The organism is Gordonia aquimaris, assembly GCF_026262595.1.
GTDB classification, from domain to species: domain Bacteria; phylum Actinomycetota; class Actinomycetes; order Mycobacteriales; family Mycobacteriaceae; genus Gordonia; species Gordonia tangerina.
Genome location: NZ_JAPKFM010000023.1, coordinates 1 through 57,671, shown reverse-complemented (window position 1 = coordinate 57,671; position 57,671 = coordinate 1). Strand labels below are relative to the sequence as shown.

Here is a 57,671-nt window from a genome sequence, read left to right as displayed (position 1 = left end):
GGATCGTCGGGCTGATCTTCTCGGCCTCGGGTCCGGTGGCGGTGATCCTCGCGGCCGGATCAGCAGGTCAGCTGTCTGCGGCCCAGTTGTCGTCGTGGATCTTCGGCGTATTCGTGCTCAACGGCATCCTGACGGTCGCCGCGAGCTGGATTTATCGCATGCCGTTGGCCTTCGCATGGACGATCCCCGGCACCGTGCTCGTCGGATCGGCGTTGGGTCACCTGTCCTGGGCGGAGGTGCTGGGCGCCTTCCTGGTCACCGGTGCGCTGATCCTCGCGGTCGGGATGACCGGGCGGGTGCGTCGGCTCATGTCGGCGTTGCCCGAACCGATCGTGATGGCGATGGTCGCAGGAGTGTTCCTGCAGTTCGGGGTCGGTGTGGTCACGTCGATCGGTGCCGATCCGGTGGTGGCGGTGCCGATCGTCCTGGTGTTCTTCGCATTGCAGTGTCACGGCAGCCTGACGCGATGGATGCCACCCATTATCGGGGCCTGCCTGGCCGGAGTGGTTGCAGTCGCGGTCAGCGGGCGTTTCGACTTCACCGAACGCCCGACCTCGTGGATCGCCACCCCGGTGCTGCAGACTCCCGAGTTCAGTCTTCGCGCGCTGCTCGAGCTGGTTGTTCCCTTGGCGATCACGGTGATCGTGGTGCAGAACAGCCAGGGCACCGCGGTGCTCAATGCCGCCGGGCATCGCACCCCGGTCAATGTGGTGACGATGCTGTGCGGCGCGTGGTCGATGCTCGCGGCCGCCGTCGGGTCGATCTCGACCTGCCTCGCCGGGCCGACCAACGCGCTGTTGGTTGCCGGTGGCGAACGGCGGCGTCAATACACCGCGGCGCTCACCTTCGGCGTCCTCGCCGTGGCTGTCGGTCTGGCGGCCCCGGTCTTCGTGGCACTGATGCTGGCGATGCCGTCGGCCTTCATCGCCACTGTCGGCGGGCTTGCGCTGTTGGGTGCGCTGCTGGGCGCCTTCCGCTCGGCGTTCGGCTCGCGGTTCAGCATGGGCGCGCTGGTCACCTTTCTGGTGTCGATCTCGGACCTGACCGTGCTGAACATCGGTTCGGCATTCTGGGGTCTGCTCGCGGGCCTCGCGGTGGCGTGGCTGTTGGAGCGGGAGGACTTTCGGACAGAAAAGGCGCGGGACCCTAAGCCCTGAGGCCACGCTGAACGGACTCCAGTACCACCTCGACGGCGCGCGCGGCGCTTTGGCAGGCACCTTCCATGGTGGTGGTCCAGTCGGTGCGGGTCCAGTCACCGGCCAGCGCCAGGCCGGTGACCGCGGTGCGCTGATCGGGGCGGATGCCGGCGGTGCCGGGCCGTTGCGCGAAGGTCGATTTCGGCATCCGCACCACGTGACTATGGATCACCTCGGCATCGGCCGCGTCCGGGAAGTACTTGCGCAACATGGCCATCTGGATGTCGGTGATCTCGGCGTTGGATTTCGACGTCAGGTCGTAGGCGGCCGACACCGTGGTCGAGTAGAGGTGATGGCGCTCCGCCGAACGCCCGTGCATACGCTGGCGGTCCCAGACCTGTTCCAGCACACCCTCACCGCCGTAGAGGATCTCGCCCCAATCACTCATCCCGATCGAGCGATCCAGGTAGAGGTTCACACTGACGATCGGCACCGGGGACAGCGCGTCGACCGCCGCGTAGATCTCCTCGTGGCCGGGCACCTGATCGAGCAGGCCTTTCACACCCCACACCGGCACCGCACAGATCACCGCGTCGGCGGCGACCTTCTGTCCGTCGGTCAGGGTGACGCCGCTGACGGCCCCGTCGGACACGTCGATCGACGCCACCACGGCGCGGTGCCGCACGTCGACCCCGTTGTCGGCGAACACTTTCTGCGCCCCGTCGATGAACAGGGTGTCCAGGTCGACGGTGGGATAGCCGATCGAGATGGGGGTCCGTGTCGCGCGTGCCCGCCGGATGCCGGTCACCAGCAGATCCGCGGGCACCTTGGCCGAGGAGATGGTGGGTTTGTCACCGGTCAGGCCGATCACGATGCCGTCCCACAACGCGTCACGTGCCGACTGCGGCATACCGATGCGTCGGAACCACTCGTCGGCGGTGATGTCGTCGAGCCAGTCCGGTTGCCGCAGTGCCTGCCGGATCAGTGTCGCCTGGGCGCGCGCGGTGCGCAGCCGATCGAGGCCGGTAACGCCGGGCAGGTCCCCCACCGCGGTTCGGAGTCCGTCGAGCCCGCCGAACGCCGAGCGTCGAGTGGCGCCGCCGGGCATGCGGACGGTCATGTGTCCAGGGAAGGCGACGTGCTCGCGGGTACCGACGCTGTCGAGATAGCGCATCAGGTGTTCGTAGCCGCTGGCGAACACGTGCTGTCCGTTGTCGGGGACGTCGTCGACGGTCGCCACGGGCATCGCGATCGTGCGCCCACCGAGCGAGCCGCGTCGTTCCAGCAGTGTCACCTGCTGTCCCGCCTCGGCCAGCCACACCGCCGAGGCGAGCCCGGCCAGTCCCCCACCCACGACCACGCAGTGTCTGCGACGGTTCTCCGACATGGGACGACAATAGCGGTCAGGGCTGACCGGTGAGGACTGACCGGTGACGCCGACGCGGGTCAGCTGCGGGTCCGGCTGCGTTGCGCCGCGAGTCGGACCGGCGCGTTGTCCACCCCGTACCCGTCGTAGTGGTCGAACCGCTGCACGAATTCGAAGAAGACCGAACCCACCGTGCGGGTGTAGAAGTGGATGAAGTGCCCCTGCGAGCCGGGACTGCGGTCGTAGAGCAGGTCGAGTTCCCGTAGCGCGGCGACGGTGTCGTCGTCGACCCCGAAGCGTCCGGCGACGTAGTCGTAGTAGTTGTCGGGCACGCTCAGGAATTCCAGTCCGGCATCGCGTGCGGTGCGCGCCAGCGCGACGATGTCGTCGCAGGCGAATGCGATGTGTTGGGCCAACGACCCGTCTGCGACCGCGAGCGGTGCGACGTTGAGCGGGATACGTACCGCTCCGTCGGCGGTGCGCAAGACCTGGCTGCGGACCAACCCGGTGGGGCCGGGCACCTCGGTCGGGTCGTCGGCGCTCAGCCCGAACACGCTGGTGAAGAACAGCACCGCGTCCTCAGTGGTCTGCCACGGTTGCGTCAGGTTCACATGGTCGACGGCGTGGACCGGGCCGCCGGCGGCGGGTACTCCGTCGCGGAACTCGCTCACCCAGTCGGCTGTCCCGGTGGGCGGCTGGGTAACCCAGAAGAGTTCGGTGCCGTCGGGCGCGACGGCCGAGCCGAACGGCTGCTCGGAGGCATAGGTGCGGCGGTATGCGGCCGGCGCCATCAGGTCGGCCGCCCGGCGCGACGTCGCGTCGGCGTCGGGGACCTGCAGGCCGATGGCGGCAACGTGTGGCACCTCGTCGCGAGCCTGCTGCTCGTTGAGCACCACTCGCGCCGAGCCGGCCTGCCACAGCGTCACGGGCTTGCTGCGATGCCGGCCACCGGGGATGAATCCGAGCTGCCCCAGCAACACCTCCACCTCACTGGTGTCTTCGGCTTTGATCTCCACGAAATCGAACCCGTTGGGCGGTTTGGCATCCGCAACCGGCGCGAGGTGCAGCGCGTCCTGCAGCCACAGCAGCGATCGCAGCGCGTGCACGGCGGTGCGGCCCGGGTCGGTCTGCCGAAAGGTGTCGTTGAACACCTCCAGCGACAGCGGGCCCACGTAGCCGGCCGCGAGGACATGGCGCACGAAACCGGCCAGGTCGAATGCCCCCTCACCCGGGAACAGCCGGTGATGACGACTCCACGACAAGACATCCATCTGAAGGGCGGGGGCATCGGCGAGTTGCAGGTAGAAGATCTTGGCGCCGGGAATCTGCTCGATGTCCGCCGGATCGTGCCCACGCGAGAGCACGTGGAAGCTGTCCAGGCACACCCCCACTGCAGGGTGGTCGGCGAGTTCGACGATGCGCCAGGCGCGACGGTAGTCGTCGACGAAACGACCCCACGCGAGCGCCTCGAAGGCGATCCGGACGCCGTGATCGGCGGCCACGTCACCGATCTGCCGCAGTTGCGCGGCGCTGACCGCGTCGTCATCGATTGTCGCGGTGGCGACGTTGCTGCACACCAGGACGGTGTCGATGCCGAGCCGACCTGCGGTGGCGAAGGTGGCGGCCGCGCGGCGCAGATTATCGGCGAACACATCGTCGGCGACGCCCTCCAAGTCGCGTAGCGGTTGGTAGAGATCCAGGGTGAGACCGAGGCGGGCGGCGAGCGCGCGGATCTCCTCCGGAGAGTGTTCGCAGGCGATCAGATCGGGTTCGAAGACCTCCACTCCGTCGAATCCGGCAGCCGCGCAGGCGTGCAGTTTCTCCACGAGTGAGCCCGACAACGAGACGGTGGCGATGGAGGTCTTCATCACTGCAATGTACCAATCGGTTAATTAACGCCGCAAGGGTTGCCGCGCCCCGGAGGCTCACCCAGTAGAGTCGGCCGACGTGGCCGCCAAGCCAAAAGCCGAACTGCAGCGCGATGCCGAACGCACCCGCGCGGAACTGTTGACGGTGGCCACCGAGGTGTTCGCCGAGTCCGGCTACTCCGGCGCCCGCGTCGACGAGATCGCCGAACGCACCCGCACCACCAAGCGGATGATCTATTACTACTTCGGCGGCAAGGAGCAGCTCTACCTCGCCGTCCTCGAGCGGGCATACCGCGGCATCCGCGAGGCCGAGCAGAAACTGCAGGTCAACCACCGCAATCCAGTCGAGGCCATCCGCCGGCTGGCCGAGGTCACCTTCGACCATCACATCGCCAACGACGATTTCATCCGCCTCGTGTCGATCGAGAACATTCATCGCGGCGAGTTCATCCGGCAGCTCGCCGATCTACCCCAGCTCTCCGCACCGGCCACGTCGCTGCTCGACGAGATCCTGCACGACGGACGCGCGAGCGGCGTCTTCCGCGACGACGCCAGCGCCCTGGACGTCCACCTGGTGATCAGTTCGTACTGCGTGTTCCAGGTAGCCAATCAGTACACCTTCGGCTTCCTGTTCGACGTCGACCTCACGGAGACCTCTCAACGCGCCCATCTGCGCCGGATGATCGGTGACGTGGTGGTGGGCTGGCTGACCAGCCAGCCGTAACCCCAGATCACCGGGCTTCACGGCCCACCGCCCCGATATCACCGGGCGCCCTGTGGAGAGCGCGATCACACCTTCACCCTTGACGCGACCCGGAACACAATGCTCTACTTTGCGAACGTACTAGTTCGTACATTACGGAGAGCCCGCATGAGCAACCCCACGTCCAGCCACCTCGTCGGCCTGATCGGCACCGGCGTCGGACCATCGCTGACCCCCGCCATGCACATGGCCGAGGGTCGCGCCCACGGCCTCGACTACGTGTACCGACCGATCGACCTAACCAGCCTGTCGCTGGCCCCGGAGCGGGTGGGCGAGGTACTCACGTGGGCGCGGATGCTGGGCTTCGACGCGGTCAATGTCACCCACCCCTGCAAGCAACTCGTCATCGAGCACCTCGATGCGATCGATCCCGTCGCGGCCGACCTCGGCGCGGTCAACACCGTGCTGTTCACCGAGGCGGGCGCCGTCGGCCACAACACCGACACCACCGGCTTCGCCCACGGTTTCACCGAGGGCCTCCCCGACGCGCGTCTCGACCATGTCGTGCTGGTGGGCGCGGGCGGCGCCGGAACCGCCGTCGCCGACGCCCTGCTCCGGCTGGGGTGCACTCACCTCACCGTGGTGGATCTCGACGTGGACCGCGCCTCGACGGTGGCGCGTGAACTCGTCGGCCGTCACCCGTTGGCGCAGGTCGACGCGTCGTCGTTCGACAAACTCTCGATCCTGCTGCCGCACAGCGACGGGGTGGTGCACGCGACCCCGACCGGGATGGCCGCACATCCGGGCGTTGCCTTCGACCCGGCGCTGCTGCATCCCGACCTGTGGGTGGCCGACATCGTCTACCGCCCACTCGACACCGCGCTGCTGGCGGCGGCCCGCGCAGCCGGATGCCGCACCCTCGACGGCGGTCACATGGCCGTGCACCAGGCCGTCGACGCCTTCGCGCTGATCACCGGACTCACCCCCGACGCCGATCGCATGTCCCAACATTTCCGCCGGCTGGCCACGAACCAGCCCCGATGACCCTCCGCGCCGAGCAGAATCAGATCAAGGAGTCCCGATGACCGCAACGTCTCAACCGCAGGCCGCGCCGCAGCGAACACCGAAACGTGCCGCGCTGGCCAGCTTCATGGGCAGCGCCGTGGAGTACTACGACTTCTTCCTTTTCGGGACGGCCGCGGCGCTGATCTTCCCGCACGTGTTCTTCCCGTCGGACAGCCAGGCGTCGTTGGTGATGTCGTTCGCGACATTCGGCTTCGCCTACATCGCGCGACCGGTCGGTGCGGTGATCCTCGGGCATTTCGGCGACCGTATCGGCCGACAACGTGTCCTGATGTTCACGTTGGTGATGATGGGCGTGTCGACCTTCATCATCGGCTGCTTGCCGACCTTCGACACCATCGGTTGGCTCGCCCCCGGCCTGCTGGTGATCTGCCGTCTGATGCAAGGCCTTTCGGCTGCCGGAGAGCAGGCCGGGGCCAGCTCGTTGACCTTGGAGCACTCCCCCGACAACCAGCGGGCGTTCTTCACCTCGTGGACCCTCACCGGCACCCAGGGCGGCCTGATCCTCGCCTCGCTGATCATGATCCCGTTCATGGCCCTACCCGACGACGCCAAATACAGCTGGGGCTGGCGGGTACCGTTCTGGCTGTCGGCAGTCGTGGTGGTGGTCGCCTACTTCATCCGCCGTCAGCTGCATGAGACGCCGCAGTTCACCGAGGCCAAGGAAGCGGGCACCATCGCCAAGATGCCGCTGATCCCGCTGATGCGTTACGAGTGGCGCGCCGTGGTTCGGGTCATCCTGTGCGCGTTCATCGCGGCCGTGTCGACGGTGTTCGCGAACCTGGCTTTGGCCTACGGCGACGAGGTGGGCCTCGACTCCGACATCACCCTGTGGCTTGTCGTGGTGGCCAACGTCGTCGCCCTGCTCACCCAGCCGGTGTTCGGCAAACTCGCTGACCACATCGGTCGCAAGCCGGTGTTCATCTACGGTGCGGCGTCGTCGGCGGTCCTGATGCCCTTCTACATGTTGTCGATGAGCCAGGACTATCACCTGATCACCTTCGCACTCGCGGTGGCCACCTTCTCCTTCGGATACGCGGCCGCCAACGCGGTGTGGCCGTCGTTCTACGGCGAGATGTTCTCAACCCCGGTTCGGTTCTCCGGCATGGCGATCGGCACCCAGCTCGGCTTCCTGATGGCCGGTTTCGCGCCGTCGATCGTGACCGCGCTCGGCGGTGTCCGGGAAGGCGGCTGGGTGGTCATCAGCATCTTCACCGCGGTGGTGTGCCTGATCGCGGCCGGTGCCGCCCTCACCGCTCGCGAGACCAAGGATGTGCCGACCGCTGCGCTTGGCCGGACCACTCCGGAGGAGCTCAAGGAACTCGTGATGCACTGATCGGGCACCCTGGCGGAATAGATTCCGACGAACCGCCGTTGATGACTGCGACGGCCCCGGAATCTCTGCCCCCGGGCCCCACCCCTTTTCGCCGCTGCGAGCGGCCACGTGCCGAGAGGCGCACTGTCCGGGGCCGTCCACCACTCGAGAGCCGCCATCTGATCGGATGGCGGCTCTCGCTGTCGGCGGCTCGGGTGTCGGCGACCGATGTGACATAGGTAATCCCACGGCCGGTTCCGCAGGTCGGCCGCGGTTCGGACGCCAGGATCGGCCCGCATTTTGCCCACTGAAGGTTTCGGAACACCGCGGCCTGGCCACGCTGGAGATGTACGCACCCAACACATGACGAAGGGAGCGATTCCACATCATGGTTTCCACGCAGACCCGACCGACCAGCGCCGCGATTGCGCAGCAGTTGCGGACGATTCTGACGCTGACCAACGCCGAGATCCAGATCGCCGAGATACGCCAGGCGCAGGCACGAACCGACGCCGTCCGCGACGAACTCGCAGGAAACGCCCGTAAGGGTCGTTCCCGCGCGCACGGAATCGAGACCGCTCTTCGTGAGCGTGGCGGCTTCGCCGACATGATTCGCCCTGCGATCGGTCGGGCCAACGCGCTGGTGAAGAGTGTCGTTGATCAAGCGCAGCCCCTCGACGAGGCGCTGCTGAGTGACCTGGCCCTGGAACAGCAGCTGGTGGGTCGCGCCAAGTATCTCAAGGCGCTGGCCACCGGGAACCAGGACTCCGAGCTCGCCACCATGGCCGATCGATTGGTCCAGGCACACACCGAGACAGTTGAGTGGATCACCACGGTCCTCGCGGAAGAAGCGCTCGGTGGCCCGGCGGCGCTGCGTCGTACGCCTACCCAGTGGGCAAGCGGCCTGGCCACCCGCGCCATCACACTGCCGGCCTCGCTGACCGCGCACGGTATCGATCGAGTAGCCGCTGCGCTTCGCAAATCCCCATCTGTTGCCGCTGAAGTACGCGACCGGTTGGGGCAGCGCGTCAGCGCAGTCGCCGACACCGCCGACCACGCCGGTCACACCTTGATGAACATCGGTGAGGCGACCGCTCGTAGTGTGGCCGCCGGTCGCGATGCAGCGCTCGAAGCCGTCGAGGGCAGCGCACGCGCCAACGGTGCGTCCGACGTCGCCGACGGTATCCACCAGGTACGGGAGGCCACCGGCATCGTCGAATCAACCGAGCTGCCCATCAATGACTATTCCGACCTCAATGTCGGCCAAGCGGTCTCGGCGGTCAAGGAATTGACCGAGCCGTCTGATATCCGAGTCGTCCTCGCCTACGAGGAGGCACACAAGCAACGACAGCGCGTCGTGTCGGCCGCAGAAGACCGGCTCGCCGACATCGCCAAGGATGTGGTGGGCGTGTCCTGATCGACACTGTCCACCAACTCCTGGCCCACCAAGGGCCGCAGTGCCGCCACCGGCTCAGCGTCGGTGGCGGCACTGTCGTCGACACCCCGACGGCCACCGAAACCTCGCCGTCGGCCGATGAGGCGAGCAGGGTCAAGCACAGACCGTCAGATCTGGTGACGCTGAATTTCCTCCACGACCCGCAGCGTCGCCCGCGTGCGCCGCTGATCGCTCGCCGGATCGGCATCGCCGCCCACCAGGTCGGCGAAGCGACGGATCTCGTGGACCATGTTGTTCGACGGCCCGCCGAAGGTGTGGTCGGTGACGGTGCCGTCGTGCATCCGGATCTGCGCGACGGTCGGTTGGGCCACGTGATCGAAGGTCAGTGTGCCGTGCTCGCCCTGAATCTCGTCGGGCCGATCCGACGCGGTGATCTTCGAATACGACAGGTCGACGACGAAGTCGTCGTAGGCGGCCAGCACGGCGCCCGCACCGTCGACGCCACTGGCGATCGGCACCGATGACCCCGTCACCCGATTCGGTTCGCCGAAGAACTCGACCATGGCGGCGATCGTGTACACGCCCAAGTCCAGCAATGCCCCGCCCGCGAGCGCCGGGTCGAAGATGTTGACGTGTTCACCGGCGAGCACCTTGTCGTAGCGGGCCGAGCGCTGACAGTACGACAACGACGCCCGCCGCACGGGACCCACCGTTGCGATCAGAGCGGCGACGTGGCGAAGCGCGGGGTCGTGTACGTTGCGCATCGCCTCCAGCACCACCACCTTTCGGGCTGCGGCCACCTCCAGCAGCGTGTCGAATTCCGCCACCGTGGGCACGGCCGGCTTTTCCACCAGCACGTGCTTACCGGCGTCGACGACCCGTCTCGCCTGCTCGGCGTGCGCACCGTTCGGCGAGGCGAGATAAACCGCGTCGATCTCCGCGTCGGCGAGTAGACCGTCGAGGTCGTCGGTCGAATGGGTCACCCCGGTGTCGGCGGCGAACTCGGCGGCACGTCGCGGGTCGCGGGAGTAGACCGTGGTGACCGCCACCTCGTCGACCGATGCGGCCGCGTCCAGGAAGTTCCGGGTGATGGTGCTGGTACCGACGGTGGCGATCCGGATCATGTGCCCATTCTCGCAGCGTGGATCATCGGCTCACCGCAAATCGAGTACGCCCACCGCGGGCTCAGCGGTGGGCGCCGTGTCGCTGGTGTTGCTGAAACTAGGTGGTGCCGGCGTCCGCACGCTTGGGCAACACCCACCCGGCGCGCGGGAAGTGGCAGGTGTAGCCGTTCGGATAGCGCAGGAGGTAGTCCTGATGCTCCGGCTCGGCCTCCCAGAACGGACCGGCGGGCTCGATGGTGGTGACCGCCGCGCCCGGCCACAGCCCCGATGCGTCGACGTCGGCGATCGTGTCGCGCGCGACCGTCTCCTGCTCCGCGGTCAGTGGGAAGATCGCCGACCGGTAGCTCGAACCCACGTCGTTGCCTTGCCGATCCTTGGTGCTCGGGTCATGGATCTGGAAGAAGAACGCCAAGATGTCGCGGAACGACGTCTGCGTCGGATCGAAGACGATCTCGACCGCCTCCGCGTGACCAGGATGATTGCGGTAGGTGGCGTGATCATTGGACCCGCCCGTGTACCCGACCCGGGTGTCGAGCACGCCGGGCTGTCGGCGGATGAGGTCCTCCATCCCCCAAAAGCATCCGCCGGCAAGCACGGCGGTCTCGGTGCCGGGGCGGCGGGTGATCTGGCCGGTGTCGGTGGTCATGAGGCGTCCCTTTCCGTGGTGGTGGTGTCGGTCTGATCGTCGGTGCTGTCGAACAGCTTCCGGTAGTCGCCGTAACCTTCGGCTTCCAGGTCGGCGACCGCAACGAAGCGCAGCGCCGCCGAGTTCATGCAGTAACGTTGCCCGCCGGCCTCGCGTGGGCCATCGCCGAAGACGTGCCCGAGGTGGCTGTCGGCGCCCGCGGAACGAACCTCGGTGCGTCGCATCCACAACGTGCGATCCGACTTCGTGGTCACCGCGTCCTCGTCGATCGGCTTGGTGAAACTGGGCCATCCCGTACCCGAGTCGTACTTGTCGGTCGACGAGAACAGCGGCTGCCCCGACACGACGTCGACGTAGATGCCGGGCTCGTGGTTGTCCCAGTACTCGTTGTGGAAGGCCGGCTCGGTGCCGTCGCGCTGGGTGACGCGGTATTGCGCGTCGGTGAGACCGCGAACGGCCTCGTCGGTCTTGCGGTACTCGTTGCTCACGTTTCCTCCTTCGCGCCGCTGGCTGCGGCGTCACCCTGCACAACAAACCTCACCCCCGATTTGGTCCCGGCTGCCACAACGAGTTGCGCGGGCCGTCTGGGACGGCGCGGTTCCGGCGGGACGCCGCGGGTTGTCGACGACCCGCGCGATCCGAGGCGACCTGCGTGGTCGGAGACGACCCGCGTCGGCCCGGCATCATCGGCCGGCGAACGGTGATAGGCAGTCGAGGTCTCGTCATCCACTGGAACGACTCGCAATCTGCAGTTCACAAAGGTGCGCCACCATGGTGGCATGAACGATGCGACAGAACTGGTCGCCTACGCCGAGAGCTGGTACCGCTACGGTGGCGGCGACCCCGACGACATTTTGGTGCGATTCGGGCTCACCGAGGTCGCCTATTTCACGCGGTTGCGCGAAGCGCTGAGTACCGACACCACGCTGGATCCGGCGGTGCGGGACGCGATAGACGTGGTGGCGGCCGGCCGGATCGAGGCCGGGCCGGGGCACGCGATGCCGGCCTGAGGTCCCGGGTCTGGTGGCCGGACTCAGCGGAGCTCGTCGACCAGACCCCACTCCCGCGCCGCATCGGCCGATATCGGCGATCCGGTGACGAACAGATGCAACGCGCGCCATCGGCCGATCCGCCGTGGGACGCTGACGGTGCCGCCGGCGCCGGGGAGAAGTCCCATCGACACCTCTGGCAGCCGGATCATCGTGTCCGGCGCGGCGACGATGCGATGGGCGAACGCCGGGATTTCGATACCGGCGCCGACGCATTGGCCGTGCAGCCGTACTTCGATGCGGTCGGCTAGCCGGGCGACCAATCGTCCCGCGCCGCCGCGGGTGCGCACGAAATGTGCGGTGGTGGCGTCGGGCGTGTGACCGAACTCGTCGAGGTCGCCGCCCGCACAGAAACACGGGCCGGCGCCGTCCACGACGACGCGATCGATGGTGTTGTCCAGCAACGGCATCCGCAACGCGTCGACAAACGCATCGCGCAACGCCACCCCGTAGGCGTTGCGCCGCTCCGGCCGGTTGAGCGTGATGTGCAGGTCGTCGGCGCGGCGGTCCACCAGCACCGGGTCGCCGGCCGGTGGCGGCGGCAACGGCCGTCCGAGCGCGCGACGTTCCTCGAGCCAGCGACCGAACTCGACGCCACCCTGCAGGGCCGAATAGCCCAGCGACTCCACGTCGAGCGCGGCGGGTATCGACATCGATTCCGAGGCCCGGACCACCTGCGCCGCCACCGATGCCGCCTGCGGGGTGGCCTCGGCGGCCGCGACGAATGCGGTGATCGCCTCCTCGACGTCGTCGACGGTGATGATCTCGCGGCCACCCGAGGCGTCGCCGTAGGTGAGGTCCAGGGCCGCCGTCAACGGTTCGAGCGCGGTATCCGGTGCACCTGAGGCGCGGCCGACGAGAATGCGGTCGGCCCGGCTGGCCACGTCGGCGGCACGTGCAACAGTCGACTGATCGGCGTCGTCGAGATCGATGACGACAACCGGCCGCACGGTCTCTCCCTGTGCGTTCAGCGCGCCCACTGCGTCGGCCCCATCGGCGAGTTCGTCCACAGTCATGGTCGTTACCTGCGGTGTCATCTCTCCATCCTGTCCTGATGGGGCCGACGTGATCGCACCGGGAGGTAGCATCGCCCCGGTGTCGACCGCCACGCCTCGAGATCCGGTTCGCGATTGGGCGCGCAGCGGTGTGGCGTGGCTGACCGGCCACCCCGACGGCCCGCCGGTGATTCCGCCGGGGGTCGCGGCGACGCGGGCGAGCGAGCTCACCGATCTGATCGCCACCGCCACGGCGGGTGCCGTCCGGCTCGACGGGGCGCAGCTGTTGGCCGAGCGGGCCGCATTCACCGGGCACCGACGGTCGGGCGCGTCGTCGGCGGGCGGCGCCTGCCGACTGCTACCCACCGCCGACGGATGGGCGGCGGTGTCGATCGCCCGTCCCGACGACCCCGCGCTGTACGGAGCGCTGATCGGATCGGACGACCTCGGCAACGACCCGTGGCGGGCCGTCGGCCAGTGGCTACGCGACCATCCGGGTACCGAACTCGACGAACGGGCCGAACTGTTGGGGGTGGCGGCGGGCAGCGTCGGCGTCCGCGACGCCCCGGTCGTCGATGTCACCGGCCGTCGACCCCGATCAGTCGCCGGCCTGCTCGTCGTCGACTTCAGTGCGCTGTGGGCCGGGCCGCTGTGTGCGCACCTCCTTGGACTCGCCGGCGCTTCGGTGATCAAAGTGGACACGCCGACGCGGCCCGACGGCGCCCGCCGCGGCAACGCCGACTTCTATCGGCTGCTGCACGGGGGGCACCGGTCGGTGGTGCTCGATCCCGACGTCGACGACGACCGCGCCGCGTTGTATCGCCTGGCGTCGGCGGCCGACATCGTCATCGAGGCGTCACGACCACGCGCGCTGCGCGGATTCGGTCTGGACGCAGAGGAATTCGTTCGTTCCGGCACGACATGGCTGTCGATCACCGCGTGCGGTCGGGCGTCGAATCGGATCGGGTTCGGCGACGACGTGGCGGCCTCGGCCGGGCTCATCGCCCACGACGAGCGCGGACCGGTCTTCGTCGGCGACGCCATCGCCGACCCGTTGACCGGGCTGACCGCCGCAGCACTGGCGATGAGTTCAGGTGACGATGATGCGCTGCACGACATCTCGATGAGTGGGGTGGTCGCGGCGACGCTCACCGGCCACCACGACGCAGGTGTATCCGGCGCGAGCGGAACCTGGTTCGTCGACACCGCCGACGGTCCGGTGCCGATCGCCAGGCCGCGCCGCCGCGAGCCCGTCGGCCAAGCGCCGCCCACGGGCGCGGACACCGATGCGGTGCTGCACGATCTCGGGATACGACGATGAGTGACACGGTGTTCCGCGACGTCGAATTGCCGGAGGGTCGACGCGATGTGGTGATGCGCGGTGGCATCGTCGCCGACATCACCGCGCCCGGGACCGCCGCGGGCGCCACCATCATCGACGGCCGCGGTGGTGCACTCCTGCCGGGTCTGCACGATCACCATCTGCATCTGCATGCGATGGCGGCGGCCGCCGACTCGGTTCGGTGCGGCCCGCCGGACGTCACCGATCTCGACGCGCTGGAATCGGCCTTGGTTGCTGCGCAGGGCGACTGGATTCGGGGTGTCGGCTACACCGAGACCGTGGGCGGGTTGCTCGACAGAGCCTCCGTCGATCTCCTCGTACCCGACCGTCCGGTTCGCATTCAGCACCGCAGTGGCGCACTGTGGATTCTCAACAGCCCAGCGTCCGAACTCGTGGGGCTCGATCGCGGCACCCATCCGGGAATCGAACGTGACGCCAACGGTATTCCGACCGGACGCCTGTGGCGCGCCGACGACTGGTTGCGGGCACATCTCCCCCACTCCCCACCCCCCGACTTGCGCGCGGTCGGGCAGCAACTCACGCGATCCGGCATCACCGGTGTCACCGATGCGACTCCCGATCTCAGCTCGGCCACGCTGGACGCACTCGTGACGGCCCATCGCATCGGCGCTGTGCCGCAACGACTTCAGCTTCTCGGTGTCGGCATCGACGACACGCCGAGCTTCGATGACACCATCACCGTCGGGCCGTACAAGATCGTCATCGCCGACAGCGCGCTCCCCGACCTCGAGGACCTCGCCGACACCATTCGCCGCGCACATGCGCGCCGTCGGCCGGTCGCGGTGCACTGTGTGAGCCGGGTGGCGCTGGCACTGTTGCTGGCCGTCTTCGACGATGTCGGTGTGCTCGCCGGGGATCGGATCGAGCACGGCTCGATCATCGGCGCCGACGCCATCGCCGATCTGGCCGCGCGGGGCCTGCGGGTGGTGACCCAGCCTGGGTTCGTCGCCGACCGCGGCGACGACTATCTGCGCCGGGTGGATGCCGGGGATCTGCCGGATCTGTACCGCTGTCGCAGTCTGCTCGCCGGTGGCGTCCACACCGCAATGTCGAGCGATGCCCCCTACGGTCCGCTTGATCCGTGGGTGGTGATCGCTGCAGCCGTGCAGCGGCGCGCACCGACCGGCGAGATCGTCGGCGCCGGTGAACGCGTCACTGCCGCCGACGCACTCGACGGCTACCTCGCCCCGCTCGACGACCCCGGCGGCCCGCCCCGGCGGGTCCAGGTCGGCGCGGACGCCGACCTGGTGCTGCTGGACCGGCCATTGGCCGACGCGCTGGCCGCGCCCGCCGCGCAGCGGGTGAGATGCACGGTCATCGCAGGCCAGGTCCTTGTCGAATGACCCACGGTTCGACGACATCACCCCGATTCGCCGACATCACCTTGCTTCGGACGCAAGGTGATGTCGGGAAACAGGGGCGACTGGGCAGACCCTGCTCGTCGGCGGCGACTGCCGGGCACCCGCAGCGTCCGGGTACCGTCGGCGATCGGGTGACACCACGCGCAACAGCCCGCGCGCCGGTGGCCCAGGGAAGGCTGGACATGACCGACACCGAGCATCCGCTGCTGCGGCCGGGCCACAACTGCCACGACATCGGCCACGCCGATCGGCTCGCCTGCATCATCGACGCCGGCGAGTACTTCCGCCTGGCCAAAGCCGCCATGCTGGGCGCGCAGAGTCGCATCATGCTGATCGGCTGGGATTTCGACACCCGCATCCTGCTCGAGCCGGAAGGCGCCACCCTCGAGGGCCCCAACGAACTCGGCGCCTTCCTGAACTGGTTGCCTGGCCATCGACCCGGTCTTGAGGTGTATCTCCTGAAATGGAGCGTCGGGGCGCTCACCGCGATCAGCCGCGGGATGGCGCCGGTGTTCATCACCAATCTGCTCACCAAACCCAACGTTCATCTCGAGATCGACACCCACCACCCGCTGCATGCCGCCCACCACCAGAAGATCGCGGTCATCGACGACCGACTCGCGTTCTGCGGCGGTATCGACATGACCGTTGACCGGTGGGACAGCCCCGAACACCGCGACGACGACGAGCGTCGCACCACCCCGAACCACAAACGGTACGGACCGTGGCACGATGCAACGACGGCCGTCGACGGGCAGGCCGCACGCATCGTCGGTGCGGTGGCCCGGGACCGCTGGCGGGCCGCGACGGGCCAGGAACTGCCCGAGGTCACCGGCATCGACGCCGATCCATGGCCCACCGACCTCACTCCGACCATGCGGTCGATCGACGTGGGCGTCGCCCGTACCCTGCCGGAACTACCCGACCGCGAGGAGGTCCGGGAGATCGAGCAGCTGTATCTGACCGCCATCCGCGCCGCGCGACACACCCTGTACATCGAGAGTCAGTACCTGGCCTCACGCACCCTGGCCGACGCGATGGCCGAGCGGCTGCGCGACCCCGACGGCCCCGAGATCGTGGTGGTGCTGCCTCGCAACGCGGAGGGCTGGTTGGAGCAGAAAGCCATGGACGGCGCCCGCCGACGCCTGCTGCATCAACTCTGGCAGGCCGACGCACACGACCGCTTTCGCGCCTATCACCCGGTGACCGCGGCCGGCGCGGACATCTACGTACACGCCAAGGTGCTCATCGTCGACGACAGGCTGCTACGGGTCGGATCGTCGAACCTCAACAACCGCTCCCTGGGCCTCGACAGCGAATGCGACCTGGCGGTCGAGGTCACCGCCGACGATCCGCTCGCCGACCAGCATCGCCGCGCCATCCTCGAGGTCCGCGACCGGCTGCTGGCCGAACACCTCGACGTGCCCGTCGAACGGGCGCGCAACGACCTCGACGACCGGGGTTCACTGGTTGCGACCATCGAGGCTCTGCGCGGAAAAGGCAAAACCCTCATGCGTTTCGACGCCTCCACCGTCGCCGACGAAGACAGTCCCCTGGCCGAGAACGATCTCGTCGACCCCGAAACCGCCAAGGGCAACCCGATTCTCACGCGCTCGATCCGGTTCCTGGCGGGGCGGCCGCTCTCCAAACTGGGACGGCGCTGAGCGAGCGTCTCGCAGCCGGCCGACCCCTGTTCGGCGAGCTCGGCCTCCCAGAGTGAGTGCCTGCGTCGTCAACTCGCCGTCATCCGAGGCACCCGAAAACCAGACCTTAACATTCCAGACGCACCTATCAATGATTGCTTTATTGCTATCAGCGATAGGAGCGTTCGAATGCCCCCCCCCGCCACCCAGGACAAGCGCGCAACCCGACGTCAGCAGATCGTGGACGCCGCGTGGGAAGTAGCGAACGAGAGCGGTCTGGGCGCGGTCACCCTGCACGAGGTCGCCAGGCGCGTCGGAATGCGGCAGCCCTCGCTGTACAGCTATGTGTCATCGAAGCTTGACCTGTTCGACGTGATGTTCGCCGAAGCCTACGAGCACCTGCTCGCGCGGATCGACTCTCTGCCCGCCACCGGGTCGGCACGTGAGCAACTCCTACGCCTGTCCCAGACGATCGTCGACTACGTCGTCGAAAATCCTCCGCGCCAACAACTCCTGTTCCAGCGCACCATTCCCGGATTCGAGCCGTCGGAGGCCTCGTATCGGCGGGCCGAGCTTCTGGTGCGGCGTACCCAGAGCCTGCTCGTCGCGGCCGGCGCCACGGACCCTGCCCAACTCGACGCGTACACCGCCGTCATCGCCGGCATCGGCGCGCAGCAGATCGCCAACGATCCCGGCGGTACCCGCTGGACCCGACATGTGGAGACGATGGTCGGTCTCGTCGTCGACCACTTCCCCCGAGAGAGAGCGACACCATGAACACTTCCGAAAGCGTTCGGCCCGCAACGGAAATCAAGCGAATCCAGCATACCGAGGCGATGCGACTCACCGCCGCCGAGAATGCGCGCCTGCTCGATCTGCTCCAACTCATCGACCCCGACGACTGGGGGAGGCCCACCGACTGCACCGGCTGGACGGTGCGCGACGTCGTGGTCCACCTGATCGCCTCAGCCCAGGCACAGGCCAACCCGGTGGAGTTCCTCTGGCAGGTTCGGTCGGGACGGCCGCTCACCGCAGAGATTGGTGGCGACCACTGGGTCGACGGGCTCAACGAGGCACGGTTGCGAGCCCGGACCCAGTGGCGAACCGATGACCTGCCGGCGCTGTGGGAACAGCACTCCGCCGCAGCATTGCGCGCCCGGACTCGGATGCCCGCGCCGGTGCGCGCACTTCCGGTGTTGCCGATCGGCACCCCCCTCGGAGTCGACCTCGGCTGGAAACCATTGGGCTACCTGTTCGGCATCGGCTTCACCCGCGACACGTGGATGCATCGCGTCGACCTCTCGCGCGCGACCGGTGTTGCGCTGCAGCCCACCGCCGACCACGACGGGCGGATCGTGGAGGACATTCTCGCCGAGTGGTCACAACTCCACGAGCAGCCGTTCAGCCTCGATCTCCAAGGTCCCGCCGGAGGACGTTTCGAGGGCCGCAGCGGTGCAGCGACCATCAGTGTCGACGCGATCGAGTATGCGCGCATCCTCTCCGGCCGCGCCGACGGCGACGGCGTACTCGCCAACAAACTTCCGCTCTGAGAACCTACCCACCTCCAGGAGTTCGATCATGTCACCCGCAACCGAAGCACCCAGCACCGCAACCACTCTGGCCGAAGACAACAAGGCCGCCGATCGGCGGTTCATCAACCAGATCATCAACGGGCAGGATCTGGGGTCGATCGGCGACATCGTCGCAGACGACTTCGTCGAGCAGAACCCGCCGCCCGGGCAGGGTCCAGGACGCGACGGGTTGCGTGACTTCCTGGCTCAGATGTTCCGCGCTTTCCCCGACCTGACGTGGACGGTCCACGAGATGGTGGCCGAGGGGGACCGCGTGGCCGCCTGGTCGACGTGGACCGGCACCCACCGCGAAGATTTCCTCGGCATCGGAGCAACGGGCCGTTCGGTGACGGTCGAAGCCTGGACATTCGATCGATTCCATGACGGCAAGATGTGCGAGAGTCGCATCATCATGGACGTGATGGGAATGGCGCAACAACTCCAGGGAGATGCCTGACCTCAGCCGATCGTGTGGTCCTCGGTATCGATCGCCTCCTGACTCGCCGCCCAGGATGCGAGAAGCTTGAGACCATCGGCGGTCGGCGTGCCGGCCGCCGCGGTGTAGATGTTGAGATGCAGCCCGGGCTCGGAGGGCAATTCCATCCCCTCGAAGTCGAGGTCGAGTTGCCCGACGGCCGGGTGCCGGAGCCGTTTGCGCCCACTGCGGTGGAATCGCACATCCTGCGATGCCCAGCGCTGACGAAACAGCTCACTACGCGTGGACAATTGCCCGACCAGCTGGATCAACGCCTTGTCATTCGGGTTTCGACCGGCCTCGAGGCGCAGCATGGCAGCCGCATCTCGGGCGACCTGGTCGTAGTCGACAAAGAACTCCTGGGACTCATCGGGATGCAGGTAGATGAATCTGGTCGTGTTGGCAGGCCGCCGAGTATGGGCGAGAACCGGCGAATACAACGCCCGCGCAAGCTGATTCATTGCAACGATGTCGTGCCGCCCGTTGCGCACCCAGGCAGGTGCGTCCGAGATGGCGTCCAGAACCTGCTGGATAACCGGACGCACGGCGGTAGCCGGCGGGCGGGTCCGACGCGCACCCGCGCCCGCCTGCGACTGGCGCGCCAGGGCGAACAGGTGATCCTGCTCGGCTTCGTCGAGTTGGAGCGCGCCGGCCAGCGCGGCGAGCACACTCTCCGATGCGCCGGCCAGATTGCCGCGCTCCATCCGGACGTAGTAATCGACGGACACACCGGCGAGCAGCGCCACCTCCTCGCGACGCAGCCCCTTGACCCGGCGGTTGCCACCGTAGGCCGGCAACCCCGCCTGATCGGGGGTGATCCGTGCGCGCCGCGAGCTGAGGAACTCGCGGATCTGGGTGCGCAGGTCGGTGCTGTCCATGGGCCCCAGGGTAGGCACGATGCCATGTACCAGGGAGGTACTGGCAATACCCGGAACAACCGTGACTCCCCACGCCCGCGCAGACGCGGTCTGATGGACGTCATGAAAGCCACCTTTATGTACGCCGCCGGCGATGTCCGCGTCATCGATGTCCCCGACCCGATCATCGAGCAACCGTCCGATGCGCTGGTCCGGGTGACCCGTGCCTGCGTGTGTGGCAGCGATCTGCACCCGTATCACTCGATGCCGGCCACCCCCGACGGCTCGCCCATGGGCCATGAGTTCATCGGGGTGGTCGAGGCCGTCGGGTCCGCCGTGACCACGCTGAGTGTGGGCGACTTCGTCATCTCCCCGTTCGCCGTCTCGTGTGGGACGTGCGAATACTGCCGTGCCGGTCTACAGACTTCGTGCGTGCGCGGCGGTTTCTGGAGCGACCCCCAGCTCGGCACCGCCGGCGCCCAGGCCGAGGCCGTTCGGGTGCCCCTCGCCGACGGCACGCTGGTGAAAGCTCCCGTGGACGCGAACGCCGACGACGCACTGTTGGCGTCGCTGCTCACCCTCTCGGATGTGTACGGCACCGGCTGGCATGCGGCCGTGCGCGGCGGGGTCACTGCCGGGAGCACGGTCACCGTGATCGGTGACGGCGCCGTCGGCCTGCTGGCCGTATTGTCGGCTCGCCAACTCGGCGCCGAACAGATCATCCTGATGGGCCGACACCGGGCCCGAACCGATCTGGGCCGGGAGTTCGGCGCCACCGATGTGGTCGCCGAGCGCGGCGACGAGGGCATCGAGCAGATCCGCGACCTCACCGGCGGCCTGGGCAGCCAGATCGTGCTGGAAGCGGTCGGACATCGGCCGGCCTATGACCAGGCGATCGGCGCGGTCCGGCCCGGCGGCGTGATCAGCCGGGTCGGCGTTCCGCAGTACGACGAGGCGCCCGTCGGCTTCGCCAGCCTCTTCGGTCCCAACGTGACCCTCACCGGCGGTCCCGCGCCGGTACGCGCCTATATCGAACAGCTACTGCCCGCGGTGCTCGACGGTACCGTGGCGCCGGGCAAGGTATTCGACCGGACGATGTCGTTGGCCGAGACACCCAAGGCGTACACCGCGATGGATTCCCGCGAGGCCTTGAAGGTCGCTGTACGCCCGTGATCGACGGCGACCGGCCACCTGCCGGTCCCGCAGCCCCTGGTGGCGACAGCACCGCCCCCACCGAGGTCCCGGGGCCCCGGTTCCACCAACGAAAGGACCGCCCACATGCAGTACCGCCCACTCGGCCGCACCGGAGTCCAGGTCAGCCCACTATGCCTGGGTGCGATGATGTTCGGGCCCTGGGGAAATGACGACGAACAGGATTCGATCCGCATCATCCACGCGGCACTCGATGCGGGAATCAACTTCGTCGACACGGCCGACGTCTATTCCGCCGGCCGGTCCGAGGAGATCGTCGGGAAAGCGCTGGGCGACCGACGCGACGACGTGTTCCTCGCGACGAAGTTCTTCATGCCGATGGGCGACGACCCGAATCACCGCGGTGGGTCGCGCCGCTGGATCATGCGCGCGGTCGAGGACTCGCTGCGCCGCCTCGACACCGATCACATCGACCTCTACCAGGTGCATCGTCCCAGCCCCGACACCGATATCGAGGAGACACTCGGCGCGCTCACCGATCTGGTCCGCCACGGCAAGGTGCGCTACATCGGGTCGTCGTCGTTCTCCGGCTCTCAGATCGTGGAGGCCCAATGGGCGGCGAAGGATAATCGCCTCGCGCGGTTCGTGACCGAACAGCCCCCGTACTCGATCCTGGTTCGCGGCATCGAGGAGGACGTGCTGCCGGCCGTGCAGCGACACGGGATGGGCACGCTCACCTACAGCCCACTGTCGGGCGGATGGCTGTCGGGTCGGTGGCGCAAGGACTCCGCATCGTCACCGACGTCGAGTGCTCGACCCAGTGCGCGATTCGACATGTCAACCCCCGCGAATCAGCGCAAACTCGATGTCGTAGAAGACCTTGCCGTGCTCGCCGAGCAGTCCGGCATGACGTTGATCGACTTGGCGATCGCGTTTGTCATCAACCATCCGGGCGTCACCGCCGCGATCGTCGGGCCGCGCACGATGCAACAGCTGGAGTCGTATCTGCCCGCCGCCGACATCACCCTGTCCGCGGACGTCCTCGACCGCATCGACGAACTTGTCGCGCCCGGGGTGACACTCAACCCCGAGGACAACAGCTACGGGACACACGAGTTGACACCGATCGCCCGCCGACGAAACTGAATCCGCACAAGGAGAATCGCTATGGAACTGGCCCTGCACATCGCCGACTTCACCTGGTCCGGCGGCCCGGCCGAACTCGGCCCCGCGCTGACCAAGCACGTCCGAGACGCCGAAGACATCGGCGTCCGGCGAATCAGCGTCATGGACCACTTCTGGCAGATCCGCCCCGTCGGACCAGTCGACACCGAAATGCTCGAGGCCTATTCCGCGCTCGGTTTCATCGCTGCTCACACCCAACACGCCTTGCTGCACACCCTGGTCACCGGAGTCACCTACCGCGAGCCCGCTCTGTTGGCCAAAGCGGTCACGACCTTGAACGTGCTGTCGGGCGGCCGTGTCGGTCTCGGCATCGGCGCGGCCTGGAATGACGAGGAGTCCGAAGGCCTGGGTTTCGCCTTCCCACCGACGGCAGAACGTTTCGAACGACTCGAGGAGACCATTCGCATCTGCGATCAGATGTGGTCGGAGTCGGAGGACGCCTTCGCCGGCAAGCACTACCAGCTCGGCCGCACCCTCAATTCGCCGCAGTCGCTGAGCAGTCCCCGACCCTACCTCATGATCGGGGGCTCGGGCGAGAAGAAAACCTTGCGCCTGGTTGCTCAATATGCCGACGCCTGCAACATCTTTGCCGGACCCGACGCGTCCCACAAGCTCGACGTACTGCGCGGTCACTGCGATGACGTCGGCCGCGACTACGATGAGATCGACAAGACCACCATCTTCCCCATCAGCCCCAGCAGCACGGTCGACGACATCGTCACCACCGCAAACGCGATGGCAGCCTTGGGGTTCACGTCGTCCTATGTGTTCGCCACCGGTATCACCGAGCCGGCACGCATCATCGAACTGTTCGCCGAGGCAATGCCGCGGTTGGATTGACCCCACGTCCGACAGGCGGATGCGCCGACAGCTGTTCCCGGCGCATCCGCTTCCCGGATCACCCGGGCCAGCGTGTCGTCAATGCCTACAGCGTGCCCTCGATTCCCACCCGCCGCACCACGAAGTGCACCACCAAAGCGCCGAACACCGTCAAACATCCGATGGCGCTCAACGCCAGCGCGAGCACGATGCCGCTGTTGTCCGGGAAGGTGCCCAGCCCGGGATGCGCGGCCAGCACCGCCCCCGACAATGCGCTACCGCCGGCACCACCGACGGTGCGCAACACCTGGTTGAAGCTGACCGCGCTGCCGAGCTCCTCGGTGACGACGGTGCGCGCGATCAACGCGGGCATCGCGGCGTACGCGGTACCGAGGCCGACGCCGAACAGGAACATCCCGATCAGGATCTCCCACAACGCGTCGTGCGCGAACAACATCAGAAACGCCGCGACGGCCATGGTCGCGGTACCCACCCGCAGCAGGGTGGGTAGGCCGACGCGCGCAGCGAGCAGTCGGACCACCCGATTCGCGCCGAAACTCCCCACCGACAGCGGCAGCATCACAAAGCCCGCCCACAGCAGCGGCAGCGCGATCCCGTAGCCGGTGTCGGTGGGTGCCTGCGCGATGAGACTGGCGATGGACAACCCGATGTAGAGGGCCGCACCGAGTCCGATCGCGGTGCCGTTGGCGAGGATCACGTCGGTGTGCCGGAAGATGCGCAGGTTGATCATCGGATGCGGAGTGCGCAGTTCCACCACTCCCCAGCCGACGAGCACCGCGACACCGACGGCGAACGCCCCGATGGTCCGCACACTCAGCCACCCCCAATCGGGACCTTCACTGACGGCGAGCAACACCGCGGACAGGCCTGCGCCGAGGAGTACCGCTCCGGGCACGTCGAACCGTTGCCGGGGAGCACGTTCGTCGGGGCCGGACGGCACCACCGCCCAGACCGTCACCATCGCGGTGACGAGGAAGATCGCGGCGGCGACGAACGCCATGCGGAACCCGAACCCCGACGCGAGCACACCGGTCAGCGGGTAGCCGACGCCCAGCCCGGTGGCCACCGTCACCGACAACGCCGAGATCCCCGGCCGCACCAGGTCGTCGGAGAGATAGCGGCGCGCGAGCGCGATCGTGACGGGCACAATGCCGTACGACAGTCCCTGCAGTGCGCGGCCGGCCAGGAACACCGCGAACGTCGGCGCGGCCGCGGCCATCACCGATCCGAGCAGGATCACCGCGAGCGCCCAGATCAGCAGACGTTTCTTGTGCGGGCCGTCGCTGAGCCGTCCCATCACGGGCGTGGTCACCGCGCCGACCAGCAGGTTGATGGTGAGCATCCACTGCGCGGTGCCGACGGCGACGTCGTATTCTTCGGCGACGCTGGGCACCAGCAGCATGCCGAGCGAACTGACCACAGCGGTGGTCAGTGCTGCGTAGACGAGGCCGGGAAGCAGTCGTGTCGAGGTTCCGGCCATTCGGTCACCCTATCGAGTGGGCGGCGGTCGGCACCGGGTGGAGGCTGCGACCTCCGGCCCTCAGACCTTCTCGAGACGGGTGACCACCCCGCGGTCCCCGTCCACCCGCACCCGGTCGCCGGTGACGAGTACCTGGGTGGCGATGAGGGTGTTGACGACGCAGGGCAGCCCGTATTCGCGGGCCACCACAGCTCCGTGGGAGACCGAACTGCCGATGTCGGTGACGAGAGCGGCGATGACGGTGAAGTACGGCGTCCATCCGACGTCGGTGACCGGAGCAACCAGGATCTCGCCGCGCTGGACGTCGCGTGCCTGCGCGATGGTCTTCGCGACACGCACCACCCCCTCGGCCACCCCGCGCCCGGCGGGGCGGCCGACAATCGCATCGTCACCCACCAGCCGTGGCGGTGGCGCGATGCGCGCGGTGGGCCGCCCGATCGACACGTCGTCGAAGTCCAGCGCGTCCTGGTAGGCCAGGGCCGCGCGACGCTGCTGCGCGCGTGTGACGAGGCCGTCGATGTTCTCGACGCCGACGATGCGGTGCAGTTCGGCGCGGTCGAAGAAGAAGACGAGGTCGGCGTCGGGCAATCGCCCTGCCGCGGCGAGGACCTCACCGAGGTGCCGATAGCCGAGTTTGAGCGAGTGGGCCATCAGCGCCATCCTCGACTTCGTCTCCTCACGTCCGCGGGCACCGGCCTTCGCCCATCTGGCGAGCAGTCGGATCGTTGCGGATGTGGGCGCGTCGACCTGCACTCGGGTCGGGGCGCGCTCTGCGCGATCGTGCGTGGCACGCAGCATGGCCTGCATCATCGTCCCCAGTCCGGCGGGGTCCTCCGCCCAGGACGGGTCGCGCATGCACAACTCGCGGTAGCCGCGGTGTCCGTGACGACTCAGGAAGTGACGCAACGCCGATGCGGCCTCATCGTCGCCGGCGCGCACAGCGGTGACGGCACGCTCGGGCGTGACCGAGAGGAACGCGTCCGCCGCCATGGGGTCGGCGGCAATCAACCGGACCACCGCATCGAGTTCGCCGAGCATGAGCGCGCTCTCGACATCGCTGGCGCCGGCCATCAGCTGCGCGGCCTCGGTCCGCCCGTCCTCCTCGGTCTGCCCCTGTTGTAGCGCCCGCCGGATCAGCACGCTCTCCAGGATGTTGGCGGCCACTGCGGCCCGCGACGAGGAGCGCACATGGGTCAGCGTGACATCGCAGTAGCGCTCGACGCCGGACTCCAACTGTTGCAGGATGCTTCGCGGATCGTTGCCAGTTGGTATCTCGAACTCAGCGATCTGGGCACCCAGGTGCCGGACCGCCGGCCCGACGGACAGGGCATGGGCGCTGAGTCGAATGGTGTTGCCGAGCTTTCGGCGGAATGGTTGCGGCGGTTTCGGTTTCAACTCGTCGATCACCCGCCCACAGATCGACGTGGAGAACTGTTCGAGGGAATTGCCGAGGATGCCCGAGCTCAGGGCCGTGCCCTCGGTGAGGTTGAGAAACATGTGCCCCGAGAAGTAGCCGACCTGCAGCCACGGCCGTTCGTAGCCGGGCTGGGCTCGCGCGACCACTTGGATCTGCTGCATCGCACGGTCGATGGCGTACCCGGACACCGCCGCGGTGAGCGGGCAGAATGCGCCGGGCATCATCTCGCCGATGTTGCAGCGCGTGTAGACGTGATCGGCTCCGGCAACCGGCGAGTCCATCTCGCCGAGATCGCCGGGCAGGGTGGTGATGGGCCGGGCCTGCAGCCACCACAACCGTCCGTCGTGGTCGATCGCCCATTCGAGGTCCATCGGCTCACCCCAGTGGTGTGCGGCACGCAGTGCGCCGGTGCGGATGTCGGCGATCTCGGTGGATGACAGAACCGGTTGCGCCCCAGCGAGTTCGTGCACTATCGGTGTACCAGTATCGTCGAGGATGGTGTGGTCGGGTGATGCCGAGCCGTCGACCAATGACTCACCCAGACCCCCGACGGCGTCGATCACCACCAAATCACGACGTCCGGTGGTCGGGTCCGCGGTGAATACGACACCGGCTGCGCGCGCGTCGACCATCTGTTGGACAACCACATTCATAGTGGCGTCCTGATCGGCGCGGTACGCGGTGGCCCGCCGCGAATGCACGGAGGCGGCACACTGTTGGACCGCCGCGACGAAGTCGTCGACCGAATCGACGCCCAGCACGGTGTCATACTGCCCGGCGAAGGACTGCTCGACGCCGTCCTCGCCGACCGCGGACGAGCGCACCGCCACCGGGACCTGACCAGCCGCAACCATCTGCGAGAACCGTTGCACAGCGGTATCTGCGGAGGCTTGAGCAGTGACCTCGGCAATGACGAACCCCGGCGGCACCGGTAGTCCGACGCGGCCGAGTTCGGCGAGTCCGGCGGCCTTTCCGCCGTAGCGGACGTCGGCGACGTCTGCGAGTTCAATCGTGATCGGCGACATGGTCAGGTCAACGCGTCGACGATCTCGGCCAACGCATCGGGGTCGATCGGCCCCGGTTGATAGAGGCAGATCCGATCGGATACCCCATCGGCGCGGTCGCGGATGTGCGTGGCGATCTGGGTCGGGGTGCCGCAGGCTGCGATGGTGTGCAGTATGTCGTCGTCGATCAACGTGGCCATGTCCTGCCAGCGTCCCTGCTTGGACATCGCGTTAAGTTCCGGCTGCAGTTCGCCCCAGCCGTGGGCGTCCAGGACTGGCCGGTAGGCGGGGGTAGAACCGTAGAAGGCCAACAGCATTCGAGTCGAGGTATGGTCGTCTCCGACCGAGACGATGATCTCCGGCACCACCTCGAAATCGTCGTCCGCGCGTCCGGCGGCGGACAGGCCGGCGCGGACGGCCGGCATCGTCACCTCGTGGAGGAATCGCTTGGTGCCGAACGGCATCACGAGTAAGCCGTCGGCCACCTCGGCAGTCATCCGGGTCATCCGCGGGCCCAGCGCCCCGAGATAGATCGGTGGCGGACCGTACGGGTTCGGCCCGGGCACAAAGGTCGGGGTCATCAGGGTGTGCCGGTGATACTCGCCGCGGTAGTCGAGTCGTTCATCGTTCTGCCACGTGACGAAGATTGCGCGCAGCGCTCCCACCATGTCCTTCATCCGCGCCACCGGGTGGTCGAACTCGGTGCCGTAGCGCTTCTCGATCTGGGCGCGCACCTGGGTGCCCAGGCCCAGGACGAACCGACCCTCACTCAGTAGTTGCAGGTCGTTGGCCTGGTGAGCGAGTTGGATCGGGTTGCGGGGCAGTCCGATCGCGACGTTGGACATCACATCGAGACCGCGCACCCCAGACGCCAGCACCAGCGGGGTGAACACGTCGTGCGGGCCTTCGAAAGTGAAGACGCCTGACGCGCCGGCCTCCTGCAGAGCTCGTGCGCGGTCGACGGCGTCGGTGGGCCCGAACAGGGCTGTCATGACCTTCATCGGCTGCCTACTTCGCTCCGTCGGTCCAGTCGGTGAAGCCCGACGGATGATGTGGCCCGAGGACACCGTGTTCGAATAGTCCCGCACCATGACACTTCCGACCGTCGGGTTCGGTGCACACTGCTTCGGCGACGTGGTCGATGAGGCTGAACGGAGCCTTGGCCATCACCTCGGGATCGGTCAGGTCGAAGCTGACGCGTTCGACGAAGGACTCGCCTTTCCAGGTGCCGTGCGCCCAGGTCGCGTCACCACCGTACCCCGCACCGAAAGCGATGGGTGCGAACAGCTTCGATTCGATGTCGAGCTGAAACCGATCACCGTCGCGGTTCTGGAACTCGACGTGCGCACCGTAGGGAATCCGAGTGCCCGACGTGTAGTGGACGGAGACGCGTACCCCGTCGAGCTGTTCGACTCGGCCGTCACGCCATCGTCGGGTGCAGTCGTAGAGGCTGCGATGACCGTCCGGGTCCTCCTGCAGGATCAGGAACAATTGATAGTCGTCGAACGCCAAAGGCAGGTACAACCACCACATCCCGCGGAAGGATGTGTCGGGACGTCCACCCGGTTCGGCCTCGCCGACCGGACGGATCCCCCACGAACGGTCGCGGCTGGCCACGCTGGCATCGTGCTCGACGATCAGCCGTTCACCGTCGACGTCGATCCACCCCTCCCAGCCACCGAGTTGGGCAAACCGGCACGCCTGCAGGGTCACTCGACGGTCGGTCAGCATGTCGTGTGGACGCTCGAGCGCAGCGGAGAACAAACCGCGCCACGTGAGGTCCGCGGCGATACCCTCCGTCTCGTCCATCGTCAGATGTATCTGCTGTAGGGGTTCGATGACGTCGAGGCGGTAGCCGTTGACGTGTTGATTCAGCCGATCGTCGTCGATGGCGTCGCTCAGATGCACCGCGGTCTGCGTATCGCCGTGCCGGACGACGAAATAGGCGTCCTTGACACCGAGCCGCGGGTAGTAGCCGATGCCGGTGAGCGCCATGAACCGCCCGCCACGGTCGAGCACGTTGAAATACGAGCGGTCGTAGAAATTTCGATCGGACGTGGCCGGCCAGGAGACCGGAGTCGGCGTCTGATGGATCGGATACTCGTCGAGCGGGCTCAGCTTCACCGACACTCCCTCAAATACGATGCACACTGTATTGGAACTAAGGTGGAACTCATGACAGCAGAAAGCGTCAGCCGAGGCAAGGGGTCTGAGACAAGCGCGCCCGCGTCATCCCCACCGGGCCGTCCCCGCGACAGCCGCATCGACGCGGCGATCGTCACGGCGACACGGGAGTTGCTGCTCGAGTCGGGCTATTCGGCCCTGTCACTGTCGGCGATCGCCGCACGAGCCGGAACCACCACCGCCGCCATCTACCGACGCTGGGCCGGCAAAGCCCAACTCGTGCACGAGGCGGTCCTGCCCACCGACTCGATCCCGACCCCTCTCAGCTCCGGCGACATCCACGCCGACATCCGATCTGTGGTCGACACCGTCCGCACGATGTTCGACCGGCCCGAGGTGCGCATGGCGCTACCCGGCCTGATCGCCGACACCGTCGCCGACCCCCAGGTCCACACCATGATGATCACCCGGCTGGCCGGCAACCTCGGCGCATTCGAAACGCACTTCGGCCAGGAACGCCGCGCCGACGACCACCTCCCCATGCTCGCCGAAGTGGTGGCAGGCACCGCGATCTTCCGCATCCTCATCCGCCGCGACGCCGCACTCGACGAGGAGTGGGTCGACGCGATGACGGAGATGATCACCGAGCGGTGGCCGGCGGGGGTGAAACGGTGAGGAACAGGTCGGATCTCAGCATCGCCGCGTCACGTTCAACGACTTGATCTGTGGGCTCGGGTTCTGAGTTTCACCTCAGACCTTCGGTTCCCACGGGTTGACGCATCGGACGCCGAGCGGCTCGAAATGCTTGGTATTGCGTGTCGCCACGGCCATCTGGGTGGCATGGGCGATAGCAGCGATGACAGCATCTTCGAACGGAGCATGCTCGGGCACCCGATAGGTCGCCAAGACCCGTGCTGCGGGCAGATCGAACGGCAACACACGGTCGGCGAATGCAGGCAGGACCCGTTCCTCGAACCAACGGCGCAATACTTCTCCCTGCGCTGGGTCGGATCGCTCCTTGGTGACCACGCCACACTCGAGTTCTGCCATGGTCATCGCCGTCACGAACTGGTCGGTCACCGATACGGACGCCGCCCAGATCTCGACCTGTCGGTTGCGTCCCCGGACCCTCAGCGCGGATACCACGTTGGTATCCAAGACGTACTTCACAACTCGGCAGATCGGACAGTCAGACCGAGGCGTTCGGGCTCGAAATCGATGTCCGCACCCTCATCGGAACTCAGCAGGTCGACGAGCGTGACCGGCTCCCGCTCAAGCGCTTCGGCGAGGATCTCGCGAGCCTCCGCCTCTACCGACCTGCGATGCTGCTCGGCACGCGCCCGCAGGGCGGCCTTGGTCCCCGCGGGTAAATTGCGGATGAGGATCTGTTCCATTTTTTGCCACCTCCGATATCAGGAACATGATATCGAAGGTGTGCGCTTGGACGACACCCTCACATTCTTGTTTGTCATACAAACAAGAATGTGCGACCCTCATCACATGACCACGTCACGTCGCGGTAGTCGCGAAGCCGGCAAGGCCACCCGCGACTCCCTGCTGCGCGCGGCGGCCGAGGTATTCACTGAGCAGGGCGAGACGGCGTCGGTCGCCCAGATCTGCCACCGAGCTGACGCCTATCCGAACCAGGTCACGTACTACTTCGGCTCCAAAGAGCAGTTGTTCACCGAAGTCGCGTGCACCGCGGTACTACGCGCCGGTCGCGCCGCAGAGGAAGCCGCCGGCACGGCCACGACCGTCGGCGAGTACACCCACGCCCTCATCTCGACATTACTCGGCGGGCAGGCCCGCAATGTCGAGTTGTTCACGACCGCAATGTCGATGGCGTCGCGCCGTTCCGACCTTCGACCGCAGATCGCGGACACGTTGCAGGTGTTGCACGAGCGCGGCGCCGAAGCGTTGATGCGAACTCTGGTGCGGACAGGGTGGGAGCTGCGGGCACCGATCGACGTGGAGGCAAAAGCGTTCTGGTCGGCCATCTTCGGGCTCGTCATCCAGCAGGCGGCCGCCGGCGATCACCTCGGGGATCGGCTCGAGGACGCGGTCGCGATCGTGTTCACCAACCTGCAGATCCCGGATCGGGTGTTGGCGCATGCCATATGACGTGGTCTCGATACGGTCACTCACTCCGTTCGCGACCTACTCCTTGGATCGAGTAGGGACCGAGCTTGCGAGGGCCCGTATCGAGGTCGACCAGCGGGGGGTCACTTACTCCGTCGCGACCGAGCTTACGAAGGCCTGCATCGAGACCGACCAGCGAAAAGAACAGCAGTCGGAACAAACGAGCATACGCCTCCCCCGTCGCTGGTCGAGTAGCCGTCGAGCCCCTAGGCGAGACGGCGTATCGAGACCAGTTGCGCCGCTTCGAAAGGACAACCCATGACACACTCCACCGAGACCACCACCCACCCGCAACCGCATCTCACGCACACCGTCCTCAACCAGTCCGCCCCGCGTGTCGATATCAACGAGTTCGACATGAATACCGTTCTTGTCGAAGCGATCCGACGCCACGATGCGGGCTGGGCGGAAGATGAGCTCCGGGAGATCGGCGCGCACGTGGGCAGTGCGCAGTTTCAGCACGACGCGCACCTGGCCAACACCATCACCCCGGTGCTGCACACCCACGACCGCTGGGGCAACCGGATCGACGAGGTCGAGTACCACCCCGCCTACCACCGGATCATCGAGGCGTCGGTGGCCCACGGCTCGCACACACGCTGCTGGGCCGACCCGCAGCCCGGCTCACACGTCGCCCGTGCCGCGGGTTTCATGTTGTTCGGGCAGATCGAACCCGGTCACGCCTGTCCGGTGTCGATGACCCACGCGGTGATTCCGTCACTGGAGCTGCAGCCCGACGTCGCCGCGCACTGGGTGCCGAAAGCACTGTCACGCAGCTACTCCCCCGATCTGTCGGCCACCAAGGAATCGGCAATCTTCGGCATGTCGATGACGGAGAAGCAGGGTGGCTCCGATGTGCGCGCGAACACGACGGTTGCCACACCGGTCGGCCGTGGCGGGCCGGGCGCCGACTATCTGCTCACCGGACACAAATGGTTCTGCTCGGCACCGATGTCGGATGCGTTCCTGGTCCTCGCGCAGGCGCAAGGCCCCGGCGGCGAGGGACTCTCGTGCTTCCTGCTGCCCCGCGTTCTGCCCGACGGCACCCGCAACGTCTTCCGCATCCAGCGACTGAAAGACAAGCTCGGCAACAAGTCGAACGCGTCGTCGGAGATCGAACTCGACGGCACCGTCGCGGTGATGGTCGGCGAACCGGGCCGTGGCGTGCGCACCATCATCGAGATGGTTGCGCAGACCCGTCTGGACTGCGTCCTCGGTAGTGCCGCCGGAATGCGACAGTCTGTGGCCGAGGCGGTGTGGCACGCTCGCCACCGGGCCGCCTTCGGCGCGACGCTGGCCGATCAGCCGGCGATGACCGCCGTGCTCGCCGACCTCGCCCTGGAATCGGAAGCCGCCACCATCACCGCCATGCGCCTGGCTCGCGCCCATGACGAGGACGCCACCGACCAGGAGAAGGCGTTCCGACGTCTCGCCACCGCAGTCGCCAAGTACTGGATCTGCAAGCGCGGACCACACCACTCTTACGAGGCGCTGGAGTGTCTCGGCGGCAACGGCTACACCGAGGCCTTCCCCCTGGCCATGCGCTACCGCGAGCAACCGGTCATGGCCGTCTGGGAAGGCTCCGGGAATGTCATCGCACTCGACGTGCTGCGGGCCATGACCCGCGAGCCGGCGTCGATCGCGGCGTTCGACGCCGAGATCAACATCGCACTGGGAGCCAACCGCACCCTGGACCTGCACCTCGAACGGCTGCGTGATCAGCTGGGTGAACTGGTTCGCGCCGACGCGGCAACGGCGCAACGACGCGCCCGCGGAGTTGTTGAATCCATGGCCTTGGCGCTGGAAGCCTCCCTGCTGGTGCGGTTCTCCCCGGCCGAGGTGTCCGATGCGTTCATCGCCGCGCGGCTGGGCGGCAACCGCGCGTTCGAGTACGGCGCGCTGCCCGACGGCGCGGATCTCGCGGCGATCCTGGAACGACACTGAGCGCGGTGGCCGTCGTGGACTCGACTGTCGCGCAGTAACGCGGCGCCAACCCCTCACCACCCGCGCCAGCGATGTACGTTCTACAATCGCAACTTGAAGAACGTGTCCCTTTCATGGGGGTCTGACGGAGCCGCGTTCGTTGTCAGCAGTGCACAGGGGCGGGACGCGAACGGTGTTTGTCGATGAGAATCGGTCTGCAGGCGTGGGGAATCTTGGGGAGGCGACCCACGCCGCGCGGACCAAAGCGTACGAGGATCCTCGATATGTCATGGATCAGATCGAGATCTCCGAACGGCTACCCCGATATGGAATAGCGGGCCTGACGCTGGCCATCGGCCTGTTGGGTGTCCTGGCGGTGACGTCGCCGGATGGTGCGGCGGGGAGCCCGGTTCGGATGGGCGCGCTCATCGCCATCAGCGCCACCACGGTGCCGGTCGCGATCATCGTCGCGCGCATCGATCTGCGAACCATTTGGTTGTCGGAGACGATGCCTATGCGAGGCGCCAACACCGCCTTCGTCCTCTACGCCGACCTCGGACTGACCGCGGCGCTGGCGACATTCCAGAATCCGGTGATGGCACTGCAGGGCACGGCGCTGTTCGCGGTCATCGGCGGGTACGTCGCACATTTTCTCCGCATCCAGGCGATGGTCTGTCATGTCGTCTTCTCGACCGCGGTGATCGTCACCATCGGCGCGAGAGCGCTACTCGACGACACGCTGCCCGGATCGACCGCGCTCTACGGGATCATGGTGTCGTTGCTCGCGGCCAATGGCACCGTGGGCCTGATCGCCATCTACAGCGCAGAGTCGAAACGTGCGCTTCGCCTTCAGATCGAGTCGGCCAACACCGACCCGCTGACCGGTGTGCTCAATCGGCGCGGGTTCCGCTACATAGCGAAGACCGCGACCCGACAGACGACGCGGCCCTTCACAATCCTCGTGGTGGACATCGACAACTACAAGGCGATCAACGATCGGCACGGGCATGCCGTGGGTGACGCCGTCCTCGAACGGTTGGCCGCGGTGCTCGTGGATGCCGTTGGGAAGTCAGGGGTGGTCGGGCGCCTCGGCGGCGACGAGTTCGCGATCGCCGGCTCCCTGGATCGCGTTTCGGCCATCGGACTGGCCAATCGCATCCGGGCCGCCCAGATCGGCCTGCCCTGCGAGCCTCGCATCACCGTGAGCGTCGGCGCGGTCGTCTATGAGAGCAAACTCCGCCCGGCCACCGACGGCGCGCTCGTGGACCTGGCACTGAAGACTGCCGACCGCGCGCTATTCGAGGCGAAGAACGCTGGGCGGGACACATACCGAGTGGTGTGCGGCGACCCTTCGTGACGCCCGAGGACGTCCGGAGCGCTAGCGGCGGATCGTCACGAAGGGCAGCCCATCCGGGCCAAACCGGCTCATCCCAATCGGGGGTGTAGGAGTTGGGGTCTGAAGCCGCCGGTCTCGAGCAGGCTTCGGGCGATGTAGTTGGTCAGGTTGCGGAACCCGAGTGCGGAGCCGCGCAGGTGTTCGAGCCGTCCGTTGAGCGCCTCGGTCGGCCCGGTGCTGGTGCCGGGTCGTTCGAAGTAGGCGAGCACGTCAGCGGCTCGCTTCTTCAGGGTCCGGCCCAGGGTGGTGAGCTCGGTGAGCACCTTGGGGACGCCGGCGCTGAGGTCGGTGATCAGCTTCTCCATGAGCTCGCGGCCACGTTGCCGGTCCTCGTGGCGATAGGCGGCGATCATGCGCTGGTAGACACCCCAGGTCGCCTCGACCTCGACGTGAGCGTCATCAACGAACAGCGCGCATAGCCTGTCGCTCTGCTTGTCGGTGAGCAGGTCCGCGCCGGTGTGCAGCGTGCGCCGCGACTTGTAGAGCGGGTCGTCCCTGAACCCACGGTGCCCGTGGATCGCGAGTTGGACCCGGCGCCGGCACCTGTGGAGGGCGTCACCGGCCGGGCGCACGACGTGGAAGGGATCCATCACCGTGACCGCGTCCGGGATCTCCTCTGCAGCGGCGGTCTTGAACCCGGTGAAGCCGTCCATCGCGACCACCTCGACCGCGTCACGGAAGGCGTCGTCGCGGTCGGCGAGCCAGGTCTTGAACGCCGCCTTCGACCGGCCCTCGACCATGTCCAGCAGCCTTGCTGGGCCGGCGCCATCGCGGACCGGGGTGAGGTCGATGATCACGGTGACTGACGTACTTGTCGCCACGCCTGGTGTGGCGCCAGACGTGCTCATCGACGCCAATGACCTTCACGCCCTCAAACCGCGTGGGGTCGTTGATCAGCAGGCGCTTGCCTTCAGCCAGGACCGCGTTGTTGGCGGTGTCCCACGCGACCCCGAGTCCCTCGGCGACACGGGCGACGGTGAGGTGTGCGACCACGATCCCTTCCAGCGCCCACCGCAGCCCGGTGCGCGAGAGCTTCGCGCGTGGCTCCGCCGCGGCGCTGGTGTCTTGGCGCCACACGTGTCCGCAGTCGGCACAGCGGTAGCGGCGCACTACAACTTCCAGCACGGTCGGTCGCCAGCCCAGCGGCTCGTGGGCCAACCGCCGGATCACGGCGTCACGAGCAGCGCCTTCGCTGCCGCACCGTCGGCACCACTGATCTGGTTCCACCACGCGGCACGCGAGGACCGCACGATCCGGTTCAAGTCGTTGTCCGGTCACGCTCAGACCGAGGCCGTCGAGTCGAGCGAAGGCGGTCAGGTCAGGGCGGCCGAAGCCGGCCGGCGGGGTAGCGTCGGACACGTCGAGGTCTTTCGGATGGATGGCTTCGACGCCGCCGCAAGCTCCGGTGAAACGGTCGGTACTGGTCGGTCGTCGTCGGTCACCACCGGATGGCGGCGTCCCCCACGCTCGGCGTTTGCGCAGGTCAGCGGCTCGTTCGCCCGGTGGGCGCATCAAGCGATAGACGCAAAGCCGACGTGATTAGGTCGTCGGTTCGATTCCGACAGGCGGATCCGGCGAACAGCCCCTGACCTGCGGAAACGCAGGGCAGGGGCGGTTCGGTTCTGGTGGTCGCGCGATGCGCTGGCCTCACGGCTCTGCCCGACACCGACGTCGCTCTCCTCTGCGACGGACCCCTCGCCGGCTGAGCGCTCGCGGCCGGCATCCTGTCCGTGTGCCGATAGGCCTCGCACCGCTCGGCAACGCAGCGTGGCGTTGCGTTGCGTCGCGACCTGGCGACGGCTCGGCGGGGCGCGGTCGTCTCGTGCGTTGGCGGACTACGGGAGCTTGGACGCGAGGACGTCGGCCGCCAGGATCTCGGGTGCTGCGCCGAGGAGGTGCTGGTTGGCCATCAGGGCTGCGACGATGGCGCCGTTGGCGTGGGCGTCGCGAGCGGCCTCGTCGGGGAATGCATCGAAGATCCAGAAGGTGTCGGCGTGGGTCCTGACCGCGAACCAGACAATCGTTCCTACTTCTTCGTTGGCGAGCGCGACAGCGCCGGCGAGCAGATCGGCGAGCGCGTCGTGCTGTCCATCGGCCGCGACGATCTTGGCGACGAAGGCATACGGAAGTGATGCGGGTGTGGACATGAGGGGTTCTCCTAAGTGTCGAGGTTTCTTGGTGAAGCGAGTTCAGCGTATGACGAGCAAGGGCATGTGAGAAGTGGCGTATACGGCAGTATTGCTATTGTTTGCGCCATGCGTATCGGACTGATCGCGATCGACGGCTGCTTCGGTTCGGCTGTCGCGTCGGTCATCGACATCGTGCGGGTGGCCGACGGAGCCCGCGGCGATGTCGACCCGCGGATCGACCCGATCGAACTCGCCATCCTCGGACCGAAACGGAGAGTGACCACGACGGCATCGATGACCCTGTCGGTGGACCACCCGCTGTCGGAGTCCGCAGAGTTCGACGTGGTCGTCGTCCCTGCGCTTGGAACCCTCACGGCCGCCGCTACCAACGACGCCCTCCAGAGCCGAGATGCTCGTTCGGTCATCGCCTCGCTCGGGCGCCTCGACGACGCGACCACCCGGATCGCCGCGGCGTGCACCGGCGTGTTCGCTGTCGCCGAGACCGGACGGATGCATCATCGGCGGGCGACGACCAGCTGGTTCCTGGGGCCGGAGTTCCTGAAGCGCTATCCGACCGTCGCCCTCGATCTCGACACCATGGTCGTGGTCGACGGGAACCTCGTCACCGCCGGCGCCGCGTTCGCCCACATCGACCTCGCGCTCTCACTCGTGCGATCGATCAGCCCCGACCTGGCCCAACATGTCGCCAAGCTCCTCATCATCGACGAGCGTCCGTCGCAGGCGGCCTTCGTCGCCTACGAACAGCTCCGGCACGAGGACCCGATCGTCGTCGAGTTCGAACGCTTCGTGCGCGCCCGCCTGGACGAACCGTTCAACGTCGCCTTCGTCGCGCAGTCGCTCGGCACCAGCCGGCGCACCCTCGAACGACGAGTCCGTGCGGCGCTCAACCTCACTCCGCTCGGCTTCGTCCAACGGCTTCGCATCGAACGAGCTCGGCACCTCTCAGCAACCACGGACCTCACCTCCGCCGAGATCGCGCTACGGGTCGGCTACGCGAACGCCGAGACTCTGCGCTCCCTCCTGCGTAGGGAGCGACGCCGTTCCTGACCTATCGCCATGCCTGTAGCCGGTGTCCTAGTGCTCGACTGGAACCACCTCTCAGCACGTCGCGTCGACGCTCCTGCGTCGCCCCTGGACGACCCACTCGACACGCCCGCAGCACAAGCCATGTGACGTGTCCCGGCTTCCCGGACGGTCGAGGTTGGGTGGCTGTGATGTCGCTGCGTTCTCGTCGAGGGGGTCAGCAGACTCGATCAGGGTCGATTGGGATGAGACGCGAAGGCGGTCAGGTCAGGGCGGCCGAAGCCGGCCGGCGGGGTAGCGTCGGTCACGTCGAGGTCTTTCGGATGGATGGCGTAGGAACCTCCATCGTCGGGAGACCTCGACGTCCACCTGCGGACCGACGCGCCCGGCCGACCTACACCCTCATCTGGGAAGAGCCGCCAAACCTACAGCAGCACACCGGGGTTGAGCAGACCGTGCGGGTCGAGAGCTTTTTTGATGGTGGCGGTCAGTTCCATCACGTCGTCGCCGACCTGATTCGGCAACCACGCCTTCTTCAGCCGACCCACTCCGTGTTCGCCGGTGATGGTGCCGCCCAACGAGATCGCGAGATCCATGATCTCTCCGAAGGCTGCCTGCGCGCGGGCGGCCTCGTCGGAGTCGGTTGGGTCGAACACAATGAGCGGATGTGTGTTGCCGTCACCGGCGTGTGCGATCACCGAGATCATCACGTCGCGTGCCGCCGCGATTCCCGCGACCCCGTCGATGAGCGCGGGCAGTTGTGGCAGCGGTACCCCGACATCCTCCAGCAACAGCGATCCCAGCTTCTCGACCGCCGGGATCGCGGCACGACGAGCGGCGGTGAACGCCTCCCCTTCCTGCGCGTCATCGGTCGCGAAAACCTCGCTGGCGCCGTGCTGTTCGAAGGCGCGCTGGATGGTCTCCACCTCGGCCGCGCCGGCGGGTCCGGGCGCGTCGGACTGCGCCACCAATAGCGCCCCCGCCGTGCGGTCGAGCCCCATTCGCAACATGTCCTCGACGGCGTTGATTGACACCGCATCCATGAATTCGAGCATCGCCGGACGAATCTGCGCGGTGATCGCGAGGACCGCCTCACTGGCCTGGTGCACCGACCCGAAACTGCCGACCACCGTGCACGCCGGCGCCTGCGGAGGGAGCAGTCGCAGCGTCACCTCGGTGACGATGCCGAGCAACCCCTCGCTGCCGACGAAGAGTTTGGTCAGGGGCAGCCCGGCTGAATCCTTGAGCTGTTTCCCGCCCAGTCGTACCGCCCGCCCGTCGGCCAGCACCACCTCGAGTCCGAGGACATAGTCGGTGGTCACGCCGTATTTCACGCAGCAGAGCCCGCCGGCGTTGGTGGCGACGTTGCCGCCGATCGAGCAGATCTCGAACGATGACGGGTCGGGTGGATACCAGAGACCGTGGGCCGCCGCGGCCGCTTTGACCTCGGCGTTGAACAGTCCCGGCTGCACCACTGCAGTACGCGTGGCGGTGTCGATGACGAGATCTCGCATCTTCTCGGTGGACAACATGATCGCGCCGTCGACCGCTGTCGACCCACCGGACAGGCTGGTACCGGCTCCCCGGGTGACCAAGGGAATGCGGTGGTGGGCGCACCATCGCACCGTGGCCTGTACTTCGGCGGTCGTCGTCGGACGGACCAAGGCCAGCGGAGTGCCGGCGGCGGGATCCTGCGCCCGATCCTGCCGATAGGCCCCCAGAATGTCGGGGTCGGTGACCACCATGCCCTGCGGGAGGTCGGCGGCCAGCGACTCGGGACTCACGACATCGGTCATGACCTCACTGTAGGACGCCGTCGGCCCGTCGCCGGTGTTCTCTCATACCGAGACCGCCCAGCAACCGCACAGCTGAACTCCCGACGACGGGCAGGTCCGGTTTGTACGTTGTGTCCATGCAGCGCCACGATGAGACACACGAACACGACACACACGAACACGACCGAGGTCTCCGCTACGACCTGCGTTCGCTGAGTCGTCGCCGAGCGCTGATGCTGTTGGCCACCGGCGCGGTCGCCACCACCGCTGCCGCATGCGGCACCGACAACTCAGGGTCCGGTACTGCGGCATCCGACACAGCGGGGGCGTCGTCCACCGATGCGGCCGGCGCCACGGGTACCGCCGACGGCTGCGTGGCGGCCGCACCAGGGGAGACAGCCGGCCCCTACCCCGGCGACGGCAGTAACGGACCGAACGTGCTGATCGCGTCGGGAATCGTGCGCAGCGACATCCGGTCGAGTTTCGGCGATTCGTCGGGTACCGCCGAGGGTGTGCCGGCCACGCTGACCATCACCCTGCAGGACTTGGTCGACGACTGTTCGCCGGGCGAGGGTATGGCCGTCTACGTGTGGCACTGTGACCGCGAAGGCAACTACTCCCTCTACAGCGACGCCGCTGCCGACGAGAACTACCTGCGCGGCGTGCAGGTCGCCGACCCCGATGGCGTCGTTCGGTTCACCACGATCTTCCCGGCCTGCTACGCGGGCCGGTGGCCGCACATCCACTTCGAGGTCTTCGACTCCCTGGAGCAGGCCGTCGCCGGCTCCGACGCCCGACTGACCTCACAGATCGCGCTGCCCGAAGACGCCTGCACCGAGGTGTTCGAATACGACAGCGGCTACGCCCGGAGCATCTCCAACATGTCCAATGTGACGCTGGCTTCCGACAACGTGTTCGGCGACGGATGGGACGCCGAACTCGCGACCGTCGCCGGGTCCCCCGCCGACGGCATGGACATCTCGATCACCCTCGGCGTGGCGGCAAAGGAAGACAATCAGCAGAGTATGGGTGCGCCTCCGTCGGGTGGACCGGGCGGTCCGGGTATGCCACCAGGTGGATCGGGCGGGCCCCCGCCACGGCAACAGGGGTGATCCGGCCGGCGGGTCGTCGGGCGTCCGAATGACGTCGATGGCCACCGCCGCACCGCCAAAAGCCCAGCAGAACGCAGGTTTACCCGCTCGGACCGAGTAGCTCTACTCATGTGCCACGGAGCGTCGCCGACGACTCTTGAGCCATGAACCAGACCCCGGTGAACCAGACCACCGCCCACTTGCTGACCAGGATCTCCGGCGAGTTCGCAGACATGTCTCGGCAGATGCACCGCATGTCCGACGACTTCGCCGAACTGCGAGCCGTCCTCGTCGAACCGACGACACAGACAGCGTCGCAGCCGTCGCCGACGATGCAGTCCCCGCCGCCGGGTCGGCAGGTGCCGCCGACGACCGGACCGATGGTGCCGACACCGCCGATGGGCATGGTGGACGCGACGTCCACGCCCCCAGGAGCGCCGGCGACGTGGATGCCGGCGCCGCCGATACCCGGCCAGGCCATGCCCAACCCAGCTGCACACAACCAGGCCGCACCCAACCCAGCGGCACCCAACCCCAGGCACAACCCGGCGATGGCCACCCGGGTGATGCCGCCGAACCCCACCCACCTGCCCGCCGGCTACTCGCCGCCGCCTCCGGCTGCACCACCACCATGGCCGCCGAGCCCACAGCGGTCGACCCGTCCGGCACTGAGCGACCGCATCGCGACGGCCTTCCGCAAGGGCACGGTGGCGAGTGTGCTGGCGGCCGCCGGCGTGGGTGTCACCCTCATCGGCATCGTGCTGCTGTTGGTGCTGGCCGCCCAGGCCGGCATCCTGCGGCCGGAAGTTCGGGTGGCCGGCGGCGCCGTCTTCGCGATAGCGCTGGTGGTGGCGTCGACGTGGTGGCATCGTCGGCCCGCCGGACACACCGGCGCCGTAGCGCTCGCCGCGACCGGTGTGGCGGCCGGCTATCTGGATGTGCTGGCGGCAACCCGGTTCTATGAGTGGCTGAGCGTGCCGGCCGCGCTGAGCGCGGCAGCTGTGATCGCCGGAGCCGGGCTGGCGCTCAGCCGCATGTGGAACAGCCAAGCCCTCGGAGTACTGGTGGTTGTCCCGGTGGCCGTGTTGGCCCCGGCTCTCACCCAGGGCGTCGACATCGTGCTCGTGGCGTTCATGCTCGTGCTGGCAGCAGCGTCCGGTTGGGTCCAACTCGGTCGCGACTGGACCTGGCTGTACCTCGTCCGGATGGCGGCGCCGACGTTGCCGTTGGTGTTGATCGCCGTCCTCGCAGGCGTGGGGGTCGGACCCGACACGACGATGTGGACCTACGCCCTGGCTGCTGGGCTCACCGTGGTGATCGGTCTGGGCAGCGCCCTCGTCGCGCTCCCGAGTTCGTCGCAGCCGGCGCTGCTCGCGGCCATCACCGCAGCCACGTCCGCGCCGGTCCTGTTGTCTGGCGCCCTGGTCGACGACCTGTCCGCGGCCTCGCTGATCGCCACCGGTGCCGCAGCGCTACTCCTGCTGGTGGTCAGTGGCCCGCGAATTCCGGGTGTCACCACGACGGTCCGCGAGATCTGGGCGATGACGGTGGCGCTGCAGACGCTGGTCGCGGTCGCCACCGCGTTCAACGGCGGCATCGACGTCGCGGCGATCCTCGGGTTCGGCACGGTCGTCGCGATGACCGCGCGGCACAGCACGTCGATGGCGCGCATCATGCGCGGCATCGCCACCACTTTCGTGACGATCGGCGGCATCGGCACCCTCTCGACGGCCCCGCCCGCCGACCTCGCCGTCGCCCGCGTCATCGATCCGGCGATCGCGGCAACGACGCTGGTTCAGTGTGTGCTCTTGGTCGGTGCAGTCTGGATACTCGCCGGCATGTGGATCAAGGCTAGCCGAACCCGGCAACGGAGCGACCGGTCGGCCGAACAGTTGTGGGGACTGACGCTGGCAGTGGTGGCGTTGTATGCAGTCACCGAATTCACCGTCACCGCCGGGGTGCTGGTCGCGGGTGCCGAGGAGGGCTTCTTCGCCGGCCATCTGATGGCCACCATCACATGGATGATCGCCGGCGGCGCAACGCTCGCCCACGCCAGCCGGTTGCCGTCGGCGGCCCGCACCCCGCTGCTGGCCGGCGGCCTGGCCGTGGTCGCCGCGGCGCTCGCGAAGTTGTTCCTGTTCGACCTCGCCACCCTCGACGGCATGTTCCGCGTGCTGGCGTTCATCGTCACCGGACTGCTGCTACTGGCCATGGGTGCGTGGTTCGCGCGGAGTCTGTCCGACGATGCCGACACATCAATTCCGCATCCGGGCCCCGCGACGAGCTCGCCGGGGCAGAATAGGTCGACGTGACCGACGACGCCACCGAGCCCGATGGAAGGCGACGGTGCAGGTCGTGACCACTTCGAGCCGCCGCGCCGATCGGACCGGGCCCGACTACGCTGACGTTGTGTACGGGGCGGGCGACGAGGTGGCGGGATACGTCATCGACAGCTTTCTGGGCAGCGGCAGCAGCGCCGAGGTCTACCGGGCTCGCCACATCGGCGAGCCCGGATCGGTCGCGCTCAAGGTGCTACACACCCGGCCCAGCGACCGGCAACGCGTGCGGGAGCGTTTCGAGCGAGAGTTCACCATTGCGTCGTTGCTCGACCACCCGAACATCGTCGACATGTACGCCCGTGGTGAGATTGACCCCACCGAGGTGTCGGACGAGACCCGGACGCGCGCAACGATTCTGTGGATGGCGATGGAGTACATCGATGGTCGGCCGGCGAACGACCTGGTCGGACCACATCCCACCGAAGACGACGTCGAGACCATCGTCGCGATCGCAACCCAGATCGGAGCTGCACTCGACTACGCGCACGCGGCAGAGGTGCTGCATCGGGACGTGAAACCCGCCAACATCATGGTCGCAACGGGGTCCGAACGACCGCGGGCGGTGCTCACCGACTTCGGTATCGCACAGTTGCTCGACGACGCCCGCCCACTCGCCCGCAACGGCCGCGTCCAAGGTTCTATCGCCTATGCGGCACCGGAACTGCTGACCGCCCAACGACTCTCCGCCGCCACGGACCAATACGCCTTTGCCGCAGGGCTGTTCGAACTGTTCACCGGCGAACCCCCGTTTCCCCGCGCGACCGCGTTCGCGATCACCTATGCCCATCTGCATGATCCGGTGCCGCGGTTGACCAAGGCGCAACCCTGGCTGCCATCGTCATTGAATTCGGTGTTCGCGAAAGCCCTGGCGAAGAATCCAGCCGACCGCTACGAGACATGTGCCGAGTTCACCGACATCATTCGCCGTGCGTTGCAGGATGTTCCGGTTCCCACACCATCTCGCCGACGGTGGTGGCCATGGGCGCGTCAACCCGCCGGCTGAGCCGCGGTTCACGCTTGCGCCCTCGCCGGTGAAGCGGTGACAAGCGAGTTTACGAACAGGCCCCGTCGCCGGTTGAGTAGCGGCGCGCCGCCCCATGCTCCGCCACTCCCCGTCGCCGGTTGAGTAGCGGCGTGCGAGCCTGCGAGCCCGCCGCGCCTATCGCTGGTTGAGTAGCGGCGCGCGAGCTTGCGAGCCCGCCGCGTATCGAAACCACGCCCACCCGCACAAAAATCTTCTGCACTATTTTCAAGAATTTCCTTGACATCGAACTGGTGTTCGACCATAGTGGAGTCATGGGAGCTTCGGGGGATCTCACCACCATCACTGATTCTGTTCGTGACCTGCACTTGGGCGACGATATGTCGGGGCGTGCAGCGTTCGATGCGATGACCGCTCTGGTCACATTGCGCAATCTGATCGACCATCACGCCGCGACGGTGGTCGGCCATCTGGACCGCCTCGGTGTGGCCCGCGACCACGGCCGCAAACTCAGCGAGTTGTTGATCGTGATGGGGCTCGCGCCGGCGGTGGCGACCCGTCTGATCCGCATCGCGACCGCCCGCGAGAAACTGCCGACCCTGGCCGCGCACGCCGCCGATGGGGCGATCTCCGCCGAGCATGTCGACGCGGTGGGTAAAGGGGTCGATCATGTCGGGAAAAGATCGGCGGAACCGCTCGACGATGTGGCGCGTCTAAACATCGTGACCGAACTTCTCGCCCAATTCTTTTCCGGCGCCACCCCCGCCGACATCGGCAAACGTGCCCGTCGTCTGGGCAACCAGGTGGCCGCCGACACCGGTGGGCTACCCGCCTCCGAAGACCGTAACCTCAATGCGCTCACCCACGATGTCGATGGTGACGGACGGCTGCAGGTGCGCGCCGACCTCAACACCGAGGTCGGCGAAAAATTCTCGGCTGCGATGGAAGAGTTGGCGGCACCGCGTCCCGAACCCGACGGGTCGCCTGATGCCCGCGGCCCGGAGCGCCGCCACGCCGACGCCCTCGAAGCGTTGCTCGATATCGCTGCCCGTAGTGGTGATGTGGCGTCCGCGCCGCGTCACCAACTGCTGGTGTCGGTGCCCGCTGATACTCCTGATTTGGCCGAGTTGCCGTTCCTGGGGTCGATCACCGAAGCCATGCTGCGCACGTTGACCTGTGACACCACCGCGACCGTCGCGATCGTCGATGGTGAGGCGGTGCCGATGGAGATGAGTAAAGACAAACGCCTGTTCCCAGCCCATCTCCGTAAAGCGTTGCACAAACGCGACGAGTGTTGCATCAAATGCGGCGTGGCGGCCTCCCGCTGCCAAGGCCATCACATCGTCCATTGGGCTGATGGTGGAATCACGGTGTTGGACAACGGCTGTCTGCTGTGCCCATCCTGTCATGCCGACATCCACCACAACGGGTGGGAAGTGATCATGGGCCACGACCGACATCCCTGGCTCCTCCCACCCGTCACCGTCGACCCGACACGTCGGCCGATACCGGCCTACAACCGACGCACGATGAACCTCGACAACCTACCCGCCGCAGCCTGAGCGGCCACAGTCTTACCACGCACCCGACCCCGGTCGGGACCGCAACCGTCCCTTGAAAACTCCATAGAGTCAACCAACGGCACCACAGTGGTGTCGCGTACCCGACGGCCACATCGGTTGCACAACAACCCTCGTGGTGCGCGGTACGCGACCCCACACGCCGGCCAGGACATTCGCTCAGCCGGGTGTCTCGATCTTATAGACGCGTAAAGCATTGTCTCGGAATACTTTACTCAGTGCGTAGTCGCCGCCGAGCGGCGCGATCAGATCGACCAGTGCGCCGACGATCATGTCGAACGATACGTTGGGCTTGTCGATGGGGAAATTGGAGCCGAACATCACGCGGTCGGCACCGAAATGGGTGAACACATGGTCGACCAGCGGGCCGACCATCTCGGTCAGTGTCGCCCGGCTGCCGACATTGCCCCACCGCTCCCGTCCGTAGCCCAGAACCGGCAGCCCGAGTCCGGACAGCTTCACCATCACGTTCGGGTAGGCCGCCAGGGTGACCATTCGTTCGCGCCACAACCGCATGATGTCTGCGCGCGCACCCGCAGTGGCACCGGTTCGCGCGCCGACGGGTCCGAACACCCCGACCGGCGCCCCGACGTGGTCGACGACGATGGTGACCTCGGGATACTCCCGCGCCAGAGTCACCACGTCGTAGAGCTGATGAGAGTAGACGAACGCGTCGAACACCAGGCGTCGGTCGGCAACCTCGGCGAAGCCCTTCAAGAACGACGGGGAGGACAAGATGCCATCAGCATCGGCCCCATTGCGGATCTTGGGGTCTGGGTGGCGGGTGGTGATCCACCGAATGCCACGAAGTCGGTCGGTCAAGGCGGCATGTTCGTCGATGAGTTCGGCGAAACGCTCGGCCCGCGGGTCGGCGTGGGCAACGATCGCACCCAGTTGAGGCAACGAATCCGCACCGAACGGCAGGGTCGTCACGTACCGCGTCTCCTCGACGGCCGACCTCCCCGCGGGAGTGTCGACGCGGCCGGCGGTCTCGTCGCCGCGCCAGTGCGACTCCATATGCACCACGGTGTCCACCCGCACACCGGCGGTCTTGAAGACCGGGGAGGTGTCGGCCAGGTACTGCATAGGCTCGTACACGCGCGCGACGGTGCTCGGGGTGAGAACGTACTCCCGGTCGGCCTGCGACACCACCATCGGGAAAACCCGGTCGCCGAATGCGGGCACGAACCGATACAGCCGCGAGAGCCGATTCGCCGCCCACGGCGTGCTCCGCGGATTCCACTGGTGCAGATGAGCGTCGACAATTCCCCTGACAACACCATCGAGCGAGCTCACGTACCCGAGGTTGCCACAGTCGTCGCGAACCCGACATCGATTGATCGATCGCAAGTCGCCGTCGATGGACCGCTAGGCTCTCTGGGGCGGGCATCGATCCCGCCGACCATGCGACACGCTCAGGGGAGGTGACCGGCCCGTGGCCAATCATTCGCGACACGTCCTCCACCAGCTCCGCGAGCTGATCAACCGCGACCCCGACCGGTTCTCGGCCAACATCTACACGCGCATGTTCGCCATCGATCCCGATCTTCGCGAACTGTTCCCGGCGGTCATGTCCGGTCAGCGCGATGCGTTCTTCCGGGTCATCGACCACGTCCTCGACGTGATTCCGCAGGCAGATGGCCACCCCGAGCTCGTGGAGTTCCTCGCCCAACTCGGCCGTGATCACCGCAAATTCGGAGTCCGCCCCGAGCACTACGGTGTCATTTATCGGGCACTGATCGCCGAGTTCGCATCGCTGCTGGGTGACTACTGGGATGACGAAACCGCCCAGACGGTAACTCAGGCGATGATGCTGACGACCGGCGTGATGCGCGGCGCCGCCGAGACAGCGCCGTTCCCGGCGCTCTGGTCGGCGGAGGTGGTGGAGAAGTTCCGCATCACCCGCGACCTCGCGGTGGTGCGGCTGCTGTCCAAGGCACCTCTACGGTTCGCCCCCGGCCAGTACCTCGAGGTGCAGATTCCGCAGCGCCCGAAAGCGTGGCGAAGTCTGTCGCCGGCGATCCCGCCCAACCCGCGCGGTGAGCTGGAGTTTCACGTGCGGGGCGTGCAAGGCGGCACTGTGAGCTGCGCCATCGTCGGCGAGACGCGGGTCGGCGACGTCTGGCATTTCGCACAAGGGCACGGCACCCTGCACATCGAACCGGACCGCCCGGTGGTGATGGTGGCCGGCGGATCCGGCCTGGCGCCGCTGCGGGCGCTGCTCATCGAAATGTCCAAGCGCGCCGATACTCCGCCTACCCACATCTTCTACGGCATGCGCTATCCGGGCGAACTCTACGACCTCGTCGTATTGCGTCGAATTGCGGCGACCAACCCTTGGCTGCGCATCACCGCGGTTTCCGAAGAGACCACCGATCCGTGGTGGATCACCGCGGTGGCCACCCCCGAAGCGCTGGGCATCGAGCACCACATCGGCACCCTCGCCGATGTCGCCGCAGCCGCCGGCCCGTGGGACGAGCATCAGGTGCTCATCGCCGGGTCGGCGAAGATGATCGAGGCGACTCGCCGGCGAATGCTCATCGCAGGTGCCCGGGCGAGCCTCATCCAGCACGACCCCGTGGTCTGACGAAAGACTCGGACCTACGGGCCGGGAGTCTGACCGGCGACGGACACGGTGGTCGTCTCGGTGACCGTCTCAGTCGGCTGCTCGGTGACCGTCTCGGTCTCCGTCGACGTCTCCGTCTCGGTTTCGGTCTCCGTCGTGGTGCTCGCGGCATCGCGCGATTCGGTCACCGTTGTGGTGGCGACGCGGGTGCGGACCTCGGTGACCGGCGCAGCGGTGCGGGTCACCGTCGACGCTTCTGCGGTCTCGGTGACCGTCGTAGTTGGTGTCGGCTCCTCTTCGGTGGCGTCCACACCGGCGAACACCGCGGACGCCGCAATCGCACCGAGGGCCAGTGCCGCCGCCATCGCCGCGCCGATGAGCCACCAGCGACGCGTCGACGGGGTACGCACAACCGCCCCCGGCCGCAGCGCCAACACCGCCGCGCCGACCGCCGCCGCGAGCGCCGGTTGATCAACGACAGTGACCGGTCGCGCCAGCGCATACTCGAGAGCCGCCGACGTTCCGGCCACCTCGGCGCCGGGGCCGGTGAGTACCACCGACGTGACGGCAGACCCTCCAGGTGCCGCCATCACCGCGTCGGCGACAGCGCCCGCATGGGCGGGATCGGTGACCGGGCCGGGCGACCCGTAGGCGAACTCGGCCGTTCCCAGGACCTCGCCGGTTGCCGAATCGAGGTTGACGACCGACGAACCCGGCGACGGGACGGCGTCACGATCCAGATCAATCGCAGCGACGATCCCGGTACCGGATGCGGCAGTCCGGGCCACCTCGGCCAACGCCGCCGGCATGTCGGTGACGGCCACCTTGTCGTACCAGGCCGGCCGCGACGTACCCGGCGCCAGATTGGCCTGCAGGTAGCTCTGGGTGGCGGGTCGGGCGCAGGCGACACCGATGCGATTGATCTCATACGGCACCGAGTCGACGAGTTCGTGGATGGCGTTCTCGGCGCTCTGCGCCGACGGATCCGGAAGGTCGACCAGGTTGCTGGCGATGATGTCGCCGTCGGCACCTCGCACCACGGAGGCGACTCGATCCTCGACCACGGAGATCCCGAGGACCGATCCGTCCGAGCTCGAACCGCCCCCGTACTGGGCGCTTCTGGTCTCGGCCATGTCCTCGTCCTGTCTACAACGACGCTTTTGTCCCGAGTCAGGGTAACGGGTGGGCCGAGGTACCGATCAGTCGGTCTTGCGCTTGCGACGCGGCTGCCACACCACCAGTGCGCTGGTGCGCGGCACCGGAACCAGCTCCCCGCCCCTACGAGCCGACCCGCTGTCGACTTCGGATTGCAGCTCGCGGATGCGCTGCTGCAGGGCGTCGACCTGGTTCTCCAAATCGATGATGCGTTTGATGCCGGCGAGGTTGACGCCCTCCTCCTGCGACAGGCGCTGGATCTCGCGCAGCACCTCGACGTCGCGTGCGGAGTACCGCCGACCACCGCCGGTGGTGCGCTGCGGCGTGACCAGCCCGAGCCGGTCGTAGGTCCGCAGCGTCTGGGCGTGCATGCCGGCCAGTTCCGCCGCGACCGAGATCATGAAGGTCGCGGCGGCTTCTCCGTCGAACTTGTTGCGGTCGTGGTTACCGGCCACCATCATCGCCCCCAACCGGCGCGTGGATCGAAACCGGCGGCCTTCTCCGCGGCGGCGTAACGACGCATGGCCTCGACTGCGTCGTCGTCGAGCTTCGGCGGCACGGCAACCTTCACCGTCACCAGCAGGTCACCCGCCCCACCCGAACGTTTCGGCACACCTCGTCCGCGCACGCGCAGGGTGCGCCCGTCGGTGGTGTTGGCGGGGATCTTCACTCCCACACTGCCGTCGAGTGTGGGCACCGACACGGTGGCGCCGAGGACCAGTTCGGAGATGCTGACCGGCAACTGCACCTTCAGGTCGTTACCGCTGCGGGTGAACACCTTGTCTGCGGTCACATGGACCACCACGTAGAGGTCACCCGAGGGAGCACCACGGCGACCGGCCTCGCCTTGGCCGGCCAGCCGGATGCGTTGGCCGTCCTCGACACCGGCCGGGATACGCACATTGATGGTGCGTGCGCGTACCTTCACGCCGCTGCCCTCGCAGTCGGTGCACGGATCGTCGATCCGTGACCCGGTGCCCTGGCAGTCCTGGCACGGTTCGCTGAACCCGAACGCGCCCTGGTTGCGGCTGACGAATCCGGACCCGTTGCAGTTCGGGCAGACGCGCGGACTGGTACCCGGTTTGGCACCACTGCCGTGGCAGGTGGTGCACGGCGCCGGGCTGGTCACCCGAAGCGGTACGGTCGTGCCGGTCGCGGCATCCTTGAACGTCAGGGTCGTCTCGGTCTCGAGGTCGTTGCCTCGCTTGGGCCGCGTCGCCGTGGAGGTTCGCGGACCGCGATTGAACAGCCCGTCGAATAGGTCGCCGAAACCGCCCGCCGACTCGCCGCCGGCGCCACCACCACCGCCGAACAGGTCACCGATGTTGAAGTCGGCCCCCGGCGTCGTCGTGTAGTGCGTTCCACCGCCTCCCGAGAAACCGCCGGGAAAGCCATTGCCCCCGCCACGGAATCGCCCACCGGCGAACATCGCGCGGGTCTCGTCGTATTCTTTGCGCTTCTCTGGATCGGCCAGCACGCTGTGTGCTTCGGACACCCGCTTGAAGCGTTCTTCGGCCGCGGTGTCGCCCGGGTTCGCGTCCGGATGGAGTTCGCGGGCGAGCTTCCGGTAGGCCTTCTTGATCTCTTCAGCCGAAGCGTCAGAAGCAACGCCCAGGTCCTTGTAGAAGTCGTGTTCCAACCACTCCCGTTGTGGAGCCACCAGACGTCACCTCCTTCGATATCTCAGTTGTCTGGATGAAGTTGTGTGGAGCGGGCCACGAAGGATTGCCGTGCACAACCCTTCGTGGCCCGTCGTCGGTGCGCTTATTGTGCACCAGTCTGTTCGGCCGCATCGCTTCCTACGTCCGACGGATCGGTGACCGTGACCATCGCGTGACGGATCACCTTCTCGCCGAGCCGGTAGCCGGTGCGATAGACGGCGCCGATGACGGGTTCGGCCCCATCACCGTCGTGCTGGACGGCCTCGTGCAGTTCCGGGTCGAACACATCGCCCGGCGCACCGAACGTGGTGAGGCCCTCGGCCGACAGCTCGGCGACGAGTTTGTCGGCCACGCTGCGTAGCGGCCCCTCGTCGAGGTCACCGTGCTGGCGGGCACGATCGAGATCGTCGAGCACCGGCAGCAGTTTGTCGATGAGCAGCTGCTTGCCGTAGAGGACCGAGCCCTGCTTCTCTTCTGCGGCACGCCGCCGGAAGTTGGCGAACTGGGCACGCTCCCGTTGCAGATCTGCCGTCAGCTCGGCGACGCGCTCGTCGGCGAGATCACTCACCTCCGGCTCGCCGTCGGCCCGCGGATCGGCGACGGGTTCGGCCTCCGCAGGGCCGGGCCCGGCGGCCGGCTCCTCGCGCACCTCGCCCGTCTCCGGGTCGATGCGACGACGATCGGTCACCGTGACCGGTTCCTGCTCCTGGACGCCTTCCGGCTCACCTGCGGTCACTTGTTGTCTCCGGAGGAGGACGGTTCGTCGACGACCTCGGCGTCCACGACATCGTCGCCACCGGCGTTGTCACCCTGCGGCGCCTCACCGTTGGGCGACTCGGCGGCCGACGCGGCGTAGATCGCCTGACCCATCTCCTGGGACTCGGTCGAGAGCTTCTCCACCGCGGACTTGATGGCCGCGATGTCGGTGCCCTTCAACGCCTCCTGCGCTTCGGAGATGGCCGCGTTGACCTTGTCCTTCACCTCGCCGGGAACCTTGTCCTCGTTGTCTTTGAGGAACTTCTCGGTCTGGTGCACCAGCGACTCGGCCTGGTTGCGGGTCTCTGCCTCTTCACGACGCTGACGGTCCTCGTCGGCGTGTGCCTCGGCGTCCTTGATCATCCGGTCGATCTCGTCCTTGCTCAGGCCCGAGCCCTCCTGGATGCGGATGGAGTTCTCCTTGCCGGTGCCCTTGTCCTTCGCGGTGACGTGCACGATGCCGTTTGCGTCGATGTCGAAGGTCACCTCGATCTGCGGGACACCCTGCGGCGCAGGCGCGATGCCACCGAGCTCGAACGATCCGAGCAGCTTGTTGTGCGAGGCGATCTCGCGCTCACCCTGATAGACCTGGATCTGCACCGACGGCTGGTTGTCCTCGGCGGTGGTGTAGGTCTCCGACCGCTTGGTCGGGATGGTGGTGTTGCGCTCGATCAGCTTGTGCATCACGCCGCCCTTGGTCTCGATACCGAGGCTCAGCGGGGTGACGTCGAGCAGCAGCACATCCTTGACCTCGCCGCGCAGCACGCCGGCCTGCAGTGCCGCGCCCACGGCGACGACCTCGTCCGGGTTGACGCCCTTGTTGGGCTCCTGGCCACCGGTCAGTTCCTTCACCAGCTCGGTGACGGCAGGCATACGGGTCGAACCGCCGACCAGCACCACGTGGTCGATGTCGCCGACGGCGATGCCGGCGTCCTTGATGACCGCCTGGAAAGGCGAGCGGGTGCGCTCGAGCAGATCGGAGGTGATCTTCTGGAACTCGCTGCGCGAGAGCTGCTCGTCGAGGAACAGCGGGTTCTTCTCGGCGTCGACCGTGATGTAGGGCAGGTTGATCGAGGTGCTCTGCGAGGCAGACAGTTCGATCTTGGCCTTCTCGGCAGCCTCACGCAGACGCTGCATGGCCATCTTGTCCTTGGTCAGGTCGATGCCGTTCTGGCTCTTGAACTTCTCCACGAGCCAGTCGACGATGCGCTGATCCCAGTCGTCACCACCGAGGTGGTTGTCGCCGGAGGTCGCGCGGACCTCCACGACACCGTCGCCGATCTCGAGCAGCGAGACGTCGAAAGTACCGCCACCGAGGTCGAAGACCAGGATGGTCTGTTCGCTCTCGCCCTTGTCCAGGCCGTAGGCGAGTGCCGCGGCGGTGGGCTCGTTGACGATGCGCAGCACGTTGAGGCCGGCGATCTGGCCGGCTTCCTTGGTGGCCTGACGCTGGGCGTCGTTGAAGTAGGCCGGCACGGTGATGACCGCGTCGGTCACGTCCTCACCGAGGTAGGACTCGGCGTCGCGCTTGAGCTTCTGCAGCGTGCGCGCGCTGATCTCCTGCGGGGTGTACTTCTTGTCGTCGATCTCTACGGACCAGTCGCCCTCGCCCATGTGGCGCTTGACCGAGCGGATGGTGCGGTCGACGTTGGTGACCGCCTGGTTCTTCGCCGGCTGCCCGACCAGTACCTCGCCGTTGCGCGCGAACGCGACGACCGACGGGGTCGTGCGGGAGCCTTCGGCGTTGGCGATGACGGCGGCCTCGCCGCCCTCGAGCACGGACACCACCGAGTTGGTGGTACCGAGGTCGATTCCAACTGCACGAGACATGTGTGTTCCTCCTAGTTCATGGGTGTGCACCCAAGTTCGTGTCGGGTCCGAGGGGTGTCCGCGAACTAATGCCTGCGAACGGACCTCGGATGATGCTGTCGAAACCCTCGTCGGACCCGAACTTCAGCGCATCCGACTCATGTCTTACTGAAAGAATCAGCCGGAGTCAACTGAGTTGAGCGATATTGACTCAAGTTTCTCGTAGTCTGCAACGGCAGTAGGCGCTGGAATGTTCCCGGTGCCGCAAAGATCATCGACACAGGCGCCGCGCGGGCGCCGCCGCCCACACTGACGCCATCAGCCACGGACACGGCGTGACCGACGTCGCATTCGCTGGATGTAACGACGGGTCACCCTAAAGTAGACAAAGGAACCAAGCACCGGGCGCTGCGCTGGCCCACGATCCACGGCAGATTCGGCGAAGGAGGAACGTTCCCATGGTGGAGTCGAGGCAACGCCGCGGTGGCGAACGCCGGACCAAGTTCGGCGAGACCGCTGTCGAGATCATCGCGACCCAGGGCCTGCACGCCCTGACCCATCGCACGGTCGACGAGACCGCCGGCTACCCACCCGGCTCGATCAACTACTACGCCCCCACCCGCAGCCGACTGCTCGCGCTCGCCCTGGAGACGGTGCACGCGCAGCTTCAGGTCATCGCCTTGGAATCCTTCGGCCCCCTGCTGACCCCGGGCCCGCACACGCCCGACGACGTCGTCGAGTGCGGCACGCAGTTCGTCGAACTGTCACGCACCCAGGGCCGCAAGACCGTGACCGCGCGACATGCTTTGTTGATCGAGGCACAGTTCCATCCCGACCTGGCGGAGATGATCGAGGCGCACCGCCAGGAACTCGTCCACCTGTCGGTCGCGGTGGGTGCACCGTTTCGGCCCGAACACCCGGAAGAAGCGGCCAATCTCGTCGTCGCGCTGATGGACGGGCTCGTCCAGCAACTCGTGCTCGGCAAACTCGACACGGTGACCCGGCCGATGGTCAAGATGGCGATGTCACATATCTGCACGATCGGCAGCGAGACATCGCAGTGGACGGCGATCACGCCATAGCCACGTTGTGCTCATCGCCGGCGAGAGTGAGTGGTGGCAGCGTTGACGTTGTCGCCGGCCCCGGCCGTTCAGAGCGCTTCGGGGCGCAACGCATCGCCCGGGAATCCACGTCACGGCTGACACCAGAGCGGGCCGCGACAACGATTATCGTCGTCGTGGCCCGCTGTGGTGTCAGTTGTGCCGATCAGGCGGCGGACACCGCGTGATCCGACGCGCCGTGTCCCGACGTCGCGTACTCGGCCGCCGGTTCCAACGCCTGCGCGAGGATGTCGGCGACATCGGTCATCGGACGCACGTCGAGCGCGTCGAGCACCTCGGCCGGAACGTCGTCGAGGTCGGGTTCGTTGCGCTGCGGGATGAACACCGTCGTCAGGCCGTTACGTTGCGCGGCAAGCAGTTTCTGCTTGACCCCACCGATCGGCAGGACCCGCCCGTTGAGGGTGACCTCGCCGGTCATGCCCACCTCGGCGCGCACTTTACGGCCGGTCGCCATCGACACCAACGCGGTCACCATGGTGACGCCGGCGCTCGGACCGTCCTTGGGCACCGCCCCGGCGGGCACGTGCACATGGATGGTCTTGTTCAGCATCTCCGGGTCGATACCCAGCTTTTCGGCGTGGGCCCGAACGTAGGACAGCGCGATCTGCGCCGATTCCTTCATCACGTCACCGAGTTGGCCGGTCAGCTTGAGTCCGGGTTCGCCGTCGACGCTGTTCACCTCGATGAACAACACGTCGCCGCCCATCCCGGTCACGGCCAGCCCGGTGGCCACGCCCGGCACCGCGGTGCGCTCGGCCGATTCCGGGGTGAACCGCGCCCGACCGATGTAGTCCTTCAGATCGGCTTCACCGATCGTGATGGGTGCCTGCGACTTTCCGGACTCCAGGTTCGTCGCGGCCTTGCGCAGCAGCTTGGCGAGTAGCCGTTCGAACTGTCGCACACCCGGTTCCCGGGTGTAGTTCGCTGCGATCTCCCGCAGCGCGTCGTCGCTGACGTCGACCTCGTCGGCGATCAGTGCGGCCCGTTCGGCCTGCCGCGGCAGCAGGTAGTCGCGGGCGATGGCCACCTTGTCGTCCTCGGTGTAGCCGTCCAGAGACACCAGTTCCATCCGGTCCAGCAGCGCCGACGGGATGTTCTCCACCACGTTGGCGGTGGCGAGGAACAGCACGTCAGACAGGTCGAGATCGAGGTCCAGGTAGTGATCGCGGAAGGTGTGGTTCTGGGCGGGGTCGAGCACCTCGAGCAGCGCCGCCGCCGGATCGCCCCGGTAGTCGGAGCCGACCTTGTCGATCTCGTCCAGCAGCACAACAGGATTCATCGATCCTGCCTCACCGATGGCCCGCACGATCCGACCGGGCAGAGCCCCGACATAGGTGCGGCGGTGACCGCGGATCTCGGCCTCGTCACGCACACCACCGAGAGCGACGCGCACGAACTTGCGGCCCAGCGCCCGGGCAACGGACTCGCCCAGCGACGTCTTGCCGACACCGGGAGGGCCGGCCAGCACCATGACGGCACCGGAGCCGCGGCCGCCGACGACCTGCAGGCCGCGCTCGGCGCGACGTGCGCGTACCGCCAGGTATTCGACGATGCGGTCCTTGACGTCGTCGAGACCGTGATGGTCGGTGTCGAGGATCTCGCGAGCACCCTTGATGTCGGTGGAGTCGTCGGTTGTGACGTTCCACGGCAGTTCCAGCACGGTGTCCAGCCAGGTGCGGATCCAACTGGTCTCCGGCGACTGATCGCTGGCGCGTTCGAGTTTGCCGACCTCGCGCAGTGCGGCCTCGCGCACCTTGTCGGGTAGGTCGGCGGCCTCCACGCGACCGCGGTAGTCGTCGGCGCCGTCGGGTTCGTCCTCGCCGAGTTCCTTGCGGATGGCGCCCAGCTGCTGGCGCAGCAGGAACTCCTTCTGCTGCTTCTCCATGCCACTGCGCACGTCGTCGGCGATCTTGTCGCTGACCTCGGTCTCGGCGATGTGTTCGCCGGTCCACTCGATCAGCCGGGTGAGCCGTTCGGCAATGTCCGGGGTCTCGAGCAGTTCACGCTTCTGCTCGTCGGAGAGCCACGAGCTGTAGCCCGAGGTGTCGGCGAGATCCGACGGGTCGGTCATCTTGTTGACCGCGTCGATGATCTGCCACGCCTCGCGACGTTGCAGCATGGCCAGGACGAGTTTCTTGTACTCGGCGGCCAGGTTCGTCACCTCGTCGGTGACCGTGGGGTCATCGACCTCGGTGACCTCCACCCAGAGAGCGTTGCCGTTACCGGTGGTACCGGTACCGATGTGGGCCCGCTTCTCACCCTTGATCACCGCAGCGGTCTGCCCGCCAGGGATGCGGCCCACCTGCACGATCGAGGCCACCACACCGTAGGTGGGATAGCGGTCATCGAGGCGCGGCGCGACCAGCAGCTTGCCGGACTCGCTGGCACGTGCGGCGTCCACGGTGGCCTGAGCGGCGTCGTCGAGTGGGACCGGCACCACCATGCCGGGGAGGACGACCAGATCGGGAACGAACAGGACGGGCACGGAATATGTGTGCGACATCAAACCTCCAAAAAGTTCAGTCTGATGGGCTCAACCTCGCTGGCTGGATGTTTGTTCCCGGTGATATTTCGCCAGGAGCGGACAGTTCTGTAGCTTCTCACCGAACGTGTCATTTTCTCATCGGCTTGTCATAGGCGTGTCATCGTTCTCATCGGGCTGTCATGCGGCACGATAGCAAAATGCCTGATCAGATCGGTGCGACCGAGATTCGCTTCGTTACCGAAGCCGGTGACGAGACCATCAGTCAGGTCAGGGATCACTCGATCAGCTCGATGGCCCGAGCCCAGCCAGTGCGCCTGCCACCGTCCCACGCCGGCCAACGCCACTATCCAGGTCTTTTTTGGACCCGTACAACAGCCGACCACGTGGTTTACGAAAGCCTTCTCGAACGCGACCGCATCTTGCTTGCCGACTTCGATCCCGAAGTCGTTTGGATCACGGCGCAACCTTTCTGGATCACCGGCGACGACAGAGGTACCGGCCGACGCCACTGTCCCGATCTCCTACTGACGCGGGCTGATGGGTCATATTTGGTCGTGGACGTCAAGT

Annotated in this window: 49 protein-coding genes and 1 pseudogene (1 of these 50 running past the window's edge); 27 read left to right on the top strand and 23 right to left on the bottom strand. The window is 67.1% G+C overall.

What is annotated here, in order from left to right; genetic code table 11:
* On the top strand, window positions 1-1,157 hold the 3' portion of the coding sequence (locus tag OSB52_RS18865; protein ID WP_235724341.1) for a benzoate/H(+) symporter BenE family transporter. 145 nt of this gene lie to the left of the window's left edge; 1,157 of the gene's 1,302 nt are visible here — the last part of the coding sequence; its start codon lies beyond the left edge, outside the window; its stop codon occupies window positions 1,155-1,157.
* On the opposite strand, the gene OSB52_RS18860 is transcribed toward OSB52_RS18865, so the two are convergent.
* Entirely contained in the window at window positions 1,147-2,523 is a 1,377-nt protein-coding gene (locus OSB52_RS18860) for a hydroxysqualene dehydroxylase (RefSeq protein ID WP_235724342.1), read from the bottom strand. The two genes, OSB52_RS18865 and OSB52_RS18860, sit on opposite strands and share 11 nt — an antisense overlap.
* 59 nt (window positions 2,524-2,582) lie before the next feature.
* The gene (locus OSB52_RS18855) at window positions 2,583-4,370 is read right to left on the bottom strand and encodes a bifunctional sugar phosphate isomerase/epimerase/4-hydroxyphenylpyruvate dioxygenase family protein (protein WP_266063082.1); all 1,788 of its coding nucleotides are present in this window, start codon (window positions 4,368-4,370) and stop codon (window positions 2,583-2,585) included.
* 79 nt (window positions 4,371-4,449) lie between these two features.
* On the opposite strand from OSB52_RS18855, the gene OSB52_RS18850 reads away from it, so the two are divergent.
* The 4 genes from OSB52_RS18850 (at window position 4,450) to OSB52_RS18835 (ending at window position 8,888) form a co-directional block, all read left to right on the top strand.
* Window positions 4,450-5,094, top strand: a complete 645-nt coding sequence (locus tag OSB52_RS18850; protein WP_235724344.1) for a TetR/AcrR family transcriptional regulator — start codon at window positions 4,450-4,452, stop codon at window positions 5,092-5,094.
* Window positions 5,095-5,241: 147 nt separating this feature from the next.
* Entirely contained in the window at window positions 5,242-6,117 is an 876-nt protein-coding gene (locus OSB52_RS18845; protein WP_266063080.1) for a shikimate dehydrogenase, read from the top strand.
* A gap of 37 nt (window positions 6,118-6,154) precedes the next feature.
* Window positions 6,155-7,492, top strand: coding sequence for an MFS transporter (locus OSB52_RS18840; protein WP_266063079.1), 1,338 nt, complete (start codon window positions 6,155-6,157; stop codon window positions 7,490-7,492).
* 367 nt (window positions 7,493-7,859) lie between these two features.
* Window positions 7,860-8,888 (top strand): ferritin-like domain-containing protein, encoded by a 1,029-nt coding sequence (locus OSB52_RS18835; protein ID WP_266063078.1) that lies wholly within the window; start codon window positions 7,860-7,862, stop codon window positions 8,886-8,888.
* A gap of 146 nt (window positions 8,889-9,034) precedes the next feature.
* On the opposite strand, the gene OSB52_RS18830 is transcribed toward OSB52_RS18835, so the two are convergent.
* From OSB52_RS18830 to msrB, 3 genes are all read right to left on the bottom strand, one after another.
* Window positions 9,035-9,991, bottom strand: coding sequence for a Gfo/Idh/MocA family protein (locus OSB52_RS18830; RefSeq protein WP_266063077.1), 957 nt, complete (start codon window positions 9,989-9,991; stop codon window positions 9,035-9,037).
* Between the two features lie 97 nt (window positions 9,992-10,088).
* Window positions 10,089-10,637 (bottom strand): peptide-methionine (S)-S-oxide reductase MsrA, encoded by a 549-nt coding sequence (gene msrA, locus OSB52_RS18825; RefSeq protein WP_235724349.1) that lies wholly within the window; start codon window positions 10,635-10,637, stop codon window positions 10,089-10,091.
* Complete coding sequence (msrB, locus tag OSB52_RS18820) at window positions 10,634-11,125, bottom strand: peptide-methionine (R)-S-oxide reductase MsrB (protein ID WP_266063076.1); 492 nt, start codon at window positions 11,123-11,125, stop codon at window positions 10,634-10,636. Before msrB ends, msrA begins: the two co-directional genes overlap by 4 nt.
* Window positions 11,126-11,416: 291 nt before the next feature.
* On the opposite strand from msrB, the gene OSB52_RS18815 reads away from it, so the two are divergent.
* Entirely contained in the window at window positions 11,417-11,647 is a 231-nt protein-coding gene (locus OSB52_RS18815) for a hypothetical protein (RefSeq protein WP_235724351.1), read from the top strand.
* 23 nt (window positions 11,648-11,670) lie between these two features.
* Here OSB52_RS18815 and OSB52_RS18810 read toward each other — a convergent pair whose 3' ends face one another.
* A complete protein-coding gene (locus tag OSB52_RS18810; protein ID WP_372475093.1) occupies window positions 11,671-12,723 on the bottom strand; it encodes an enoyl-CoA hydratase/isomerase family protein in 1,053 nt (350 codons plus the stop codon).
* Window positions 12,724-12,781: 58 nt separating this feature from the next.
* Between OSB52_RS18810 and OSB52_RS18805 the strand changes: the two genes are divergently transcribed.
* The 6 genes from OSB52_RS18805 to OSB52_RS18780 all read left to right on the top strand — a co-directional run bounded on the left by OSB52_RS18805 (window position 12,782) and on the right by OSB52_RS18780 (window position 19,076).
* Window positions 12,782-14,002 carry a CoA transferase gene (locus OSB52_RS18805; protein ID WP_266063075.1) on the top strand — a complete coding sequence of 407 codons (1,221 nt, stop codon included), beginning with the start codon at window positions 12,782-12,784 and terminating at the stop codon, window positions 14,000-14,002.
* The gene (locus tag OSB52_RS18800) at window positions 13,999-15,387 is read left to right on the top strand and encodes an amidohydrolase family protein (protein ID WP_235724354.1); all 1,389 of its coding nucleotides are present in this window, start codon (window positions 13,999-14,001) and stop codon (window positions 15,385-15,387) included. The genes OSB52_RS18805 and OSB52_RS18800 overlap by 4 nt, the downstream gene beginning before the upstream one ends.
* Window positions 15,388-15,587: 200 nt before the next feature.
* Complete coding sequence (locus OSB52_RS18795) at window positions 15,588-17,069, top strand: phospholipase D-like domain-containing protein (protein WP_266063074.1); 1,482 nt, start codon at window positions 15,588-15,590, stop codon at window positions 17,067-17,069.
* Between the two features lie 168 nt (window positions 17,070-17,237).
* Entirely contained in the window at window positions 17,238-17,825 is a 588-nt protein-coding gene (locus tag OSB52_RS18790; RefSeq protein WP_266063073.1) for a TetR/AcrR family transcriptional regulator, read from the top strand.
* Window positions 17,822-18,598, top strand: a complete 777-nt coding sequence (locus tag OSB52_RS18785; protein WP_235724357.1) for a maleylpyruvate isomerase family mycothiol-dependent enzyme — start codon at window positions 17,822-17,824, stop codon at window positions 18,596-18,598. The genes OSB52_RS18790 and OSB52_RS18785 overlap by 4 nt, the downstream gene beginning before the upstream one ends.
* Before the next feature lie 28 nt (window positions 18,599-18,626).
* A complete protein-coding gene (locus OSB52_RS18780; RefSeq protein WP_235724358.1) occupies window positions 18,627-19,076 on the top strand; it encodes an ester cyclase in 450 nt (149 codons plus the stop codon).
* A 2-nt stretch (window positions 19,077-19,078) separates the two neighbouring features.
* Here OSB52_RS18780 and OSB52_RS18775 read toward each other — a convergent pair whose 3' ends face one another.
* The gene (locus OSB52_RS18775; RefSeq protein ID WP_266063072.1) at window positions 19,079-19,972 is read right to left on the bottom strand and encodes an MmyB family transcriptional regulator; all 894 of its coding nucleotides are present in this window, start codon (window positions 19,970-19,972) and stop codon (window positions 19,079-19,081) included.
* A 102-nt stretch (window positions 19,973-20,074) separates the two neighbouring features.
* On the opposite strand from OSB52_RS18775, the gene OSB52_RS18770 reads away from it, so the two are divergent.
* The 3 genes from OSB52_RS18770 (at window position 20,075) to OSB52_RS18760 (ending at window position 23,128) form a co-directional block, all read left to right on the top strand.
* Window positions 20,075-21,124, top strand: coding sequence for an alcohol dehydrogenase catalytic domain-containing protein (locus OSB52_RS18770; protein ID WP_266063071.1), 1,050 nt, complete (start codon window positions 20,075-20,077; stop codon window positions 21,122-21,124).
* 105 nt (window positions 21,125-21,229) lie between these two features.
* Window positions 21,230-22,249: an aldo/keto reductase gene (locus OSB52_RS18765; RefSeq protein WP_266063070.1), complete on the top strand. Its 1,020-nt coding sequence runs from the start codon at window positions 21,230-21,232 to the stop codon at window positions 22,247-22,249.
* A 21-nt stretch (window positions 22,250-22,270) separates the two neighbouring features.
* Window positions 22,271-23,128: an LLM class F420-dependent oxidoreductase gene (locus tag OSB52_RS18760; RefSeq protein WP_266063069.1), complete on the top strand. Its 858-nt coding sequence runs from the start codon at window positions 22,271-22,273 to the stop codon at window positions 23,126-23,128.
* Between the two features lie 85 nt (window positions 23,129-23,213).
* On the opposite strand, the gene OSB52_RS18755 is transcribed toward OSB52_RS18760, so the two are convergent.
* Genes OSB52_RS18755 through OSB52_RS18740 form a run of 4 tightly spaced genes read right to left on the bottom strand, consistent with a single transcriptional unit; the run spans window position 23,214 to window position 29,153 of the window.
* Window positions 23,214-24,608 carry an MFS transporter gene (locus tag OSB52_RS18755; RefSeq protein ID WP_266063068.1) on the bottom strand — a complete coding sequence of 465 codons (1,395 nt, stop codon included), beginning with the start codon at window positions 24,606-24,608 and terminating at the stop codon, window positions 23,214-23,216.
* A 60-nt stretch (window positions 24,609-24,668) separates the two neighbouring features.
* The gene (locus OSB52_RS18750; protein WP_266063067.1) at window positions 24,669-27,050 is read right to left on the bottom strand and encodes a PEP/pyruvate-binding domain-containing protein; all 2,382 of its coding nucleotides are present in this window, start codon (window positions 27,048-27,050) and stop codon (window positions 24,669-24,671) included.
* A 2-nt stretch (window positions 27,051-27,052) separates the two neighbouring features.
* Entirely contained in the window at window positions 27,053-28,030 is a 978-nt protein-coding gene (locus OSB52_RS18745; RefSeq protein ID WP_266063066.1) for a TIGR03617 family F420-dependent LLM class oxidoreductase, read from the bottom strand.
* A gap of 7 nt (window positions 28,031-28,037) precedes the next feature.
* Window positions 28,038-29,153, bottom strand: a complete 1,116-nt coding sequence (locus tag OSB52_RS18740; RefSeq protein WP_372512451.1) for an Rv3169 family protein — start codon at window positions 29,151-29,153, stop codon at window positions 28,038-28,040.
* A 51-nt stretch (window positions 29,154-29,204) separates the two neighbouring features.
* Between OSB52_RS18740 and OSB52_RS18735 the strand changes: the two genes are divergently transcribed.
* Complete coding sequence (locus tag OSB52_RS18735; protein ID WP_266063064.1) at window positions 29,205-29,828, top strand: TetR-like C-terminal domain-containing protein; 624 nt, start codon at window positions 29,205-29,207, stop codon at window positions 29,826-29,828.
* 75 nt (window positions 29,829-29,903) lie between these two features.
* Here OSB52_RS18735 and OSB52_RS18730 read toward each other — a convergent pair whose 3' ends face one another.
* Complete coding sequence (locus OSB52_RS18730) at window positions 29,904-30,311, bottom strand: type II toxin-antitoxin system VapC family toxin (RefSeq protein WP_266063063.1); 408 nt, start codon at window positions 30,309-30,311, stop codon at window positions 29,904-29,906.
* An 8-nt stretch (window positions 30,312-30,319) separates the two neighbouring features.
* Complete coding sequence (locus OSB52_RS18725; RefSeq protein WP_235721964.1) at window positions 30,320-30,547, bottom strand: FitA-like ribbon-helix-helix domain-containing protein; 228 nt, start codon at window positions 30,545-30,547, stop codon at window positions 30,320-30,322.
* A 106-nt stretch (window positions 30,548-30,653) separates the two neighbouring features.
* Between OSB52_RS18725 and OSB52_RS18720 the strand changes: the two genes are divergently transcribed.
* From OSB52_RS18720 to OSB52_RS18710, 3 genes are all read left to right on the top strand, one after another.
* Window positions 30,654-31,274 carry a TetR/AcrR family transcriptional regulator C-terminal domain-containing protein gene (locus tag OSB52_RS18720; protein ID WP_235721963.1) on the top strand — a complete coding sequence of 207 codons (621 nt, stop codon included), beginning with the start codon at window positions 30,654-30,656 and terminating at the stop codon, window positions 31,272-31,274.
* 276 nt (window positions 31,275-31,550) lie between these two features.
* Window positions 31,551-33,236, top strand: coding sequence for an acyl-CoA dehydrogenase family protein (locus OSB52_RS18715; RefSeq protein WP_266063062.1), 1,686 nt, complete (start codon window positions 31,551-31,553; stop codon window positions 33,234-33,236).
* A 268-nt stretch (window positions 33,237-33,504) separates the two neighbouring features.
* The gene (locus OSB52_RS18710; RefSeq protein WP_266063061.1) at window positions 33,505-34,572 is read left to right on the top strand and encodes a GGDEF domain-containing protein; all 1,068 of its coding nucleotides are present in this window, start codon (window positions 33,505-33,507) and stop codon (window positions 34,570-34,572) included.
* 68 nt (window positions 34,573-34,640) lie between these two features.
* Here the strand turns inward: OSB52_RS18710 and OSB52_RS18705 are convergent.
* A pseudogene (locus OSB52_RS18705) lies at window positions 34,641-35,970 on the bottom strand (ISL3-like element ISPfr2 family transposase).
* Window positions 35,971-36,446: 476 nt separating this feature from the next.
* Window positions 36,447-36,758 carry a putative quinol monooxygenase gene (locus tag OSB52_RS18700; protein ID WP_003941073.1) on the bottom strand — a complete coding sequence of 104 codons (312 nt, stop codon included), beginning with the start codon at window positions 36,756-36,758 and terminating at the stop codon, window positions 36,447-36,449.
* Window positions 36,759-36,866: 108 nt separating this feature from the next.
* Here OSB52_RS18700 and OSB52_RS18695 point away from each other — a divergent pair, with 108 nt between their 5' ends.
* A complete protein-coding gene (locus OSB52_RS18695) occupies window positions 36,867-37,808 on the top strand; it encodes a GlxA family transcriptional regulator (RefSeq protein WP_235721959.1) in 942 nt (313 codons plus the stop codon).
* A 401-nt stretch (window positions 37,809-38,209) separates the two neighbouring features.
* Here the strand turns inward: OSB52_RS18695 and OSB52_RS18690 are convergent, their stop codons facing one another.
* Window positions 38,210-39,580, bottom strand: a complete 1,371-nt coding sequence (locus OSB52_RS18690; protein ID WP_266063060.1) for an FAD-binding oxidoreductase — start codon at window positions 39,578-39,580, stop codon at window positions 38,210-38,212.
* Between the two features lie 116 nt (window positions 39,581-39,696).
* Here OSB52_RS18690 and OSB52_RS18685 point away from each other — a divergent pair, with 116 nt between their 5' ends.
* The 4 genes from OSB52_RS18685 (at window position 39,697) to OSB52_RS18670 (ending at window position 45,533) form a co-directional block, all read left to right on the top strand.
* Window positions 39,697-40,671 (top strand): intradiol ring-cleavage dioxygenase, encoded by a 975-nt coding sequence (locus OSB52_RS18685; protein ID WP_266063059.1) that lies wholly within the window; start codon window positions 39,697-39,699, stop codon window positions 40,669-40,671.
* A gap of 143 nt (window positions 40,672-40,814) precedes the next feature.
* A complete protein-coding gene (locus OSB52_RS18680; protein ID WP_266063058.1) occupies window positions 40,815-42,962 on the top strand; it encodes a DUF2339 domain-containing protein in 2,148 nt (715 codons plus the stop codon).
* Window positions 42,963-43,059: 97 nt separating this feature from the next.
* Complete coding sequence (locus OSB52_RS18675; protein WP_235722021.1) at window positions 43,060-43,992, top strand: serine/threonine-protein kinase; 933 nt, start codon at window positions 43,060-43,062, stop codon at window positions 43,990-43,992.
* Window positions 43,993-44,285: 293 nt separating this feature from the next.
* Window positions 44,286-45,533: an HNH endonuclease gene (locus OSB52_RS18670; RefSeq protein WP_266063057.1), complete on the top strand. Its 1,248-nt coding sequence runs from the start codon at window positions 44,286-44,288 to the stop codon at window positions 45,531-45,533.
* 177 nt (window positions 45,534-45,710) lie between these two features.
* Here the strand turns inward: OSB52_RS18670 and OSB52_RS18665 are convergent, their stop codons facing one another.
* On the bottom strand, window positions 45,711-46,847 hold the full coding sequence (locus OSB52_RS18665) for an amidohydrolase family protein (RefSeq protein WP_266063055.1): 1,137 nt from the start codon (window positions 46,845-46,847) through the stop codon (window positions 45,711-45,713).
* 139 nt (window positions 46,848-46,986) lie between these two features.
* Here OSB52_RS18665 and OSB52_RS18660 point away from each other — a divergent pair, with 139 nt between their 5' ends.
* Window positions 46,987-48,138, top strand: a complete 1,152-nt coding sequence (locus OSB52_RS18660) for an FAD-binding oxidoreductase (protein ID WP_266063054.1) — start codon at window positions 46,987-46,989, stop codon at window positions 48,136-48,138.
* A gap of 14 nt (window positions 48,139-48,152) precedes the next feature.
* On the opposite strand, the gene OSB52_RS18655 is transcribed toward OSB52_RS18660, so the two are convergent.
* The 5 genes from OSB52_RS18655 to dnaK all read right to left on the bottom strand — a co-directional run bounded on the left by OSB52_RS18655 (window position 48,153) and on the right by dnaK (window position 53,519).
* Complete coding sequence (locus OSB52_RS18655) at window positions 48,153-49,250, bottom strand: hypothetical protein (protein WP_266063053.1); 1,098 nt, start codon at window positions 49,248-49,250, stop codon at window positions 48,153-48,155.
* A gap of 66 nt (window positions 49,251-49,316) precedes the next feature.
* Complete coding sequence (locus tag OSB52_RS18650) at window positions 49,317-49,733, bottom strand: heat shock protein transcriptional repressor HspR (RefSeq protein ID WP_277615260.1); 417 nt, start codon at window positions 49,731-49,733, stop codon at window positions 49,317-49,319.
* A complete protein-coding gene (dnaJ, locus tag OSB52_RS18645) occupies window positions 49,730-50,932 on the bottom strand; it encodes a molecular chaperone DnaJ (protein ID WP_235721951.1) in 1,203 nt (400 codons plus the stop codon). Before dnaJ ends, OSB52_RS18650 begins: the two co-directional genes overlap by 4 nt.
* A gap of 104 nt (window positions 50,933-51,036) precedes the next feature.
* A complete protein-coding gene (grpE, locus tag OSB52_RS18640; RefSeq protein WP_266063052.1) occupies window positions 51,037-51,669 on the bottom strand; it encodes a nucleotide exchange factor GrpE in 633 nt (210 codons plus the stop codon).
* Window positions 51,666-53,519 (bottom strand): molecular chaperone DnaK, encoded by a 1,854-nt coding sequence (gene dnaK, locus OSB52_RS18635; RefSeq protein WP_266063051.1) that lies wholly within the window; start codon window positions 53,517-53,519, stop codon window positions 51,666-51,668. The genes grpE and dnaK overlap by 4 nt, the downstream gene beginning before the upstream one ends.
* A 437-nt stretch (window positions 53,520-53,956) precedes the next feature.
* Between dnaK and OSB52_RS18630 the strand changes: the two genes are divergently transcribed.
* Window positions 53,957-54,580 carry a TetR/AcrR family transcriptional regulator gene (locus OSB52_RS18630; protein ID WP_266063050.1) on the top strand — a complete coding sequence of 208 codons (624 nt, stop codon included), beginning with the start codon at window positions 53,957-53,959 and terminating at the stop codon, window positions 54,578-54,580.
* A 184-nt stretch (window positions 54,581-54,764) separates the two neighbouring features.
* On the opposite strand, the gene lon is transcribed toward OSB52_RS18630, so the two are convergent.
* The gene (gene lon / locus OSB52_RS18625; protein WP_266063049.1) at window positions 54,765-57,122 is read right to left on the bottom strand and encodes an endopeptidase La; all 2,358 of its coding nucleotides are present in this window, start codon (window positions 57,120-57,122) and stop codon (window positions 54,765-54,767) included.
* A 179-nt stretch (window positions 57,123-57,301) separates the two neighbouring features.
* Between lon and OSB52_RS18620 the strand changes: the two genes are divergently transcribed.
* On the top strand, window positions 57,302-57,671 hold a 370-nt coding region (locus OSB52_RS18620; protein ID WP_266063048.1), incomplete at its 3' end, for a TnsA-like heteromeric transposase endonuclease subunit.

Excerpts from the sequence above, each read along its gene's own strand:
- OSB52_RS18860 (WP_235724342.1), bottom strand. The coding sequence starts at position 2,523 with ATGTCGGAGAACCGTCGCAGACACTGCGTGGTCGTGGGTGGGGGACTG.
- OSB52_RS18855 (WP_266063082.1), bottom strand. The coding sequence starts at position 4,370 with ATGAAGACCTCCATCGCCACCGTCTCGTTGTCGGGCTCACTCGTGGAG.
- OSB52_RS18845 (WP_266063080.1), top strand. The coding sequence starts at position 5,242 with ATGAGCAACCCCACGTCCAGCCACCTCGTCGGCCTGATCGGCACCGGC.
- OSB52_RS18840 (WP_266063079.1), top strand. The coding sequence starts at position 6,155 with ATGACCGCAACGTCTCAACCGCAGGCCGCGCCGCAGCGAACACCGAAA.
- OSB52_RS18835 (WP_266063078.1), top strand. The coding sequence starts at position 7,860 with ATGGTTTCCACGCAGACCCGACCGACCAGCGCCGCGATTGCGCAGCAG.
- OSB52_RS18830 (WP_266063077.1), bottom strand. The coding sequence starts at position 9,991 with ATGATCCGGATCGCCACCGTCGGTACCAGCACCATCACCCGGAACTTC.
- msrA (WP_235724349.1), bottom strand. The coding sequence starts at position 10,637 with ATGACCACCGACACCGGCCAGATCACCCGCCGCCCCGGCACCGAGACC.
- OSB52_RS18815 (WP_235724351.1), top strand. The coding sequence starts at position 11,417 with ATGAACGATGCGACAGAACTGGTCGCCTACGCCGAGAGCTGGTACCGC.
- OSB52_RS18810 (WP_372475093.1), bottom strand. The coding sequence starts at position 12,723 with ATGACACCGCAGGTAACGACCATGACTGTGGACGAACTCGCCGATGGG.
- OSB52_RS18800 (WP_235724354.1), top strand. The coding sequence starts at position 13,999 with ATGAGTGACACGGTGTTCCGCGACGTCGAATTGCCGGAGGGTCGACGC.
- OSB52_RS18795 (WP_266063074.1), top strand. The coding sequence starts at position 15,588 with ATGACCGACACCGAGCATCCGCTGCTGCGGCCGGGCCACAACTGCCAC.
- OSB52_RS18790 (WP_266063073.1), top strand. The coding sequence starts at position 17,238 with ATGCCCCCCCCCGCCACCCAGGACAAGCGCGCAACCCGACGTCAGCAG.
- OSB52_RS18785 (WP_235724357.1), top strand. The coding sequence starts at position 17,822 with ATGAACACTTCCGAAAGCGTTCGGCCCGCAACGGAAATCAAGCGAATC.
- OSB52_RS18780 (WP_235724358.1), top strand. The coding sequence starts at position 18,627 with ATGTCACCCGCAACCGAAGCACCCAGCACCGCAACCACTCTGGCCGAA.
- OSB52_RS18775 (WP_266063072.1), bottom strand. The coding sequence starts at position 19,972 with ATGGACAGCACCGACCTGCGCACCCAGATCCGCGAGTTCCTCAGCTCG.
- OSB52_RS18770 (WP_266063071.1), top strand. The coding sequence starts at position 20,075 with ATGAAAGCCACCTTTATGTACGCCGCCGGCGATGTCCGCGTCATCGAT.
- OSB52_RS18765 (WP_266063070.1), top strand. The coding sequence starts at position 21,230 with ATGCAGTACCGCCCACTCGGCCGCACCGGAGTCCAGGTCAGCCCACTA.
- OSB52_RS18760 (WP_266063069.1), top strand. The coding sequence starts at position 22,271 with ATGGAACTGGCCCTGCACATCGCCGACTTCACCTGGTCCGGCGGCCCG.
- OSB52_RS18755 (WP_266063068.1), bottom strand. The coding sequence starts at position 24,608 with ATGGCCGGAACCTCGACACGACTGCTTCCCGGCCTCGTCTACGCAGCA.
- OSB52_RS18750 (WP_266063067.1), bottom strand. The coding sequence starts at position 27,050 with ATGTCGCCGATCACGATTGAACTCGCAGACGTCGCCGACGTCCGCTAC.
- OSB52_RS18745 (WP_266063066.1), bottom strand. The coding sequence starts at position 28,030 with ATGAAGGTCATGACAGCCCTGTTCGGGCCCACCGACGCCGTCGACCGC.
- OSB52_RS18735 (WP_266063064.1), top strand. The coding sequence starts at position 29,205 with ATGACAGCAGAAAGCGTCAGCCGAGGCAAGGGGTCTGAGACAAGCGCG.
- OSB52_RS18725 (WP_235721964.1), bottom strand. The coding sequence starts at position 30,547 with ATGGAACAGATCCTCATCCGCAATTTACCCGCGGGGACCAAGGCCGCC.
- OSB52_RS18720 (WP_235721963.1), top strand. The coding sequence starts at position 30,654 with ATGACCACGTCACGTCGCGGTAGTCGCGAAGCCGGCAAGGCCACCCGC.
- OSB52_RS18715 (WP_266063062.1), top strand. The coding sequence starts at position 31,551 with ATGACACACTCCACCGAGACCACCACCCACCCGCAACCGCATCTCACG.
- OSB52_RS18710 (WP_266063061.1), top strand. The coding sequence starts at position 33,505 with ATGGATCAGATCGAGATCTCCGAACGGCTACCCCGATATGGAATAGCG.
- OSB52_RS18700 (WP_003941073.1), bottom strand. The coding sequence starts at position 36,758 with ATGTCCACACCCGCATCACTTCCGTATGCCTTCGTCGCCAAGATCGTC.
- OSB52_RS18695 (WP_235721959.1), top strand. The coding sequence starts at position 36,867 with ATGCGTATCGGACTGATCGCGATCGACGGCTGCTTCGGTTCGGCTGTC.
- OSB52_RS18690 (WP_266063060.1), bottom strand. The coding sequence starts at position 39,580 with ATGACCGATGTCGTGAGTCCCGAGTCGCTGGCCGCCGACCTCCCGCAG.
- OSB52_RS18685 (WP_266063059.1), top strand. The coding sequence starts at position 39,697 with ATGCAGCGCCACGATGAGACACACGAACACGACACACACGAACACGAC.
- OSB52_RS18680 (WP_266063058.1), top strand. The coding sequence starts at position 40,815 with ATGAACCAGACCCCGGTGAACCAGACCACCGCCCACTTGCTGACCAGG.
- OSB52_RS18670 (WP_266063057.1), top strand. The coding sequence starts at position 44,286 with ATGGGAGCTTCGGGGGATCTCACCACCATCACTGATTCTGTTCGTGAC.
- OSB52_RS18655 (WP_266063053.1), bottom strand. The coding sequence starts at position 49,250 with ATGGCCGAGACCAGAAGCGCCCAGTACGGGGGCGGTTCGAGCTCGGAC.
- OSB52_RS18650 (WP_277615260.1), bottom strand. The coding sequence starts at position 49,733 with ATGATGGTGGCCGGTAACCACGACCGCAACAAGTTCGACGGAGAAGCC.
- dnaK (WP_266063051.1), bottom strand. The coding sequence starts at position 53,519 with ATGTCTCGTGCAGTTGGAATCGACCTCGGTACCACCAACTCGGTGGTG.
- OSB52_RS18630 (WP_266063050.1), top strand. The coding sequence starts at position 53,957 with ATGGTGGAGTCGAGGCAACGCCGCGGTGGCGAACGCCGGACCAAGTTC.
- lon (WP_266063049.1), bottom strand. The coding sequence starts at position 57,122 with ATGTCGCACACATATTCCGTGCCCGTCCTGTTCGTTCCCGATCTGGTC.